The organism is Bacillus sp. PDNC022 (assembly GCF_016919285.1).
Taxonomy (GTDB): Bacteria; Bacillota; Bacilli; order Bacillales; family Bacillaceae; genus Bacillus; species Bacillus safensis.
This window is the reverse complement of the sequence record NZ_CP070345.1, coordinates 1,784,863-1,841,281: the sequence shown is the minus strand read 5'-3', so window position 1 is coordinate 1,841,281 and position 56,419 is coordinate 1,784,863. Positions and strand designations below refer to the sequence as shown.

61 protein-coding genes and 1 pseudogene (2 of these 62 running past the window's edge) are annotated in these 56,419 nt (G+C 41.2%); 36 read left to right on the top strand and 26 right to left on the bottom strand.

The window, feature by feature from the left end; translation table 11 throughout:
• Positions 1 to 122 carry the 3' end of a coproporphyrinogen III oxidase gene (locus JVX94_RS09610; RefSeq protein ID WP_203129957.1) on the top strand. Its footprint begins 1,378 nt before the window's first position, so 122 of the gene's 1,500 nt are visible here — the last part of the coding sequence; its start codon lies off the left edge, out of view; its stop codon occupies positions 120 to 122.
• 75 nt (positions 123 to 197) lie between these two features.
• Positions 198 to 1,472, top strand: coding sequence for a lysine N(6)-hydroxylase/L-ornithine N(5)-oxygenase family protein (locus JVX94_RS09605; protein ID WP_205185424.1), 1,275 nt, complete (start codon positions 198 to 200; stop codon positions 1,470 to 1,472).
• A 36-nt stretch (positions 1,473 to 1,508) separates the two neighbouring features.
• Here the strand turns inward: JVX94_RS09605 and JVX94_RS09600 are convergent, their stop codons facing one another.
• The 3 genes from JVX94_RS09600 to JVX94_RS09590 form a co-directional block, all read right to left on the bottom strand.
• Positions 1,509 to 2,732: a cation:proton antiporter gene (locus JVX94_RS09600; protein WP_144470055.1), complete on the bottom strand. Its 1,224-nt coding sequence runs from the start codon at positions 2,730 to 2,732 to the stop codon at positions 1,509 to 1,511.
• 3 nt (positions 2,733 to 2,735) lie between these two features.
• On the bottom strand, positions 2,736 to 3,233 hold the full coding sequence (locus JVX94_RS09595) for a cation:proton antiporter regulatory subunit (RefSeq protein WP_024425442.1): 498 nt from the start codon (positions 3,231 to 3,233) through the stop codon (positions 2,736 to 2,738).
• Positions 3,234 to 3,296: 63 nt separating this feature from the next.
• Complete coding sequence (locus JVX94_RS09590) at positions 3,297 to 3,623, bottom strand: potassium:proton antiporter (protein ID WP_238409470.1); 327 nt, start codon at positions 3,621 to 3,623, stop codon at positions 3,297 to 3,299.
• A 180-nt stretch (positions 3,624 to 3,803) separates the two neighbouring features.
• On the opposite strand from JVX94_RS09590, the gene JVX94_RS09585 reads away from it, so the two are divergent.
• A complete protein-coding gene (locus JVX94_RS09585) occupies positions 3,804 to 4,577 on the top strand; it encodes an enoyl-CoA hydratase (RefSeq protein WP_111290231.1) in 774 nt (257 codons plus the stop codon).
• 31 nt (positions 4,578 to 4,608) lie between these two features.
• On the opposite strand, the gene JVX94_RS09580 is transcribed toward JVX94_RS09585, so the two are convergent.
• The gene (locus JVX94_RS09580) at positions 4,609 to 4,797 is read right to left on the bottom strand and encodes a YhzD family protein (RefSeq protein ID WP_041117003.1); all 189 of its coding nucleotides are present in this window, start codon (positions 4,795 to 4,797) and stop codon (positions 4,609 to 4,611) included.
• 172 nt (positions 4,798 to 4,969) lie between these two features.
• Here JVX94_RS09580 and JVX94_RS09575 point away from each other — a divergent pair, with 172 nt between their 5' ends.
• The 4 genes from JVX94_RS09575 to JVX94_RS09560 all read left to right on the top strand — a co-directional run bounded on the left by JVX94_RS09575 (position 4,970) and on the right by JVX94_RS09560 (position 10,345).
• Entirely contained in the window at positions 4,970 to 6,184 is a 1,215-nt protein-coding gene (locus tag JVX94_RS09575; RefSeq protein ID WP_205185422.1) for a metallophosphoesterase family protein, read from the top strand.
• Between the two features lie 16 nt (positions 6,185 to 6,200).
• Positions 6,201 to 8,987: an ATP-binding protein gene (locus JVX94_RS09570; RefSeq protein WP_205185419.1), complete on the top strand. Its 2,787-nt coding sequence runs from the start codon at positions 6,201 to 6,203 to the stop codon at positions 8,985 to 8,987.
• 62 nt (positions 8,988 to 9,049) lie between these two features.
• Positions 9,050 to 9,997, top strand: a complete 948-nt coding sequence (gene yhaM, locus JVX94_RS09565) for a 3'-5' exoribonuclease YhaM (protein WP_024425447.1) — start codon at positions 9,050 to 9,052, stop codon at positions 9,995 to 9,997.
• Between the two features lie 117 nt (positions 9,998 to 10,114).
• Positions 10,115 to 10,345: a sporulation YhaL family protein gene (locus tag JVX94_RS09560; RefSeq protein ID WP_205185541.1), complete on the top strand. Its 231-nt coding sequence runs from the start codon at positions 10,115 to 10,117 to the stop codon at positions 10,343 to 10,345.
• A gap of 53 nt (positions 10,346 to 10,398) precedes the next feature.
• Here JVX94_RS09560 and JVX94_RS09555 read toward each other — a convergent pair whose 3' ends face one another.
• Positions 10,399 to 11,283 carry a peptidylprolyl isomerase gene (locus JVX94_RS09555; RefSeq protein ID WP_095408115.1) on the bottom strand — a complete coding sequence of 295 codons (885 nt, stop codon included), beginning with the start codon at positions 11,281 to 11,283 and terminating at the stop codon, positions 10,399 to 10,401.
• Between the two features lie 161 nt (positions 11,284 to 11,444).
• Here JVX94_RS09555 and JVX94_RS09550 point away from each other — a divergent pair, with 161 nt between their 5' ends.
• Entirely contained in the window at positions 11,445 to 11,531 is an 87-nt protein-coding gene (locus tag JVX94_RS09550; RefSeq protein ID WP_008361129.1) for a YjcZ family sporulation protein, read from the top strand.
• Between the two features lie 145 nt (positions 11,532 to 11,676).
• Positions 11,677 to 11,766 (top strand): YjcZ family sporulation protein, encoded by a 90-nt coding sequence (locus tag JVX94_RS09545; protein WP_017360317.1) that lies wholly within the window; start codon positions 11,677 to 11,679, stop codon positions 11,764 to 11,766.
• 51 nt (positions 11,767 to 11,817) lie between these two features.
• On the opposite strand, the gene JVX94_RS19575 is transcribed toward JVX94_RS09545, so the two are convergent.
• Both JVX94_RS19575 and JVX94_RS09540 read right to left on the bottom strand, forming a co-directional pair.
• Positions 11,818 to 12,003: a hypothetical protein gene (locus tag JVX94_RS19575; protein WP_072368131.1), complete on the bottom strand. Its 186-nt coding sequence runs from the start codon at positions 12,001 to 12,003 to the stop codon at positions 11,818 to 11,820.
• Positions 12,004 to 12,084: 81 nt separating this feature from the next.
• Complete coding sequence (locus JVX94_RS09540) at positions 12,085 to 12,606, bottom strand: DUF3267 domain-containing protein (protein WP_039177576.1); 522 nt, start codon at positions 12,604 to 12,606, stop codon at positions 12,085 to 12,087.
• Positions 12,607 to 12,838: 232 nt separating this feature from the next.
• Here JVX94_RS09540 and JVX94_RS09535 point away from each other — a divergent pair, with 232 nt between their 5' ends.
• Positions 12,839 to 13,183 (top strand): YhaI family protein, encoded by a 345-nt coding sequence (locus JVX94_RS09535; RefSeq protein ID WP_095408116.1) that lies wholly within the window; start codon positions 12,839 to 12,841, stop codon positions 13,181 to 13,183.
• On the opposite strand, the gene JVX94_RS09530 is transcribed toward JVX94_RS09535, so the two are convergent.
• Positions 13,161 to 13,781, bottom strand: coding sequence for an HTH-type transcriptional regulator Hpr (locus JVX94_RS09530; RefSeq protein WP_095408117.1), 621 nt, complete (start codon positions 13,779 to 13,781; stop codon positions 13,161 to 13,163). The genes JVX94_RS09535 and JVX94_RS09530 overlap by 23 nt on opposite strands.
• Before the next feature lie 187 nt (positions 13,782 to 13,968).
• A complete protein-coding gene (locus tag JVX94_RS09525; RefSeq protein WP_048238393.1) occupies positions 13,969 to 14,325 on the bottom strand; it encodes a YtxH domain-containing protein in 357 nt (118 codons plus the stop codon).
• Positions 14,326 to 14,453: 128 nt separating this feature from the next.
• Between JVX94_RS09525 and yhzF the strand changes: the two genes are divergently transcribed.
• Positions 14,454 to 14,645 (top strand): membrane protein YhzF, encoded by a 192-nt coding sequence (yhzF, locus tag JVX94_RS09520; protein ID WP_041117013.1) that lies wholly within the window; start codon positions 14,454 to 14,456, stop codon positions 14,643 to 14,645.
• A 49-nt stretch (positions 14,646 to 14,694) separates the two neighbouring features.
• Here the strand turns inward: yhzF and JVX94_RS09515 are convergent, their stop codons facing one another.
• The 3 genes from JVX94_RS09515 to JVX94_RS09505 all read right to left on the bottom strand — a co-directional run bounded on the left by JVX94_RS09515 (position 14,695) and on the right by JVX94_RS09505 (position 17,208).
• The gene (locus JVX94_RS09515) at positions 14,695 to 15,213 is read right to left on the bottom strand and encodes a tryptophan transporter (protein ID WP_095408118.1); all 519 of its coding nucleotides are present in this window, start codon (positions 15,211 to 15,213) and stop codon (positions 14,695 to 14,697) included.
• Positions 15,214 to 15,340: 127 nt separating this feature from the next.
• On the bottom strand, positions 15,341 to 16,420 hold the full coding sequence (gene serC / locus JVX94_RS09510; RefSeq protein ID WP_095408119.1) for a 3-phosphoserine/phosphohydroxythreonine transaminase: 1,080 nt from the start codon (positions 16,418 to 16,420) through the stop codon (positions 15,341 to 15,343).
• A gap of 359 nt (positions 16,421 to 16,779) precedes the next feature.
• The gene (locus JVX94_RS09505) at positions 16,780 to 17,208 is read right to left on the bottom strand and encodes an HIT family protein (protein WP_205185416.1); all 429 of its coding nucleotides are present in this window, start codon (positions 17,206 to 17,208) and stop codon (positions 16,780 to 16,782) included.
• 486 nt (positions 17,209 to 17,694) lie between these two features.
• On the opposite strand from JVX94_RS09505, the gene JVX94_RS09500 reads away from it, so the two are divergent.
• Genes JVX94_RS09500 through JVX94_RS09490 form a run of 3 tightly spaced genes read left to right on the top strand, consistent with a single transcriptional unit; the run spans position 17,695 to position 20,409 of the window.
• Positions 17,695 to 18,435: an ABC transporter ATP-binding protein gene (locus JVX94_RS09500; protein ID WP_205185413.1), complete on the top strand. Its 741-nt coding sequence runs from the start codon at positions 17,695 to 17,697 to the stop codon at positions 18,433 to 18,435.
• Positions 18,428 to 19,648: an ABC transporter permease gene (locus JVX94_RS09495; protein WP_205185410.1), complete on the top strand. Its 1,221-nt coding sequence runs from the start codon at positions 18,428 to 18,430 to the stop codon at positions 19,646 to 19,648. The genes JVX94_RS09500 and JVX94_RS09495 overlap by 8 nt, the downstream gene beginning before the upstream one ends.
• A gap of 53 nt (positions 19,649 to 19,701) precedes the next feature.
• A complete protein-coding gene (locus JVX94_RS09490) occupies positions 19,702 to 20,409 on the top strand; it encodes an EcsC family protein (RefSeq protein WP_205185407.1) in 708 nt (235 codons plus the stop codon).
• A gap of 229 nt (positions 20,410 to 20,638) precedes the next feature.
• Here JVX94_RS09490 and JVX94_RS09485 read toward each other — a convergent pair whose 3' ends face one another.
• On the bottom strand, positions 20,639 to 21,826 hold the full coding sequence (locus JVX94_RS09485) for a M20 family metallopeptidase (RefSeq protein ID WP_205185404.1): 1,188 nt from the start codon (positions 21,824 to 21,826) through the stop codon (positions 20,639 to 20,641).
• A 283-nt stretch (positions 21,827 to 22,109) separates the two neighbouring features.
• Between JVX94_RS09485 and JVX94_RS19570 the strand changes: the two genes are divergently transcribed.
• On the top strand, positions 22,110 to 22,262 hold the full coding sequence (locus JVX94_RS19570; RefSeq protein ID WP_223250951.1) for a hypothetical protein: 153 nt from the start codon (positions 22,110 to 22,112) through the stop codon (positions 22,260 to 22,262).
• Between the two features lie 64 nt (positions 22,263 to 22,326).
• On the opposite strand, the gene JVX94_RS09475 is transcribed toward JVX94_RS19570, so the two are convergent.
• The gene (locus tag JVX94_RS09475; RefSeq protein ID WP_144470071.1) at positions 22,327 to 22,812 is read right to left on the bottom strand and encodes an antibiotic biosynthesis monooxygenase family protein; all 486 of its coding nucleotides are present in this window, start codon (positions 22,810 to 22,812) and stop codon (positions 22,327 to 22,329) included.
• Between the two features lie 117 nt (positions 22,813 to 22,929).
• On the opposite strand from JVX94_RS09475, the gene JVX94_RS09470 reads away from it, so the two are divergent.
• The 7 genes from JVX94_RS09470 to JVX94_RS09440 all read left to right on the top strand — a co-directional run bounded on the left by JVX94_RS09470 (position 22,930) and on the right by JVX94_RS09440 (position 32,981).
• Positions 22,930 to 25,074, top strand: a complete 2,145-nt coding sequence (locus tag JVX94_RS09470) for a transglycosylase domain-containing protein (RefSeq protein ID WP_238409474.1) — start codon at positions 22,930 to 22,932, stop codon at positions 25,072 to 25,074.
• A 124-nt stretch (positions 25,075 to 25,198) separates the two neighbouring features.
• Positions 25,199 to 26,257 carry a uroporphyrinogen decarboxylase gene (gene hemE / locus JVX94_RS09465; RefSeq protein ID WP_111290207.1) on the top strand — a complete coding sequence of 353 codons (1,059 nt, stop codon included), beginning with the start codon at positions 25,199 to 25,201 and terminating at the stop codon, positions 26,255 to 26,257.
• 32 nt (positions 26,258 to 26,289) lie between these two features.
• A complete protein-coding gene (hemH, locus tag JVX94_RS09460) occupies positions 26,290 to 27,228 on the top strand; it encodes a ferrochelatase (RefSeq protein WP_048238403.1) in 939 nt (312 codons plus the stop codon).
• A gap of 22 nt (positions 27,229 to 27,250) precedes the next feature.
• Positions 27,251 to 28,663, top strand: coding sequence for a protoporphyrinogen oxidase (hemY, locus tag JVX94_RS09455; protein WP_111290205.1), 1,413 nt, complete (start codon positions 27,251 to 27,253; stop codon positions 28,661 to 28,663).
• 173 nt (positions 28,664 to 28,836) lie between these two features.
• Positions 28,837 to 29,415: a TetR/AcrR family transcriptional regulator gene (locus JVX94_RS09450; RefSeq protein ID WP_186318625.1), complete on the top strand. Its 579-nt coding sequence runs from the start codon at positions 28,837 to 28,839 to the stop codon at positions 29,413 to 29,415.
• Between the two features lie 64 nt (positions 29,416 to 29,479).
• Positions 29,480 to 31,789 carry a YhgE/Pip domain-containing protein gene (locus tag JVX94_RS09445; protein ID WP_144470075.1) on the top strand — a complete coding sequence of 770 codons (2,310 nt, stop codon included), beginning with the start codon at positions 29,480 to 29,482 and terminating at the stop codon, positions 31,787 to 31,789.
• A gap of 142 nt (positions 31,790 to 31,931) precedes the next feature.
• Positions 31,932 to 32,981 carry a M42 family metallopeptidase gene (locus tag JVX94_RS09440; RefSeq protein ID WP_095408130.1) on the top strand — a complete coding sequence of 350 codons (1,050 nt, stop codon included), beginning with the start codon at positions 31,932 to 31,934 and terminating at the stop codon, positions 32,979 to 32,981.
• 33 nt (positions 32,982 to 33,014) lie between these two features.
• Here the strand turns inward: JVX94_RS09440 and JVX94_RS09435 are convergent, their stop codons facing one another.
• Positions 33,015 to 34,304, bottom strand: a complete 1,290-nt coding sequence (locus tag JVX94_RS09435) for a glutamate/proton symporter GltT (RefSeq protein ID WP_095408131.1) — start codon at positions 34,302 to 34,304, stop codon at positions 33,015 to 33,017.
• Between the two features lie 339 nt (positions 34,305 to 34,643).
• Positions 34,644 to 34,781, bottom strand: a complete 138-nt coding sequence (yhfH, locus tag JVX94_RS09430) for a protein YhfH (RefSeq protein WP_008359029.1) — start codon at positions 34,779 to 34,781, stop codon at positions 34,644 to 34,646.
• 156 nt (positions 34,782 to 34,937) lie between these two features.
• On the opposite strand from yhfH, the gene JVX94_RS09425 reads away from it, so the two are divergent.
• From JVX94_RS09425 to JVX94_RS09415, 3 genes are all read left to right on the top strand, one after another.
• Entirely contained in the window at positions 34,938 to 35,681 is a 744-nt protein-coding gene (locus tag JVX94_RS09425) for an MBL fold metallo-hydrolase (RefSeq protein WP_205185538.1), read from the top strand.
• A gap of 2 nt (positions 35,682 to 35,683) precedes the next feature.
• Positions 35,684 to 36,673 (top strand): lipoate--protein ligase, encoded by a 990-nt coding sequence (gene lplA, locus JVX94_RS09420; protein WP_024425472.1) that lies wholly within the window; start codon positions 35,684 to 35,686, stop codon positions 36,671 to 36,673.
• A 172-nt stretch (positions 36,674 to 36,845) separates the two neighbouring features.
• Positions 36,846 to 38,399: a fatty acid--CoA ligase family protein gene (locus JVX94_RS09415; RefSeq protein WP_095408134.1), complete on the top strand. Its 1,554-nt coding sequence runs from the start codon at positions 36,846 to 36,848 to the stop codon at positions 38,397 to 38,399.
• Between the two features lie 103 nt (positions 38,400 to 38,502).
• On the opposite strand, the gene JVX94_RS09410 is transcribed toward JVX94_RS09415, so the two are convergent.
• Positions 38,503 to 38,910 carry a YhfM domain-containing protein gene (locus tag JVX94_RS09410; RefSeq protein ID WP_203129513.1) on the bottom strand — a complete coding sequence of 136 codons (408 nt, stop codon included), beginning with the start codon at positions 38,908 to 38,910 and terminating at the stop codon, positions 38,503 to 38,505.
• Positions 38,911 to 39,087: 177 nt separating this feature from the next.
• Between JVX94_RS09410 and JVX94_RS09405 the strand changes: the two genes are divergently transcribed.
• The gene (locus tag JVX94_RS09405) at positions 39,088 to 40,371 is read left to right on the top strand and encodes a M48 family metallopeptidase (protein WP_197198453.1); all 1,284 of its coding nucleotides are present in this window, start codon (positions 39,088 to 39,090) and stop codon (positions 40,369 to 40,371) included.
• 46 nt (positions 40,372 to 40,417) lie between these two features.
• On the opposite strand, the gene JVX94_RS09400 is transcribed toward JVX94_RS09405, so the two are convergent.
• The 5 genes and pseudogenes from JVX94_RS09400 to JVX94_RS09385 all read right to left on the bottom strand — a co-directional run bounded on the left by JVX94_RS09400 (position 40,418) and on the right by JVX94_RS09385 (position 45,518).
• Entirely contained in the window at positions 40,418 to 41,563 is a 1,146-nt protein-coding gene (locus JVX94_RS09400) for a serine alkaline protease SapB (protein WP_186318626.1), read from the bottom strand.
• Positions 41,564 to 41,952: 389 nt separating this feature from the next.
• The gene (locus JVX94_RS09395) at positions 41,953 to 42,537 is read right to left on the bottom strand and encodes a histidine phosphatase family protein (protein WP_111290193.1); all 585 of its coding nucleotides are present in this window, start codon (positions 42,535 to 42,537) and stop codon (positions 41,953 to 41,955) included.
• Positions 42,538 to 42,598: 61 nt separating this feature from the next.
• On the bottom strand, positions 42,599 to 43,114 hold the full coding sequence (locus JVX94_RS19780; protein ID WP_394336034.1) for a methyl-accepting chemotaxis protein: 516 nt from the start codon (positions 43,112 to 43,114) through the stop codon (positions 42,599 to 42,601).
• A gap of 240 nt (positions 43,115 to 43,354) precedes the next feature.
• Positions 43,355 to 43,894: pseudogene (locus JVX94_RS19775) on the bottom strand (protoglobin family protein); the annotation flags it as partial.
• A 91-nt stretch (positions 43,895 to 43,985) separates the two neighbouring features.
• Positions 43,986 to 45,518 carry an FAD-dependent oxidoreductase gene (locus tag JVX94_RS09385; RefSeq protein ID WP_205185401.1) on the bottom strand — a complete coding sequence of 511 codons (1,533 nt, stop codon included), beginning with the start codon at positions 45,516 to 45,518 and terminating at the stop codon, positions 43,986 to 43,988.
• A gap of 141 nt (positions 45,519 to 45,659) precedes the next feature.
• Between JVX94_RS09385 and JVX94_RS09380 the strand changes: the two genes are divergently transcribed.
• A complete protein-coding gene (locus JVX94_RS09380; protein WP_024425480.1) occupies positions 45,660 to 46,520 on the top strand; it encodes an SDR family oxidoreductase in 861 nt (286 codons plus the stop codon).
• 56 nt (positions 46,521 to 46,576) lie between these two features.
• Here the strand turns inward: JVX94_RS09380 and JVX94_RS09375 are convergent, their stop codons facing one another.
• The gene (locus JVX94_RS09375; RefSeq protein ID WP_095408140.1) at positions 46,577 to 46,813 is read right to left on the bottom strand and encodes an IDEAL domain-containing protein; all 237 of its coding nucleotides are present in this window, start codon (positions 46,811 to 46,813) and stop codon (positions 46,577 to 46,579) included.
• Positions 46,814 to 47,102: 289 nt separating this feature from the next.
• Here JVX94_RS09375 and JVX94_RS09370 point away from each other — a divergent pair, with 289 nt between their 5' ends.
• A complete protein-coding gene (locus JVX94_RS09370; RefSeq protein WP_024425481.1) occupies positions 47,103 to 47,681 on the top strand; it encodes a competence protein ComK in 579 nt (192 codons plus the stop codon).
• Positions 47,682 to 47,998: 317 nt separating this feature from the next.
• Positions 47,999 to 48,481: a hypothetical protein gene (locus JVX94_RS09365; RefSeq protein ID WP_111290187.1), complete on the top strand. Its 483-nt coding sequence runs from the start codon at positions 47,999 to 48,001 to the stop codon at positions 48,479 to 48,481.
• 31 nt (positions 48,482 to 48,512) lie between these two features.
• On the opposite strand, the gene pdxR is transcribed toward JVX94_RS09365, so the two are convergent.
• Entirely contained in the window at positions 48,513 to 49,952 is a 1,440-nt protein-coding gene (gene pdxR / locus JVX94_RS09360) for a MocR-like pyridoxine biosynthesis transcription factor PdxR (protein WP_205185398.1), read from the bottom strand.
• A gap of 145 nt (positions 49,953 to 50,097) precedes the next feature.
• Here pdxR and JVX94_RS09355 point away from each other — a divergent pair, with 145 nt between their 5' ends.
• The 3 genes from JVX94_RS09355 (at position 50,098) to JVX94_RS09345 (ending at position 52,765) form a co-directional block, all read left to right on the top strand.
• Complete coding sequence (locus tag JVX94_RS09355; RefSeq protein WP_205185395.1) at positions 50,098 to 51,267, top strand: MFS transporter; 1,170 nt, start codon at positions 50,098 to 50,100, stop codon at positions 51,265 to 51,267.
• Between the two features lie 65 nt (positions 51,268 to 51,332).
• On the top strand, positions 51,333 to 51,611 hold the full coding sequence (locus JVX94_RS09350) for a barstar family protein (RefSeq protein ID WP_111290257.1): 279 nt from the start codon (positions 51,333 to 51,335) through the stop codon (positions 51,609 to 51,611).
• 200 nt (positions 51,612 to 51,811) lie between these two features.
• The gene (locus JVX94_RS09345; RefSeq protein WP_095408144.1) at positions 51,812 to 52,765 is read left to right on the top strand and encodes an LCP family protein; all 954 of its coding nucleotides are present in this window, start codon (positions 51,812 to 51,814) and stop codon (positions 52,763 to 52,765) included.
• Positions 52,766 to 52,837: 72 nt separating this feature from the next.
• Here JVX94_RS09345 and JVX94_RS09340 read toward each other — a convergent pair whose 3' ends face one another.
• Positions 52,838 to 53,200, bottom strand: a complete 363-nt coding sequence (locus JVX94_RS09340) for a YhjD family protein (RefSeq protein ID WP_205185392.1) — start codon at positions 53,198 to 53,200, stop codon at positions 52,838 to 52,840.
• A gap of 120 nt (positions 53,201 to 53,320) precedes the next feature.
• Between JVX94_RS09340 and JVX94_RS09335 the strand changes: the two genes are divergently transcribed.
• A complete protein-coding gene (locus tag JVX94_RS09335; RefSeq protein ID WP_481748189.1) occupies positions 53,321 to 53,974 on the top strand; it encodes a TVP38/TMEM64 family protein in 654 nt (217 codons plus the stop codon).
• Positions 53,974 to 54,486: a signal peptidase I gene (gene lepB, locus JVX94_RS09330; protein ID WP_047202354.1), complete on the top strand. Its 513-nt coding sequence runs from the start codon at positions 53,974 to 53,976 to the stop codon at positions 54,484 to 54,486. Before JVX94_RS09335 ends, lepB begins: the two co-directional genes overlap by 1 nt.
• A gap of 37 nt (positions 54,487 to 54,523) precedes the next feature.
• Here the strand turns inward: lepB and JVX94_RS09325 are convergent, their stop codons facing one another.
• Positions 54,524 to 55,669 carry an AbrB family transcriptional regulator gene (locus JVX94_RS09325; RefSeq protein WP_205185535.1) on the bottom strand — a complete coding sequence of 382 codons (1,146 nt, stop codon included), beginning with the start codon at positions 55,667 to 55,669 and terminating at the stop codon, positions 54,524 to 54,526.
• 266 nt (positions 55,670 to 55,935) lie between these two features.
• Between JVX94_RS09325 and JVX94_RS09320 the strand changes: the two genes are divergently transcribed.
• Positions 55,936 to 56,358, top strand: coding sequence for a BlaI/MecI/CopY family transcriptional regulator (locus JVX94_RS09320; RefSeq protein WP_024425495.1), 423 nt, complete (start codon positions 55,936 to 55,938; stop codon positions 56,356 to 56,358).
• On the top strand, positions 56,351 to 56,419 hold the beginning of the coding sequence (locus tag JVX94_RS09315; protein ID WP_205185387.1) for a M56 family metallopeptidase. Its footprint extends 771 nt past the window's final position; only the first 69 of its 840 coding nucleotides appear in the window; the start codon lies at positions 56,351 to 56,353; the stop codon falls past the right edge of the window. The genes JVX94_RS09320 and JVX94_RS09315 overlap by 8 nt, the downstream gene beginning before the upstream one ends.

Here is a 56,419-nt window from a genome sequence, read left to right as displayed (position 1 = left end):
GGTCAGGAAAAATTACGCAGTATGCCAATCCAAAAGATCCAAAATCGTATAATGACCGGTATGAACACTATACAGAAGAGAAAATTCAATTCCTTGAATCATTATTTGTTTCTCACGTTTAAACACTGCGATGACGCAGTGTTTTTTTCATTTGTAAAAGGGTATATAAGTGATAAAAAGTTAAAGCAGGTGTACATATGATAGATGTGATCGGAATTGGGATTGGGCCCGCCAATTTAGGGTTGGCCGCTTTGTTAGAGGAGTATGAGGATGTCTCATGCTGTTTTTTTGAACAAGAGTCTGAGTTTGCTTGGCATCCTGGTATGCTGATCAAAGGAACGGATTTGCAAGTTTCCTTTTTAGCAGACCTTGTCACAATGGCGAATCCAAGGAGCAGGTATACATTTTTAAATTATTTACATGAATCAAATAGACTTCACCGGTTCTATACATTTGAGCAGTTTGATATCCCGCGGAGAGAATTTAATGAGTATTTATCATGGGTGGCAGGAGAATTAGACAGCTGTCAGTTTGGGATGAAGGTAGAAGAAGTGACGGACTGCCAAGACGGCTACCTTGTGAAAGTCAGACGGCTGAACGATGGATCGCTTTCTGAGTATCGTGCAAAGCATGTCGTGTTAGGCACAGGAAGCAAACCAATGACTCCAGTCGATGTGCCTGAAGCAGCATACCCATATGTGACCCATAGCAGCCGTTATTTAGATCAGCAGAAAGCACTTCACGAAGCTGAGTCGGTGGCGGTAATCGGCTCAGGGCAGAGTGCAGCTGAAATTTTCTTAGATCTGCTTCAGCATCAAAAGAAAGGACAGCAGCTTTCATGGTTTACGCGTTCTAGTGAATTTAGAGAGCTGGAGACGGCAGAACTTGGCCAAGAACTTTTCACACCAAAGTATGTCGAGTATTTTCATTCGCTTCCTTATGAAGAACGTATGAACACATTGCCTAGGCTGACTGGATTAAGAAATGGCATTGATGCATCAACGCTTTCGCGCATTTATCAGGAGTTGTATCATCGCTCCGTTTCAGGTGAGGAGCCATCTGTGCTCATTCAGCCAATGACCGAGCTTGAAGCGATTCAAATAGGAGAGCATCAGCCTTTGGTGCTGCACCTCAGACAGTGGCAGCTGAAGAAAGAAAAAAGCATAACTGTAGATCATGCTGTATTAGCTACAGGGTACAGACCGAATATTCCTGAATGGTTTAGCGCATATGAATCTTTGATTGAATGGGAAAGTGATGAACATTTTAGAGTGACAGACGATTTCAGACTTGTGTTCAAAGACAAGCGCTCAAATCATTTCTTTACATTCACGAATCTTAATCATTCTCACGGAACAGCGGCGACCAATTTAAAACTATCGATTAACCGCAACCAGAAAGTGATTCAAACCATTCGCGGGGGCGAGGAAGCGCCAGTCAAACAAGAAACAGCATTTCAGCAATTTGAATAAGACATAAAAAGGGCCCAAGCATAGGGCCCTTTTTCATTAGATCGTCGTTTCTTTTTTTACTTTTGGTTTATCAGGTTTCCATTTGAAGATTTTGTTTAGGATTTGATAGATTTTCTTAGATTCTTTCGTTACGAGCGGTCCTAAGATCGCAAGGATTAAGACATACAATGCAGCAAAGGGCTTCAAAGTAGCGGCAAGCCCGCCCGCAATGCCAAGCTCGGCAACAATGATTGAAAACTCTCCTCTCGATACGATGGTTAATCCAATATTAGAAGAGGCTTTATGAGAAAATCCAGCTCTCCGTCCAGCAAACATTCCTGCAGTGAAGTTTCCAATTAAGGTAAGAATCACAGCGCCGATTGCAAGCCAGAAGGCATCACCTAATGTAAATGGATCGATACTGAGACCAAAGCTGAAAAAGAACATCGCTCCAAAGAAATCTCTAAACGGAACCACGAGATGCTCGATGCGGTCAGAGTGCTCTGTTTCTGAGAAAACAAGACCAAGTAAGAGAGCCCCAATAGCCTCTGCTACATGAATCGTTTCTGAGAAACCAGCGACAAAGAACAAAGCCGCAAAAATCACAATGATGAACACTTCGTTCGAACGGATATCAAACAACTTGTTTAATAGTTTTGGCAGCTTCCGCGCAATGATAAAGAAAAGCATCATATAACCAAAAGCGATTAAAATTGATAATAAGGCACCGCCAACAGTAGTAGCATCTCCAAGAACAAGACCTGATACGACGGATAAATAAACGGCAAGGAAAATATCCTCAAACATAATAATCCCTAGAATTAACTCTGTTTCAGGATTCGCCGTCCGTTTCAAATCGACAAGGACTTTGGCCACAATGGCGCTGGATGAAATGGTGATCACCCCTGCCATAATGAGAATCTCAAGGAATCCAAACCCTGTGATAAAACCGTAGAGCAATCCTAAGCTGAAGTTGATCAAAATATAAATAGATCCGCCGACTGCAATGGATTTACCCGATTTAATGAGCTTTCCGACAGAGAACTCAAGTCCAAGATAGAAAAGAAGGAACAGGACGCCCATTCTGCCAAAAAACGAAATAATCTCTGTGCTTTCGATAAATTTCAAATCAATGATCCCGATGGTTGGAGCATGCGGCCCAACAATCATTCCGAGGACAATGAGAAAAGGGATGATAGAAAATTTAATTTTATTGGCGATTAAGCTGGCGATGGCGATAAGAATAAGCGCCGTCCCAACTTCAAAGACTAAATGATCCATTCATCACTCTCCCCCTCTAGAAAGAAAATCACGTACCAATCGCTTCAAGTGTTTTCTTTCGCCTGAAATGACCATCGTATCATTTGCTTGAATAATCGAATCGGCACCAGGGTTGAGTAATTTTTCATTTGTATGCTTAATGATCGCAATCACGGTCACTTCATAATTTTGTCTCACATCTAAATCACCGAGTGTATGTCCAACCGCTTTTGCACCTTTTTCCACCTTAAACCATTCAATAATCAAGTCATTGAAGGCCATTTCAATGGTTTCTAATGCCTGAGGTTTATACACCATACCGCCGATAATAGCAGCGATTTGCCGGGATTCAGCATCATCGAGAGAAATGGTAGACAGCACTTCATCTGGATCATCATCGTCAAAACGATAAATTTCCCGTCTGCCATCATCATGAATCACAATCGTCATCTTTTCTCTATTTCTCGTTTCAATTTCAAATTTCTTTCCGATCCCAGGAAGATCATTCTCTTTAATGTTCATTTTATCCCTCCGAATTTGATAGGTTGTGTTTTTCATATAGTCATACGGATGAAATAAAATGAATCAGTAGAGGTAATTAGATTGATACATAACGGGGATTGCACACTTCATTTCCAAAAAACATAGATCAATGGATAATGCAGCTGATGGGGCAGGCTTTAACAGAAAAGCTTTAGAATCCGCCATTGATAATCTGTCCTTCAACAGAATGGATGAGGCATGTTTTTTTGAAAATGATGGTGTCTTCACAGCATTGATTTCTTCATCATAGATGGATGGAGAAATAAGACTAGGTGTGCTCGCTTCTGCCTGTGAAGCAAAAACGACATTTGAAAAAGGAGAAAACATGACGATGAAGCTAACCAATATCATGATGGAACATCTGATCAATCATCCTCCTCCTTTCAAATTTATTTTCTTTCTTTTTTTACTATATAAAAATATATTTCTTGTTTCAATCATTATGCTTATTTTAGTATCAATTGATCTTGAAATTTTTTATTTAGAGAAAAAGGTTTTACTTGATGGAAATGGAAGTAAGTTATGAGCTTTTAAAGAAAAGGGGGATGGATGATGACATATATCAATTGTCAGTTAGACGGGGATGTTTTTGAAATCGTTTTCAATAGGCCTGAAGCTTATAATTCGTTTCATGTGGACATGTTTACTGAATTCAAAGAAGCATGTGATGCAGCGGAGGAAAGCAGCGCAAAAGTCGTTGTCATCAAGGGAGCGGGAAAAGGATTTTCAGCAGGCGGAGATATTGGGATGATGCTCAAGCAGGAAAGTGAAGAAGATTTTCATCGTGTGATGGATTTGATCGAGGGAATTACACTTTCTCTAGCTGGTATGAAAAAAGTGACGATTGCGCTTGTCCACGGGTCAGCAGCAGGCCTCGCTTTTAGCTTTGCCCTAAGCTGTGACTACTTGTTTATGCATCAGGATGCAAAACTCGCCATGAATTTTAATGGAGTAGGATTAATACCAGATGGCGGGGGGCATTTTTTCCTCACAAAAAGAGTCAGTGAGCAAACCGCTAAACAATTGATTTGGAGCGGACAAAAGCTGCCAGCTGAAGAAGCGTTAAAGCTGCGCCTTGCAGACGGGGTGTTTCAGGATGAGGTCGATACGTACCAAAAAGTGTGTGTGAAGCCGTTTATGAACATGCCGCTTCAAGCCTTTATCGAAACAAAGATGATCTATTTCCAGCAGTCAGAATCAAAGCTCTTATCAGTTCTTCAAAAAGAGAGAGCAGCACAGGCAAGACTGAGAAAAAGTCATGATCACAAGGAAGGTATACAGGCCTTTTTAGAAAAAAGACGACCAGTCTTTCAAAAAGCATAAATGAACATGAGGCCGGCAAAAGCCGGCTTTTTTAACGTTCAAATAAAAGCAGCTTGCCTGCTTGATCAACGAGTCGATGAGAATGCTTTGTGTATTGCTGTTCCATTAAGCGATGACGTCCTAATTCCTTTGCTTTCTCGTCACTATCCGCTGTGATTTTTTCATTTAATAAAGTCTCACCCGACCGGTCAAATACGGTTAAAAAGTATGTCTTCTCCATGCCTCATCTTCCTTTCCTCTCTTTTTTAATGTAATTAAACATGGAATAAGTCAAAACCTCTTTTTTAGCCCTTAAAAATGTGTTTTTTAGAATGAGAGTGATAGAACGTGCATTCGTAAAAATGGCATGATAAAATATGGACAATGACAGTATCGGACAAGGAGATAGACGTTTGACTAAGCTCACCTTTATTCATGCCGCAGATTTACATTTAGACAGCCCATTTGCATTAATGTCGACTATACCTAGTTCCATATTTAAGCGGCTCAAAGAAAGTACATTTCAAAGTGCTGAGAACATCTTTGATCTCGCCGTTGCGCGGGCAGTAGACTTTGTGCTGCTGAGCGGAGATTTATTTGATGAATCCAATCGCAGCTTGAAAGCACAGCTGTTTTTAAGAAACCAGTTTGTAAGACTGCAAACACACGGGATTGAAGTCTTTATTATTTATGGGAATCATGATCATTTAGGCGGTGAATGGACACCGATTGAGTGGCCCGAGAATGTACATGTCTTTACGAGCAGTACACCAAGTGAGCTCTCCTATTATCGAGGGGATCAGCTTATCGCGAGTATTTATGGGTTTAGCTACAAAGAGCGGGCTGTCTATGAAAATATGACATCTCATTATGTCAAAATGACAGATGCTGCCTATCACATTGCGATGCTTCACGGCACATTAGCCGGACAAGAAGGACATGATGCATATGCCCCATTTCAGCTTCAGCAGCTTATAGCGCGGGATTTCGATTATTGGGCGCTCGGACATATACATAAAAGAGCCCTTCTGCATGAAGACCCATATATTATTTACCCTGGTAATGTCCAGGGCAGACATATAAAAGAAACGGGAGAAAAAGGCTGTTACTTGATTCAACTCTCCGAAGATTCACGGGCAGCGGATTTTATTAGCTGTGCAGATATCATCTTTGAGAAACTGGCAATAGACATCACAGAAACGGCTCATATGACGGACCTTGTCACACTTGTGGAAAGCAAAATCAATGAACTGAAAGAGGACGGCATTCCTCATTTTGTGAGAATTGAATTGACTGGTGATGCGCCTTCTTACCTTGAGCATACGCAGCTTGAGGCCCTCGAGGAGCTGATGACTGTTTTTCATGAGCAAGAGGAAGATGAAGATGTGTTTGTTTGGGTGATGTCAATTGACTGCCGAACAAACGAAGAAGTGATCTATCCAGAAGATTCCTTTTTGAAGGAACTAACGGCAGAAATTGCTCAGTTTGAGTCATATGAAGAGCTGCTTTCCCCGATCAAGCGTCACCCAACCTACAGGAAGTCAGGAAAAGCGCTCACACAAGAGGATGAATTGGATATAAAAGAAGAAGCACAAAGGCTGCTGACGGAACAGCTGAAACAATTATGAGAAAAGGAGAGGTATGATGAAAATACGTTCACTCCATATAGCGAATTTCGGGAAATTTTCAAATCGAACCTTTCACTTTTCTGATGACGGTTTTCAGCTTGTTTACGGCCTGAATGAATCGGGGAAAACGACATTGAAGGCGTTTATTGAGTCGATGTTATTTGGTTTTTCTAAAAACAAGATGTACAAGCCGAAACAAGGATCTTTCTATGGCGGGTCCCTCACTTGCTTAGATGAGGAGTTAGGTGTCATTCACATTGAGAGATCGTCTGATCGAGGCGGTCAAGCACAGGTGTTTTTACCGAATGGTGAAGTGAAAGACGAAGCATTTCTACGCACTCTTTTAAAGGGAACGGATCGCAGATTATTTCAATCAATCTATTCATTTGATGTGTTTGGACTGCAAAATGTCCAAGCCTTAAACGAAGATCAAATCGGTGAATTCCTCCTTTTCTCAAGTTTATTTGGCTCAGATGCGGCTTCCAAGATGGATAGCAGGCTGCTTAAGCAGCAGGAGCAGCTGTTTAAACCAAATGGACGTAAGCCGGAATTAAACCAGCAGCTTGATCGTTTAAAAGAGCTGACTGGCCAGCTGAAACAAGCTAGATTGGCAGAAGGCCGTTATACAGAAAAAAAACGGGAGCATTCTGAATTAATAGAGACTATCGCAGCGCTTCAAAAGGAAATGAAGCAGACAGAAGAACAGATTCAGCAGTTAACTGAACACATTCAACTTTATCCCATGATAGAGAAGAAGATGGAGTTAAAAAAAGAATTAGCCCGTTATCCAGAACGAGTCAAACGCTTTAAAGCAGAAACAGAGCATGAATTGGATAAATTAGAATCACACCTTCACCCGAAAAAGGCTCAAATGGCTGCACTAAAGCAAAAATTAGATCATATGCAAACCTCGCTGGCCCAAATTCAACCGCTTCATGACAAGGATACGTTACTGGAGATGAAGCGTGTCGTTGATGAATCATCTCATGCTGAACTTGTCAAAAATCGCTTAGCAGAATGTAAAGCAGAACGTGATTCATTGAAACAAAAAATGGACGAAGCCGCAGCGAAGCTGAAGTGGCAGCGTTCAATCAAGCTCGATGAGATCGACGACTCCCTTGAATTTGAGTGGGAATTAAAGGAGGCTGTCAGCCAATACGTTCGTTTAATGGACAGAAAGGCACAGCTGGATGACCGGTTTGATCATGCAAGACATGAGCTGGAAGAAGCGGAAACCGCTTTAAAAGGGTTAAAAGAACAGCAGGCCAAACCACATAGTACAGTGGAAACTTGGGGGACAAGAGCAAAAGAGAAACAGGCTCATTCCCGGGCGTGGTTATTTCCTGTGATGGTGATGTTCGATGCTGCATTTCTGCTTGTCCTCTTCTTTTTAACAGAGTGGTGGGTTACTTTCTTATTTGCGGGATTTTCTGTTTTTGTCTTCTTTGCTATTTACCCATTTTTGAAATCGACACAGGTGAAACAGGGAAGCGGCGGGGGAACATTCGATTCCTTCCAAGTACAGGAAGCTTCAGCTGAAACGCTTGTGAGGCAGAAGGAGCTTTTGTACGAAAGGATCATCCGGCAATATGAAGACTGGGAGAAGGAGCTGGAACCTGTCCAGCACCAAGTAGAGGAAAAGAAAAGACAGCTGGGCTTGTCCTCAGAGCTTTCTTTCCTTGTAGAAGCCTTCCTTATTCTGAAGCAATTAAAAACGGATACAGCGGGATATGAGGAGCTTAGCCGGGAAATAGACGAGCTTGCCGGCCAGCAATCCAACTATGAGCACAGAGTGGAAGCGTTAAGCAGTCTTCTTCAACGAAAGGAAGGCACCATTCAAGAGCATATCTCGGCCTTTCAAGAGATATTGAAAGATGAGGCGAAAAGAGAAAAAGAACGTCAGACATTGGATGTATCGATTCAACATGTGAAGCAGCAGCTCACGACGCTAGAAGGGGAAATTGACTATTACGAAAAACAAATGGACGCGCTTTTTTGTCAAGTAGAGGCAGAGTCCAAAAAAGATTACCAAATTCTTTCTCATCTATCGAAAGAATATCGGGAACGGCTTTCCCATTTGCAGCAGCTGAATCAAGAGCTTCATAGAAGCGGCTGTTTTAATGAGGAAGAATCGATTGTTCGCAAAGGATTGCGTTTTCTTGAAGAGGAGTGTGCGGAAGCGAAGCAGCACTTGAATAACTTACAATTGAATGCGGCGAATATGGAAAAACGCCTGGCAGAACGAGCAGTGGAAATCCGGCAAATAGAAGCTTCGGGTACGGTGTCTGATTTGACTCATCAGCTTGCAGCTGAGCAGGAGCAGGCAAAGCACCTTGCGAAAAAATGGGCGGCAATTCAGCTTGTTCGCTCCGTCATTCGAGAAAAATTGAATGAACATAAAGAAAAAAGGCTGCCAGCTCTGCTGCAAACAGCCTCCCGCTTTATTCAGCCGTTAACGAATGATCGATATGAAGCCATTTTATTTTCACCCGAGGATGACCGGCTGATCTTGAAAAGGATGGATGGACGAATATTCCGCCCAGAGGAGCTCTCACAGGCAACATGTGAACAAGTCTATCTGGCCATTCGTTTTGCACTCGCCTTGTCTCATCAGCAGGAATGTCAGCTTCCGTTTATGATGGATGACAGCTTCGTTCATTTTGATCATGTTCGTCTAGGAAGAGTGCTGGAGCTGATGAATGAACTCACGCGTTTTGAAACACAGCTGTTTTATTTCACCTGTCATCAGCATATGGCGCAGGCAGCAGAACATGGACAGATTACGAGTTTAGCAGTTGAATGATTGACAAATAATGACTTATGTTATACTTATATGAGCAGAAACATGGAAGGAGCTTTTATTGAATGGCTAAAGGGATCATGACCTATGATGTCGGCGAACAAGTTGACCTGCATTTATTAATTAAATCATCTACTAAAGGGATTGCAAGTAATGGCAAACCATTTTTAACGCTCATTCTTCAAGATCAAAGTGGAGATATTGAGGCGAAACTATGGGATGCAAAGCAGAATGATGAAATCACCTATGGCCCGCAAACCATCGTGAAGGTAGTAGGCGACATTCATCATTATCGCGGGAGGAATCAGCTGAAGCTTAGGAATATACGCCCTGTTGCTGAAAACGAGCAAATTCGAATTGATGACTTTCTCGAAACAGCTCCTATTCCAAAACACGATATGATGGATACGATTATGCAATATATCTTTGATATGAAAAACCCTAATATTCAGCGCGTTACAAGGCATTTGCTGAAGAAATACGGACAGGAATTTGCTGATTATCCAGCAGCGACAAAAAATCATCACGAATTTGTCTCTGGACTCGCCTATCACGTCGTGTCCATGCTGCATTTAGCTAAATCCATTGTTGACCTATATCCATCACTAGATCGAGACCTTTTATATTCAGGCATCATTCTTCATGATTTAGGGAAAGTCAAAGAGCTTTCGGGTCCAGTCTCCACCACATATACAGTGGAAGGCAATTTAATTGGCCACATTTCCATTATGGTGACAGAAATTGCGAAAGCTGCGGAAGAGCTTAGCATTGATTCAGAAGAAATTCTCATTTTACAGCACTTAGTCTTGAGTCATCACGGAAAAGGAGAATGGGGCAGCCCGAAACCACCAATGGTGAAAGAAGCTGAAATTCTCCACTATATTGATAATTTAGATGCGAAAATGAACATGATGGATCGTGCGCTTGAGCATGTGAAACCAGGAGAATATACAGAACGTATTTTTGCACTTGAGAATCGTTCGTTTTATAAACCAACCTTCCATCACGAATAATCATGTCAAAACGTCCGTTTATGCGGGCGTTTTTTTTCATAACTTGTCTTCTTTTCGCATAAGCATGTAACACAAAGGAAGAGAGGAATGTCCTTAAGAAAAGGAGGCGATGAAAAAATGTTGTTTTTTCCGTGGTGGGTGTATGCATGTATTATCGGCATTATTTTCTGTGCGTATAAATTAATGACAACAGCCAAAGAGGAGCAAGAAATTGATCAATCCTTTATTGAAAAGGAAGGAGAAATATTTATCGAGCGAATGGAACAGGAAAGAGAGCGCAGACGTCAGGATCAGCAGGTGAAAAGAGCACAGGATACTGCGGCACATGAAGATCATTCGATTGCTTAATCTCGTCATACAAAAACCCCTCTGCACGATTACGGCAGAGGGGTTTTTTGTGATTACTGGTTTTGTTGTGTCTGCTGATTTTGTGCAGGCTGTTCAGATTTTTCTTTGAACGTTTTTTGAAGCTCTTTATCTTTTACTTTCACATCAGCATCTTTTACCAATTTGTTTAAGATGTTTTGGATTTCATTTGTGTCTGCTTGTTTTTGGTCAAGCAGTTCTTTTTTCAAGTCTGCTTTCATGTCATCGTATTTACCGCGTTCTTCGGTCTTTTTAATGATATGGTAGCCGAATTGGGATTTCACTGGCTTGCTGATTTCATTTACTTTTAGTTTGAAAGCAGCTTTGCTGAAGTTCTCGTCCATTTGACCTTCTTTTGCGAACCAGCCTACATCGCCGCCTTGTGCTGCTGAAGCGGTATCAGTTGAATATTCAGAGACAAGGGCATCCCATTTTTCACCTTTATCTAATTTCTTTTCCACTTCGTCAGCTGTTTTCTTATCAGCTACTAAAATGTGGCTTGCGCGGATTTTTCCTTTAAGGTCATCATAATATGCTTTTACTTCTTTATCAGTGATTTTGATGTTAGCTTTGGCAGCCTTTTGAGTCAGCAGCTCATATTTCACTTGATCTTTGATGTAATCTTTACCGAATTCATCTTGAAGCTGTTTTAAACGATCTTCACCAAGTGTCTTTTTATATTCTTCCAATTTCTTATCGATTTCTTTATCGGATACTTTGTATTTGTCAGCAAGAACCTTTTGTTGAACAAGTAGATTTAGCGCATCTCCACCTGCTTGTTTCTTAAGAGTTGTATAAAGTTCTCCTTTTGTGACATCTCCTGATTTTGTTGTTGCGATCACATCTTTATCACCGCTACTGCATGCGCCAAGAGTTAAAACACTTACTGCTGTTACAGCTGCTAAAGCCATTTTTTTCATTCAAAAAACACTCCTAATCTTTCCAATTTATTTATCATTGCTTGTATCATAACATATTGTGACATGCTGTAAAAAGAAATGCAAATGGAAGGGCATTCGTCTAGTCAAAAAATTGCGCGCGACATACACATATATTGATCACAAAAAGGAGGCTGAATTATATGGGAGCAGGATATTCTAATGGGTTTGCTTTATTGGTCGTGCTATTCATTTTGCTGATCATCGTTGGTGCAGCATATCTTTACTAATTAAATCGCTGTGACAGAAGGGAGCCGTCCTGCCGTGCGTAAGGGCGGTTCTTTTTTCAAACGATGACAGGTGCCTAAACGTTTTTAATTTTTCTGCATACACTGAGCTTAGAACAGAGGAAGAACTGGCAGGAGGTGTTTTCACATGGGAGGAGAAGTCTTTGCAGGCGGTTTTGCACTAGTCGTCGTATTATTCATCTTATTAATCATCATCGGTGCATCTTGGATTTGCTAATTAACATATACACAAAAAGCTGCCCTCAAACTGGCAGCTTTTGCTTTGATCTTAAATAGAAATGGTAATTTCAACAAATGATGAGATAAGTAAGATCAGTATCGATACATTGATAAAGCGAAACACCTTATCTTGCCGTTCTTCAGGAATCTCTCTGACAAGGCATAATGTATTAGTAAGCCTGTTTATTGAATACACAATAAACGCGGCAAAGACGATGAAGTAAAATAAAACTATCGGAGATCCCCCCTCTCTATGCTATTCCCATACTACATTACCAAATTTTTTATGAAAAAGATAGAAGTTGGCTTAAAAACCTCATGATGAGGAAGTTTGGTCAACTAAAATATCAAACTCGTCTTGAGCTTGATCGATGATGCAGGATTTAGGTGCTTTGAGCAGCTTCCATGCAAATAAAAAGTCAGGCAAACAATAGCCTGCATGTATACTTGCGATGATGATAAAATAGTGTGCGTACATGGGAAACGCCACGCCTAACACAAAGTAAACCGGTGAGATGACACAAAACGGGCTGAGAAGTGAAAAGAGCATCACTTTCTTAGGCACGCGCTGCCAGCAATTTCGTTTCATAAATAGCGTCATTTTTTTCTTGTTTTTCATCACTGGGATCAGGTGAACCACACGGTGGACAAGCAATGTCACAAGTAAGAGCACGGCAAATAGCGGTGCGTTATGGCTGCTTAGCCTCGTTTCAGGATGAGTCAGTTGAAAACATAAAAATGCCATAATGAAAAAAAGGATAGCAAGACTTATGGCTGAAATCATCATTCTCGTATAACCATAATCCTTTTCAAGATTAATGGTCTTCCAACAATTCATTTTTCATCCTTCCAATCTAAAAATCGAATTGAATATCTCAAGATAATTTACTCTTCCTGAGGATAAAAATCAATGGTTTTGATGAAAAAAAATAAAATGCTGCCTTCAAATGGAATAAAGAGAGGAAACTTTGGGTTTTTCAAGAAAAAAGAACAGAAGGGGGAGGTTCGTCTCTTTCGTCAATGAGTAATTTCGGCTAAAATAGAAGGACTAAGAGAAAGAGGGAACGTACATGAGTATTGAGGAACGAATGAGCCAGCTTGAATATTATATGGAACTTTTATTGACGACAGCCGATATGAGCCGTTATCCATATTATGCGTTATTGATCAGGCAGCGTGTATCGAAAGAAGAGGCAGAGGAAATTGAGCGTATTTGTGCTGAGCTTTCAGAGGAAATGGATAAGCAAAAAGCACAAGGCTACGTCATGTTTGACGATCTCCTTGCGCTCTTTGCGGGACAGTTAATTGAAAAGCTGGATGTTCATGAGACGATATTTGCTTTGCATGATCAAGGGCTGTTTCAGCCGCTAATGAATGAATTTATAAAGATCATTAAACAATTTGATTTGTTTTAGCCGCTTTTTCTGCTGCGTCTGCTGAGTCTTCAAGTTCTTCAGTCTTTTTCGTGACTTTTCCTCGCTCATTCAAAAAGTCCTTCTCAATGTTTGAAAACGATTTCTCAAAAATCTCCATGAAATCCTCGCCATAAATGTTTCGGATGATACACATCATTTCTAAAATCTCAGGGAACTTTCCGTAAATGTCATGAAGCGGCTGTGCGCCTTTGACAATACCAGTTCGGGCCGGGTCATAATCTTCGAGTAGTTTATGGAATGTCTCTTCGCCTTTTGGCGTTAGCTCAATATACGTATTGCGTTTATCGTTTAACTTTTTAGAAAATTTTAAAAATCCTCGTTCCTCCAGTTTCTTGGAGAAGTTAAACGCCGTTGATACATGCATGACGCCAAACTTTGCAATTTCTGATATTGAAGCTCCTTTTAATTGATACGCAATCCACAAAATATGATGTTCATTGATATTTAGGTTATACGGTTTGATCCACTGCTGCCAGTCCTTTTCAATGGATTTCCAAAGAGCTTTGCTCAATTGGGCCATTCTTTGACTGAATAAAAGTGCTTCTTTTACATCGAAAGGCTGTTCCGAATGATTCATCCATTTCACCTACTTCTCTTTTTCTTGTAATTCTATTATGCCAATAAAATAAAGATTAATAAAGCTGAAAATTCAAGAATTTTTAAAAGTCATGAAAAACATTGACAAAATAACCTTTTTTCAACAAAAAAAGTGCGGGATACGCACCCCGCACACTTTTGTAAACGAATATTTTTTTGTGAGTATATTAGTTTTGTAAGGTTTTCTCCAGTTGTTTGAGCTTTTCCTCAATTTCCTGAATTTCCTTTTGTAAGTCCTGTTGATGAGGTTTGATTTCTTCGCGCCATTGCTGAATCGATGTTTGCAATTCAGACCCGACTTCTTTAATCACCTCTGCGCTTTCTTTTGCTGTTTCCACAATTTGCTCTTTTAAAGCTTGTCCATCTCTTTTTAATTTTGTCAGCGTATCTTCGAATTTGTCATAGCCATCTTTCATCTTTCCACGCACATCTCTGCCAGAAGAGGGAGTCGTCAGGAGCACTGCCGCACCTCCGAGGAGACCGCCTACAAATAATCCTGTTAATAAAGAACGTCCACTAGCCATTCAAATCACCTCTAGTCAAATTTTACACATTCGCATGTTCTCTCTGAGCTGACGATCAGCTTCATTGAACTTCCATACATAGCTTGCTTTATTTTAGCATACTTTTGAAGAAAAGGGAGGGGAGAAGGTTGTCTGTCTTTCTGTTCGTTTTTATGTGTATCGGCATCGTTTTTACAGTTGGTTCAATTCATTATGCAAGACAGCTTGGGTATGCAGGGTCTTATCCGCCAAAACATGTCTTAAAGCAAAAAGCACTTGTGTGTGCGGCAGGTGCAGGGATTTCGCTCCTCATTTTGCTGCTGACCCTTTTTCTTTTATAAAAGCATGAAAAAAACCTCTTCATCTATCATGAAGAGGTTCGGTTATTCGTTAAGCAACTTCTATCATTCTTGCACGTCTCAAAATGGACTGGGCAATTGGGAAGACAAATACCATAGCAATGGTATTAATCACGGCTGCTGGCAGGACCACGCCCACAAGAAGTGCCGGTAATGCAGCTGGCAGTCCAGTGATCAGTAAAGCGGCAGATAGGAAAATCACACCGGATACGATCGTTCCAATCGCAGTTAACGCAGCGGTCAGCACCACTTTGTTCTTTATCTTCAAGCAAGATAGGAAAAGGGCTAGGAAGATAAAGGCTGTTACTGGCTTATCAATCATATTCGGAATTTGTCCGCCTGGAAATCCCGTTGTTAATGCAGAAATGACGCCAGTCACTAGCGCAATCACGACGACATGCTGTACCTTTGGAAAAAGGATGATGCTTAAAAACATCATGACCAGCATCATATCAGGTTTCATTCCGAAAAAGATGGGCGGGAAAATCGTATGCAAAACAGCTCCCATTGCTGCAAGCAATGACATAATCACTAATTCTTTTGTTTTCATTTCTATGCTCTCCTCTGCTAAGCTCTTATAGGACTCTCCAATAATATGGCTCATCATTTATTGCAAGAGTCATGACTTTATATTTCTCGTTATTATAACAAATTTATTTCCCTATAGAAAAGCCTTTTTACTCATTTTCTTGCTGGAACTTTTTCATAAAGTCCGCAAGCTTTTGGCAGTCTTCAATTGAGACCGCATTGTAAATAGATGCTCTGCATCCGCCAACAGAACGGTGGCCGGCAAGTCCAACCATTTGCTCTTGCTTTGCTTTTTCCACAAAGGATGACGTAAGTGCATCATCGCGAAGAGTAAAGGTGACATTCATATGCGAACGGCTGTCAGGACGCGCATGTCCTTGATAAAAACCGCCGCTTTGATCAATTGTATCATAGAGAATGCCTGCTTTTTGTTCATTGCGTTTTTCCGCTGCTTCTACACCGCCAGCATGTTTGACATGCTCAAGGACAAGTGACAGCATATAAATCGCAAAAGTCGGTGGTGTATGGTAAAGAGAATTGGCTTTTGCGTGTGTTGAATATTTTAATATTTTTGGCGTGCTGCTTTTCTCTTTCTCTAATAAACGTTTGCGCGCAATCACAATCGTGATACCTGAAGGTCCTAGGTTTTTTTGTGCCCCGGCATAGATGAAATCAAATGAAGAAACGTCTATTTTCTTGCTGAGAATGTCACTGGACATATCCGCAATGAGCGGGAGTGACGTGTTCGGGAATGTTTTCCACTGAGTGCCGAAGATCGTATTGTTCGATGTGATGTGTAAGTAAGCACCATCTGTTAAATCGGAAGCATCTACTTCTGGAATATACGAGTAGTTGTCGTCTTCACTTGAAGCAAGCACAGATGTCTGACCAAACCCTTTTGCTTCTGACAATGCTTTTTCAGACCAAGCGCCTGTTTGAATGAAATGAGCTGTTTCGCCTTCATGTAAAAAGTTCATAGGAATCATCGCAAATTGAAGACTAGCCCCGCCTTGTAAAAAGAGGACTTCATAATCTTCTGGAATGTCCATCAGCTCCACCAAAAGCGCTTTTGCTTTATTGTGTACTTCTTCATATTCACCGCTGCGATGAGAAAGCTCCATCACAGACATCCCAGTTTGTTTAAAATCAACAAGTTCTTCCTGTGCTTTTTGAAGCACTTCTAGCGGCAGTGCCGCCGGACCAGCATTAAAATTCGTCGTTCGCTTCATCACAATCTCTCCCTATTTCTCGCGTTAATGGATCAAAAGATAAAACCATCCTATCACAAATTTGAAGCATTTGGACAAAAAATTTGAATCGTTCAAAATATCTTACTATTAGGAGATGGAAGCAATGAAAAGGGGCAAAAATAAGAAATACCTCATCTGTTAAGATGAGGTGCATATTGTTGACAAAGGGCTAAAATGATCTTTATTTTAGCCCTTTGTCTTCTTTTCAGCGTGAAAGAAAACCTTTGAAGTCTAGGAAGCTCGAGCACTGGAGCGGAGCGAATTTGACATTCGTGAGCACCAGCGCGAAAGAGCTGACAACGAATGCGAGGGTTTGTCTACACGCTGAACCTCATCTGTTAAGATGAGGTAAGCCGTGTGTGAATAGCAGAAGAAATGTCTTTTAAATCCTCTGACGTGTATTGATCTTGATGTGATTTCCATACGGCACCAAAGCCATCGCCTTTTCCGTAGCGCGGAATGATATGCATATGGTAATGGAACACGGATTGTCCGGCTTTTTCACCGTTGTTGTTCAGGAGGTTTAACCCAATTGGTTCAAACTCCTGTTTGATTGCCCTTGCAATTTTCGGAATCGCTTGGAAGTAGTGATTAGATACTTCTGGTGTCATCTCGTAGATGTTTTCTTTATGTATTTTCGGGATTACAAGGGTATGTCCTTTTGTTACTTGGCTGATATCAAGAAAAGCCAATACATGCTCGTCTTCATATAATTTTGCACATGGAATGTCTCCATCAATGATCTTGCAAAAAATGCAGTCGCTCACGCCATGTCACTCCTCATTATTTTTCCTTTATCGTATCACAAAAAGAAGCAAAAAAGAAAACAGGACAAGCGAACTCCTTTGGTCGCTCATCCTGCTCCTGCAGAAGAAATGCTGATGCTTTCATTCGAATGCCTTTTGAATTCTCTATTTACTGAAATAAAGAATTCATATGCCTGCTATTTCTGCCGTAAACACCTCATTTGACGTTTTGGTTTGTCGTATACATATTGTATAGGACACAAAAATCAAGAATCAGTGAAGCAAAACAGAAGCTAAGGTTTTTAGATGAAAAACCAACTTGTCATGCGGTTCTTTGCCTTTAACAAACACCTCATTTACTTATTGGTCATCAAGTTCATTTCTTCTACATACATTATGATGACCAAAGCGTGTATTTTTTATTCATGACTCGTCTATAGGTAAACATTTCAAATTATCATTCGTTTTTGTTACTATAAAGGAAAAAAGAAAGAAAGGAACGAATTCATGTCCCTTCTCACTGTAAAAGATGTAACGGGTGGATATACGAAGAATCCCGTTCTAAAAAATATTTCATTTGAATTAGAAAGAAATCAAATCGTCGGTCTCATTGGCTTAAACGGGGCGGGGAAAAGTACAACCATCCGCCATATTATCGGGCTCATGAAACCGCATAAAGGTGTCATTGAATTGAATGGACGAACCCTTCAAGACGACCAAGAGGCGTATCGTTCACAATTTACGTTTATTCCTGAAACACCTGTTTTATATGAAGAATTAACGTTAAAAGAGCATTTAGAGCTGACCGCGATGGCTTACGGTCTATCAAAGGAACAATTAGACAAACGTCTGCCATCATTGCTGAAAGAATTTCGAATGGAGAAACGGCTGAAATGGTTCCCTGCTCATTTTTCAAAAGGAATGAAGCAGAAGGTCATGATTATGTGTGCATTCCTTGTTGAACCAGAGCTGTATATCATCGATGAACCGTTTTTAGGGCTTGATCCTCTTGCGATCAATGCACTGCTTGAACGGATGAACGCTGCGAAGAAAAGCGGCGCTAGTGTCCTGATGTCAACGCATATTTTGGCGACAGCTGAGCGCTATTGTGATTCCTTCATTATTTTGCACGAAGGGGAAATCAGAGCGAAAGGAACACTGACAGAGCTGAGAGAACAGTTCAATATGAAAGATGCGACACTCGATGATCTTTATTTGGAATTAACAAAGGAAGAAAGCTATGAGTAAAACAACACAAACCATTTGGAAATCAAGATTAGAGGAACACGTACAAGAAACAAGAAAATACTTAAAATACATGTTCAACGATCATCTTGTCATTGTGCTCATTTTTTTCCTTGCAGGCGGAGCAAGCTGGTACAGCAGCTGGCTTAAACATATTCCGGCTCACTTCCCATCTTACTGGGTGATGGCAGTTGTTTTCTCATTGGTACTCACAAGCTCATACGTACGTACGTTGATTAAAGAAGCAGATCTCGTGTTTTTGCTTCCTTTGGAAGGGAAGATGGAGCCTTACTTAAAACAAGCTTTTAACTTCAGCTTCATTTCTCAGCTGTTTCCTCTCATTGCTGTATCTATTGTCGCACTTCCGCTTTATTCGGCGGTGTCTTCAGGAGGCATCACGGGGTATGTGCTGATACTGGCGCAAATGATCTTAATAAAGGGACTTAATACAGCCATTCAATGGAGAATCACTTATTTTCAAGGAAAACACGTAAGATGGCTCGATGCAGCCCTTCGTTTTCTATTAAATGTGATGTTGATCTACACCGTTTTACAGGCAGCCTATGCGATTGCAATCGTTTTTTATCTTATCTATGGTGTCTATCTCGTCTACTTAACAAATGCAGTGAAAAAACAGCCCTTTCAATGGGAAATGCATATTTCTGATGAATTAAAACGGAAGCAGCGCTTTTATCGTTTGGCAAACTTATTTACAGATGTGCCTCACTTAAAGAAACAGGTGAAAAGAAGAGCATATATGGACTGGCTTATGAAGTTTGTTCCTTATGATCAGCGTAAAACTTTTTCTTATATGTATGTGAGGGCGTTTGTCCGCTCAAATGACTATTTTGGTCTCGTGTTTAGATTAACGGCCGTGTTTGTCCTGATTATTTTGTATACAGGTGCAGCAGGCTGGGTGGGTGCGTTACTTGTCTTGTTCACAGTATTTATCACAGGTGTACAGCTTGTGCCGTTAACGAAGCACTTTGCTCATCTTTCATTACAGGCACTTTATCCTGTTTCTCAAAAAGAAAAACATCGAAGCTTTTTTGTTCTCGTCCGTAATGTGCTGATCATTCAATCAATCTTGCTGAGCTGTGCGGTACTTCCAGCAGGAGGCTGGCAGGGAAGCGGACTGGCCCTTCTCATTTCTTTAGTGTTTGTGCTTGTCCTCTTTAAGCCTTACGTACAAAGCAGGTTAAAAAAGATGAGATAAGTGGAGATATGTTTTTTACAGCGAGCGTATGATGACATCAAGGAGGGGACCGGATGAATGCAGCTGAACGGAAGTTGTATGAAGAAGCCATTCTTTTTCAAACACGTTTTTTAAGAAAACCATCAAAGATCGAACGGTTTTCAAAAGGAGTTCAGCAGCAGGTGAACCGCCGAATTCCTGCCAGATTTCATCAAGTCATCACAAGTGCGATCAAAACAATGGTTGAATCCACCGTATCAGGATCACACTTCACTTCATTTTCAGTGATTGATGAACAATTATCGATTGTAGAACGAAATGAACTGGCAAAAGATAAAGTGAAGTATTACCAAAAGGCGGCTGCCATCGAAGGGATTGGAACAGGTGCAGGCGGTTTATTTCTCGGAATGGCAGACTTTCCGCTGCTGCTGAGTATAAAGATGAAATGTCTTTATGAGCTGGCAAGTATATATGGCTTTGATTTATCTCAAAAGGAGGAAAGACTCTTTTTGCTCTGTATATTTCAACTTGCCTTTTCCAGCAGTGCACATCGTCAAAAAATGATGAAGATCATAGATGATTGGGAAACGAGCCGCGAGGAAATGGATTGGTACAGCTTTCAGCAGGAGTATCGAGATTACATTGATCTTGTGAAGCTGTTTCAATTAATGCCGGTCGTCGGAGCCGCTGTTGGCGGGGTGGCGAATCATCAGCTGACAGGACAGCTCGGAGATGTCGCACGCCATGTGTTTCACTTGCGAATATTGAAAGAAATGAAATAGAAAAGCCGCTGAGGACAGCGGCTTCAGATTGTTGACAAAGGGCTAAAATAATCTTTATTTTAGCCCTTTGTCTTCTTTTCAGCACAGCGTGATAGAGAACCTTTGCAGTCTAGGAAGGACGAGCAGCGGAGCGGAGCGAATTTGACATTCGTGAGCACCGGAGCGCAGACCTGACACCGAATGCGAGGGTTTGTCTACACGCTGAAACCGCTGAGGACAGCGGCTTTTTTTATTCATTGTAGGAAAGAACGGCGTTCGCGAGTACCTTTGCTGCGACAGGCATTGCTTTTTCGTTGATATCAAATTTTGGATGATGATGTGGATACACGTCCTGGCTGTTTTCCGGCATGGCGCCTGTGTAGAAGAAGGTACCAGGGACATGCTGAAGGTAATAAGCAAAGTCTTCTCCGCCCATTTGGGTTTCCGCTTCTTTTACTTCTGTGACACCTTCTGTCTGGTTTGCGATGCCAGCAATATATTCAGTCGGCTTTGGATGGTTTTTGACAGCAGGGTATCCTCTGACGTACTCATATGTGTAGGCAGCATCATGCATCTGGCATACCCCTTTTACCACCTGTTCAATTTCTCGTTCAATCATTTGACGTGCACTTTCTTCAAAGGATCGTGCAGTACCAGTTAAAACAGCTGAATCTGCAATGACGTTAAAGGCATTCTCTGCTACAAAACCTCCAACAGAGACCACAGCAGAATCAATCGGATTGATTTTACGGGCAACGACTTGCTGCAGGTTTGCGACGATTTGTGAACCGATGAGTACGGCATCTTTTGTTAAATGAGGCTGGGCGCCATGTCCGCCTTTCCCTTGAACTTGAATAGAGAAGCGATCAGCGGCTGCCATAAAGTTCCCGCTTTTATAAAGAATCGTGCCACAAGGCTCTGAAGACCAAAGGTGTGTACCAAATATCACATCGACACCGTCTAAACAGCCGTCTTCAATCATCGGTTTTGCACCGCCTGGAGCATATTCTTCCGCATGCTGATGAATGAGGACGATCTTCCCTTTTAATTGATCACGATGCGTATGCAAGATTTTTGCTAATACAAGAAGTGTCGCAGTATGCCCATCGTGACCGCACGCATGCATCACACCAGGCTTTGTTGATTTGTAAGGCACATCCTTTTCATCGTGGATGGGAAGTGCATCAAAATCAGCTCTGAGGGCAATGGTTGGCCCCGGAGAAGCTCCTTCAATAAATGCGAGTACACCATGGCCGCCCACCTGAGTACGCGTAGGTATTTGTAATGTATCATAGTAGTTGGCGATGAAAGCGGCTGTTTCTTCTTCCTGAAAAGAAAGTTCAGGATTCATATGGAGATGGCGTCTAATTTCAACCATTTCCTCATAATGTTCATCAAGACGTTCATTGATGCTTTTTTGTAAAGTGGATATTGTCATTGAATCGAAAACCTCCTTCATGCTCTTTTACTGATTGTATGGTAATTGTTAGAATCTTTCAACAGAAGAGGATTCGTGGTCAGTATCAAAAGGTCATTTTACATAAAAGTCGAAGTTGAATATGAAGCAGGGAAAGGGAGGAGTAGCGTTGGGAAGCTGTCCAAATTGTTCAAAAACATTTTCTTTCGTCGAAAAGTTTCATTTATCACATACGAAAATGATGATGTGTCCAAGCTGCCGTCATCAAATTAGAGAAACGTTTGTCTCAAAAATGAGTTTTTTTATGATCTGCTTGATTCCGCTATTGGTGCTGCTGATTCAATTGAAAGGTGCTTCACCTATGTTGAAGTGGCCGATCCTATTAGGTTGGATATTGCTGAATTTCTATGTGCTTCAGCCGATCATTCATCGGTATGAGCTGAAATCAAGCGGATAAAATGAAGAGCCCAGCGACTGGGCTTTTTTTGATGAAAAAAAGAAGTGCTGAGAGCAGCACTTCCTTAATTGTCTGTGACGGCATGGTAGGATGTGAGGTAAGCTGGACGAGAAAAAATGGAACCTGTATCCTCGTGTGGCTGAAAGAATGCTTCTGATTCTTGAAAGTCTTGAAATAAGTCCTCTGATTCCCAAAGTGTCAAAATCAAATAAACTTCTTCATCTTTTTGAGGTCTTAAAACGCGAAGAGCCTGGAAGCCGCGCTGATGTTCTGAGATGTTCGTCTTTTTCTGAAAGGTGGATTCAAACAGTGCTCTGCTTTCAAGCTTAACAGGGATATGATTCAAGGTGACGAAACCAGATTGGACAAGCTCGCCTTTCGCATAAATCACATCATAGGCATGAGGGGCTTTAAATACAGTCTCACCCTCCGTTTCATGAAAAAGAGCTGCTTGTTCTTTTCCGACCATATAAAGCAGATTTTCCAGATGGTGTTTCTTTGCGATTTTATGCAAAAAATCTGCTGTTCCATATGTAATATAGAAATTCATCTAAACCGCCTCCTGCTTGATAGTATAACAAAAGAATGATATATAATTCTTTGGTAGTCAATCCATAAAACATATTATGAAGCAATACATCCCATACTATCCGTATAAAGGAATGAGGTGACCAATTTGAAGAAAAAGAAGATAATCATTCCATTAGTCATTGCAGGAAGTACAATCGTACTCTCATTTATTGGCTATCTGACGATTTTATTTTTAGGACATTATGTCATAGATGAAAAGAAGCTTGTATTTCACGCTTCCTCCAAAATCATTGATCAGAATGGAAAAGAACTCACAAGCATGTATTCAGAAAATCGGGACCCTGTGTCCTTAAAAGAGGTGCCTGATAAAGTAGCGAAAGCTTTTGTAGCTGTCGAGGACAAGCGTTTTTATGAGCATCACGGAATTGATGCACAGTCTATTTCAAGGGCAATTTATCGAGATATATTAGCAGGAGGCAAGGTAGAGGGCGGCAGTACAATTACTCAGCAGCTCGCAAAAAATATTTTTCTCACAAATGACAAAACCTTTCTTCGAAAAACAAAAGAAGTCATTATTGCTATTAACTTAGAAAGAGATTATTCAAAGGATAAGCTGCTTGAGATGTATTTGAATCAGCTATACTTCGGCCATGGTGTTTATGGTATTCAGGCAGCAGCCAATTATTACTTTAGTAAGGATGTCAAAGATTTAACGGTCAGCGAAGGTGCCACGCTCGCTGCAATGCCAAAGGCACCATCTTCTTACTCGCCTGTTTTACACCCTGATAAAAATAAACAAAGGCGGGACACCATCCTGAATTTAATGAACGAACAAGGATATTTGTCTTCCACAGAAACAGTAGAAGCAAAAGGGAGAACACTAGGTATTCATTTGAAAAAGAAATCAGAAACGCCTTGGGTGGACAGCTATGTTGATCTCATCATTAAAGAAGCAGAGTCAGAGTATGCCATTTCACATGAACAATTGCTTCAAGGCGGCTATACCATTACAGTTCCGATTGATATGAATCTGCAAAAAACCGCATATGATGCGATGAAAAACAACCGTTATTTCCCGGGAAAAAGCGGTTCTCCGGAAGGCAGCGCCGTATTTATTGATAACGAGTCTGGTGGAGTGAAAGCAGCCATCGGAGGACGAGAATATCAGGCTAGAGGCTATAACAGGGTGACGGCTGTTAGGCAGCCGGGATCTGTTTTTAAGCCAATCGCGGTTTACGGTCCGGCAATGCAGGAGAAAAAATTCAGACCTTATTCATTGCTTGAAGACAAAGAAAAAAGCTATGACGGCTATTCACCTAAGAATTACGATGGGCAGTATGAGGGAAGTGTCACAATGGTAGATGCCCTTATGAAAAGTAAAAATACTGCTGCGGTGTGGACGTTAAGCAAGCTGGGCATTGATACGTCGAAATCATATCTTGAGAAAATGGGGATAGATATCTCGGATAAAGGACTAGCCATGGCGCTTGGCGGTTTAGAAAAAGGAGTTTCTCCATTACAGATCGCTGGAGCCTTCCATACATTTGCAAATGAAGGCGTATATAAAAAGCCTTTCTTTATTCAGAAAATCACCAATGATGAAGGAGAAACGGTAGAAAAGAATCGTGGTAAGCAAGAACGAGTGTTTAGCGTGCAGAATGCTTGGAATATGACAAGAATGCTTCAGCAAGTCGTCAAAGGCGGGACGGCCCAGAGCGGTTCATACGCTGGAGATTTAGCAGGTAAAACAGGTACCACCACATATTCGGGTGTGAAAGGTGCAACAAAGGATGCTTGGTTTGCCGGCTATACGCCTAGTACAACGGGTGCGATTTGGATGGGGTATGACAAAACCGATAACAGCCACTATTTAACTGGGGGCAGTCAATACCCAGTGCAGCTGTTTAAAGATATTTTAACAACAGCTCAAATCACTAATGAAACGTTTGAAAAACCAGAGGGAATAAAAGAGCTCGAGTCGCCTATCCATTTAGAGGGACTATCAGGATTTGAAGCCCGCTATGCGTTTAAAATCAAAGGGTTGTTTACATTAGAGCTGTCTTGGGACAATCAGGAGGATAAACGCATTGAATACCGTATCTATGAAAAGAGAAATGGTAGTGAGACGCTGATCGACACAGTGACAGGCGTGGGCAGCTATACAATGCCGTATGCCAATGTGTTTTCAAATGCAGAGTATAAGGTTGTTCCATATAATACCCAAACGCAGGAAGAAGGCGAAGGCAGTGCGTATATCAAGCCAGAGGCTTTTGGACGTTAATATTCGGCGATTTTTTGAACATTGAGCCGCTTTAGTATACCGTTCCTTGAAAACGCGGTATAGTAAAAGCAGTGTTTGAGCCTTATACAAAGAGAGTGTAAGGCGAAAGGTGGAATGAAAGGTAATGGGAAAAACGAAGGTTTTTAATGACACGTTCTTAAAGGCGTGTAAAGGGGAAAAAACAGACCATGTACCAGTTTGGTATATGAGACAGGCAGGACGCTCACAGCCTGAATATCGTGCCCTGAAAGAAAAATACGGGCTATTTGAAATTACGCATCAGCCAGAGTTATGTGCTTATGTAACAAGACTTCCTGTAGAACAATATGGTGTAGATGCCGCTATTTTATATAAAGATATTATGACCCCGCTTCCGGCTATTGGAGTGGACGTTGAAATTAAAAATGGAATTGGACCTGTGATTGATGCACCAATTCGATCAAAAGCAGATATCGAACGTCTTGGGGAACTTCATCCTGAAGAAGACCTGCCATATGTGCTTGATACTATTCAGCTTTTAACGAAGGAACAGCTGAATGTTCCACTCATCGGTTTTGCTGGCGCACCATTTACGATGGCAAGCTATATGATTGAAGGCGGCCCATCTAAAAATTATCATAAAACAAAGGCGCTGATGTACAGTGATCCTGAGGCTTGGATGCTGCTCATGAACAAATTAGCTGATATGACGATCACGTACATACGCGCGCAGGTAAAAGCAGGGATCAGTGCATTTCAAATCTTCGACTCATGGGTTGGCGCTCTAAATGCAGCAGATTACCGGACATTCATTAAGCCTGTCATGCAGCGAATTTTCACAGAGCTGAAGTCTGAAAACGTACCAATGATTATGTATGGAGTGGGTGCAAGCCATCTAGCGAAAGACTGGCATGATCTGCCGCTTGATGTGGTTGGACTGGATTGGCGTATGAGTGTAGACGAAGCGAGAAAAGAAGGGCTCACAAAAACGTTACAGGGGAACCTTGATCCAACCATCTTACTTGCTCCTTGGGAAGTCATTGAAGAAAGAGCAAAAGATATTTTAGATCAAGGAATGAAATCAGATCACTTTATCTTTAACTTAGGTCATGGGGTATTTCCTGATGTTTCACCAGATACGTTAAAGAAGCTGACAGATTTTATTCACGATTATTCAGCGAAACATAAAAAATCATCCATCTAAACTATTTCTACTGATCTGAAGGAGTGTTGGTTGTGGAGAAAAAGAAAATGGGACTTCTTGTCATGGCATATGGCACCCCATATAAAGAAGAAGATATTGAGCGTTATTATACACATATCCGTAGAGGCAGAAAGCCGGAGCCAGAGATGCTGCAAGATTTGAAGGATCGCTACAAGGCAATTGGCGGTATTTCTCCTTTATCAAAAATTACCGAACAGCAGGCAAATGGTTTGTGTGATCATTTGAACGACATCCAAGACGACATTGAATTTCATGTCTACATTGGTTTAAAACATATTGAGCCATTCATTGAGGATGCAGTTGCAGAGATGCACCGGGACGGTATCACAGAAGCAGTGAGTATTGTTCTTGCACCGCATTTTTCAACCTTTAGCGTGAAATCGTATAACAAGCGTGCACAAGATGAGGCAGACAAGCTTGGCAATCTGAAGATTACGTCTGTTGAAAGCTGGTACGATGAGCCAAAGTTTGTGGACTATTGGGTGAAACAAGTGAAGGATACGTATGCATCAATGAGTGAAGAGGAAAGAGAATCGGCAGTGCTCATTGTGTCTGCACACAGCCTTCCTGAAAAAATTATCGCAGCAGGAGATCCATATCCTGATCAGCTTGCACAATCTGCCAAAATGATTGCAGAAGGTGCAGGAATTGAACATTATGAAATTGGCTGGCAAAGTGAAGGCAACACGCCTGATCCATGGCTTGGACCAGATGTTCAAGACTTAACACGGGATCTATTCGAACAAAAAGGCTATAAAACGTTCGTATATGTGCCTGTTGGGTTTGTCGCTGACCACCTTGAAGTGTTATACGACAACGATTATGAATGTAAAGTCGTAACAGATGAAATCGGTGCAGCCTACTATCGTCCAGAAATGCCAAATGCGAAACCAGCATTTATTGATGCTCTGGCAACTGTCGTATTAAAGAAGCTTGACGAAAGCAAGTAATTATATAAAAGAAGGCGATCCTATGCATGACAATCAAAAACACCTTGTCATCATTGGCGGTGGCATCACTGGTTTAGCCGCCGCCTTCTATTTGGAAAAGGAAGTCGAAGAAAAAGGTCTTCCCATTCAAATATCTCTTATTGAAGCGAGCCCTAGGCTAGGTGGAAAAATACAAACATTATATAAAGACGGCTACATCATTGAACGCGGACCTGATTCATTTTTAGAAAGAAAGGTTAGTGGACCGCAGCTGGCGAAAGATGTAGGTCTCGCGGATCAGCTCGTCAATAATGAAACAGGGCAAGCGTATGTACTAGTCAATGAAACCCTTCACCCGATGCCAAAAGGCGCTGTCATGGGTATTCCAACTCAAATCAGCCCATTCATCACAACCGGTCTTTTTTCAGTTGCAGGAAAAGCGAGAGCCGCAATGGATTTCGTACTGCCAAAAAGCAAACAGACAGAAGATCAGTCGCTCGGTGAATTTTTTAGAAGACGTGTCGGTGATGAAGTAGTTGAGAATTTAATCGAACCTCTTCTATCAGGCATTTATGCAGGTGACATTGACCGTCTCAGCTTAATGTCCACCTTCCCGCAGTTTTATCAAACAGAACAGAAGCATCGCAGTTTGATTCTTGGGATGAAAAAATCACAACAGCATGCGAAAGCGCAGCAAGTGACAGCGAAAAAACAAGGGCAGTTCCAAACGATCAATCAAGGACTTCAAGCGCTTGTTGAAGCAGTAGAAAGCAAGCTCAAGCTGACAACGGTTTATAAAGGGACAAAAGTGAAGAAGATTGAAAAAACAGATGGAGGCTACGGCGTGCATTTAGACAGCGGTCAAACGCTTTTTGCCGATTCAGCCATTGTGACAACTCCGCATCAATCGATCTATTCCATGTTTCCAAAAGAAGCGGGGCTTGAGTACTTGCATGATATGACATCTACTTCTGTTGCAACGGTTGCACTCGGTTTTAAAGAAGAGGATGTTCATAATGAATACGACGGCACTGGTTTTGTCATCTCAAGAAACAGTGATTTCTCTATCACAGCCTGTACATGGACGAACAAAAAATGGCCGCATACAGCACCTAAAGGAAAAACGCTATTGCGTGCATATGTAGGGAAGGCTGGCGACGAATCAATTGTCGAGCAGTCAGACCATCAAATCGTCAGCATCGTGCTGGAGGATTTGAAAAAAATCATGGATATTAAAGCAGATCCAGAACTGACGACAGTGACTCGCTGGAAGACGAGCATGCCGCAATATCACGTCGGTCATCAAAAAGCCATTTCGAACATGCGAGAAACGTTTAAGCAATCATACCCTGGTGTTTATATTACAGGTGCTGCTTTTGAAGGTGTCGGAATTCCTGATTGTATTGATCAAGGAAAAGCCGCTATTTCAGAAGCTGTATCTTATCTATTTTCATAAAACAAGCTCCCTTTTCTATCAAGGAAAGGGAGTTTTTCATGTTCGAATAATTCAAAAAGAGTTGTGAATCATAAAAGTGAACAAAGTTGTTGCATCCGGTGAAAAGGATGTGGTATATTACTTTCTGTACTTAATGACCAAAACGTTCAAATAGTCATTTTGGGAGTGAGATCATGAGTGTTGATAGGAGACAAATGATTTTAGATGGGGCCACGAAGGCATTTACTCAATTCGGGTATAAAGCAACCACAATGGACCTTGTGGCGAAGCTTGCCAACGTCGGAAAAGGAACCATTTATACCTTTTTCAAAAACAAAGAAGAGCTGTTTGATGAAATTTTCACATCCCTTTTAATGGAGATGAGAAAAATTGCGGATGAAGCAATAGATGAGGAGAATAGTTTCTCTGAAAACCTTCACTTAGCACTCTTTGCAATATTGGAATTTCGAAAAAACCACCAGCTCACAATCAAAATCTTTCAGGAAAATGCGGAGCTTGGCACGTCAGCGGTCAAGGAAATGATTGAGAAGATGGAGCAAATGATCATTCGCTATATCAAAACGAAAGTAAAAGAAGCGATTGATAAAGGCGATATTAAGCCATGTGATCCTGAATTGACTGCATTTGTGATGGTGAAACTATATATTGCACTTATTTTTGATTGGGAAAAGCGATACGAGCCTTTAACAAAAGAAGAGGTGGCCGAGTCGCTGGAGCTTTATGTACTCAAAGGACTTTCAGCAGCAACATAATTTTTTTTAAGTTCAAATGACCAAATTCTAAATTTAGTCATTCATCTATGGGAGGAAAACAGCAATGAATTTAATTCGGAATCAATGGAAAGACATTGTGACGAGCAAAAAACTACTGATCCCGATTTTAGCTGTCTTATTTATTCCGCTGATTTACAGTGGCGTATTTTTAAAAGCGTACTGGGATCCATATGGTACAGTTGATCAATTGCCTGTAGCGGTTGTCAACTTGGATGAAGGCAGTCATTATGACGGGAAAACACTGCATGTCGGCGATGATTTAGTGAAGGAATTAAAGAAAAACGATAATTTCAAATGGAACTTTGTCGATAGTCAAGAAAAGGCAGTGAAGGGATTAAATAATGAGGATTATTATCTCGTCGTGGAAATACCAAAGGATTTCTCGAAAAATGCAAGTACAGTCCTTGATAAACATCCAAAAAAATCGAATCTGAAATATTATACGAATCCAGGCGCCAACTATGCGGCGTCACAAATTGCGAATAATGCCATTATCAAATTAAAAGATTCGGTTTCAAAGGAAGTCACAAAAAATTATGCTGAGGTCATTTTTGATAACTTCAAAACGATTGCAAAAGGCTTAGATCAAGCAAGCGATGGTGCGAAGAAAATTGATGACGGAACAAAAAATGCAAAAGATGGCAGTAACAAATTAAAAGACAATCTAGCAAAATTGGCTGAAGGAACGTTAACCTATAGCGAAGGTGTTCATCAGTTTGCTGGTAAAATGGGTGAACTGAACACAGGAATACAATCTCTTGACAGCGGTCTTGGCCAGCTCTTAACAGGCTATCAAACCATCGATCAGAAATTTGGAGAGCTTGGTACAGGGATTGATACATTGACTGAAGGGTTAAACACAAGCCGCGAAGGCCATCAGCAGCTCGCTTCTAAAATGCCGCAATTTACAGCGGGCATTGAGCAGCTAAACAACAAAGCACAATCTTTTTCAGAAAAAATCGAAGCAGTAGAAAAAGTCTTGTCGTCACCAGAATTAGCGAATCTTGAAAAGATGGCGCCTAAACTCGATCAGGTGAAAAAAGATGCAAAAACGTTTAGTACAAAACTGGCTTCATTAAAAGAAGCGTTATCGAATCGAGATGCTAAAGTAAAAAGCATCATCCAAAACAGCTCAATGACGGATGAAGAGAAAAAGGCGGCAATGGATCAGCTTGATAGTCTGCCTAAAATCGAATTGCCTGATCTGTCTGGACTTGAACAAAGCTTAGCGGCCTTGCAGGAACTGCCTGATGCAAGTGAGGTTCAATCTGCGGTTGCTTCTGCAAAAGCTCAGCTGCAGCAAGTGAAACAGCTGCCAAAGAAAACGGAACAGCTGTACACGTCTACAGTCGCGATACAAAATGCGATTGATCAAATGACTTCTGGTACAAATAAATTGTATCAAGGTGCACTGAAGCTTCAAACAGGTCAAGGCCAATTACAAGATGGTCTGCAGACAGCAAATGGAAAGCTTGATACAGCGAAAAGCGGTGCAGATAAGCTTGCCAATGGTTCAAGCCAGCTAAGCGCAGCGTTAAATAAGCTGGAAAGTGGTTCAACGAATATTCAAAGCAACACATCTAAGCTTGCTGAAGGTTCAAAATCACTCGATAAAGGATTGGGAGATTTAAAGAGCGGTACAGGCAAGCTGTCCGATAAATTAAAAAGCGCCGCTGATGAAACAGGAGAAATTGATGCGGGTCAAGACAACTACAATATGATTGCGAGTCCCGTGAAAACAGAAAATGATACAGCGAAAAAGATCGATAATTATGGTACAGGGCTCACACCTTATATTTTATCGATGGGACTCTTTGTAGGGGCTCTCATGCTCACTGTTGTATTCCCAATGAAAGACCCTGCTGGACGCCCTAGAAATGCATTTGAATGGTTTGTCAGCAAATATAGCGTGCTCCTATTTGTCGGTATTCTTCAAGCAGTCATTGCAAGCTCCATGCTCATCTTTGGGCTTGGCCTTGAAGTGGAAAGCCTCTGGCGCTTCTATCTCTTTGCGATCATCGTCAGTCTGACATTCTTAGCGATTATTCAGCTGCTGGCGACAACTATGGGGAACCCAGGACGCTTCATTGCTGTTATTATCTTGGTTCTTCAGCTCGCAGCAAGTGCTGGTACATTCCCGCTTGAGCTTGTGCCGAAATTCTTCCAAGTCATTCATAGTCTGCTTCCAATGACGTATACAATCAATGGATTTAGAACGATCATTGCAAGCGGTGATAACAGCTATTTATGGCACCAGGCAGCGATCCTTGGAACAGTTGCGATCATCATGATGGCGGCAACAACAGCATACTTTGCTTGGAACGTTAGAAAAATGAAACAGGACGAAGCTTAATCTATGAATCCTTTCTCTTTTTAGAGGAAGGATTTTTATTTGAAATTAGACATCTCGAACCTGAAGCGATATATTTTAAGAAGAGATGCTGAAAAAGGCATACATGGAAGGAATTGCTTTTAGACAAAGGAGGAAATGCCGAATGACAACTGAAGTAAATGAAACCGTTCAGCTGATTCAAAAGCTCGTATCGATCCCAAGTCCATCAGGAAATACAGAAAAAGTGATCGGCTTTGTTGAACGCTTTTTACAAGATTTGAATATTGAGACAAAACGAAATCGAAAAGGTGGATTAATTGCCACCATCAAAGGAACAGATGACAAGGAACACCGCATGCTGACAGCGCATGTCGATACGCTCGGTGCGATGGTTAAGGAAATTAAATCAAATGGACGGCTTCGTCTTGCACTCATTGGAGGCTTTCAATATAACTCAATTGAAGGCGAATATTGTGAAATTGAAACAGCATCAGGCCATACATACACAGGAACCATTCTTATGCATCAAACATCCGTTCACGTCTATGCGGATGCTGGAAAAGCGAAACGAAACCAAGAAAATATGGAGATTCGTCTTGATGAAAAGGTGAAAAATGCAGACGATGTCAAAGCACTTGGCATTCAAGTAGGGGACTTTATCTCATTTGATCCGAGAGTGGAAGTGACGTCTTCAGGTTTTATTAAATCAAGACATCTTGATGACAAGGCAAGTGTGGCGCTGCTTTTGCGGCTCATCCACCGGATTCAAAAGGAAAACATCACATTGCCGCATACGACGCATTTCTTAATTTCCAATAATGAAGAGATTGGCTACGGCGGAAACTCGAATATTCCTGAAGAAACGGTGGAATATCTCGCTGTAGATATGGGCGCGATCGGTGACGGTCAATCAACAGATGAATACAGTGTATCGATTTGTGTAAAAGATTCGAGCGGCCCTTATCACTATGGACTACGCAAACATTTAGCCGCATTAGCAGAAGAGAACAACATTGATTACCGCCTTGATATTTACCCTTATTATGGCTCTGATGCATCAGCAGCTATTAGAGCAGGGCATGATATCATTCATGGACTGATTGGTCCTGGTATAGATTCCTCTCATGCTTTTGAAAGAACACATGAAGATTCACTTGTCCATACAGCGGATCTCCTTTACCACTATGTCCAATCAACATTAATCACAGCATAAAAAAAGAACCCCGATAGAAGGGGTTCTTTTTGATTAGCTTGACAGCTGTGTTGGTTCAGGTACATCTTGTCCAGTCATCACACGATGTCCTTTTTCAGGGTCATACTGCCCTTCCCATTTAGACATGACAACAGCTGCAAGTGCATTACCTGTTAAGTTCACAACAGTCCGCGCCATATCCATGATACGGTCCACACCTGCAATAAATGCAAGACCTTCAGCAGGTACACCGATTGTTCCTAATGTTGCGAGTAATACAACAAATGAAGTACCAGGAACGGCAGCCATTCCTTTAGAAGTTACCATCAGCACAAGAACAAGTGTAAGCTGCTGGACGATCGTGAGGTCAATGCCATATACCTGTGCAAGGAAAAGCGCTGCAATGGCTTGATACAAGACGGAGCCGTCCAAGTTAAACGTATAACCGATTGGGATAACAAACGAAACAATCCCTTTTGGACATCCGATGCGCTCCATTTTATCCATGACTCTTGGTAAAACTGTTTCAGAGCTGGATGTACTAAAGGCAAGAAGCATCTCGTCTTTCATGTAAGCAAGAAATCTGAAAATATTGACGCCAATCATCTTTCCGATAATTCCGAATACAACGATAAGGAAGAGAGCGAGCGCAAAATAAACAAGACCTACAAGCTTACCTAATGAAATAAGAGATTCAAGACCAAATTTTGATACCGTCACACCAATGAGTGCGAATACACCAAATGGCGCAGCTTTCATCACAATATTGACGACATGGAACATGGCATGTGATACACCTTCGAAGAAGGCGAGCACTGGTTTGCCGCGTTCACCAATGGCTGAAACACCAAGTGCAAATAGCACAGTGAAGAAAATAATTGCAAGCAAATCACCTTCCGCCAACGATTGGAAGAAGTTCGTTGGAACGATATGAAGGAACGTATCAGCAACTGATTTGCTGCTTTGCTCTTTTTCCGTTTCAACATACTGGCTAATATCTTGTTTTTCCGTATTTCCAAAGTCAACGCCTGCACCAGGTTGTACAAAGTTTGCAAGTACAAGACCAAGGATAATCGCAAATGTTGTGATAATTTCAAAATAAAGAATGGTTCTAAAACCAAGTTTCCCTACTTTTTTACCATCACCCGCACCTGCAACACCTAAAATTAAGCTGGATACGACAATTGGTATGACAATCATCTTGATGAGTCTTAAGAAGAAGTCTCCAATTGGTTTTAAGTATGTCTCGACACCTGGGTTACCGAAAAAGATCGCCCCAACAACGACACCGAGAATAAGACCGATTAGGATTTGAGTAGCCAATCCAAATTTTAATTTTTTCATAGATTTCCTCCCTAACATATTCATTAAAGGAATATTCCCATCATATTAAGTTTTAATATATAAATTAAAGTATAACTAAAATTAAAGAGGTTCGTCCACGATAAAATTATATTAAGAAAATACAAAATTATTAGAAAAAATAGACATTTAGAACCTCCTTCATTGTTTTGAGTCAATAAAAAGTGTCTTCAGAACTAAAACTCATCATATGAAAATACTAAAAAACCCTTTTGTGACAGGGGTTTTACCTTTTTACCTATTTTTCAGAAAAAATAAAAAGCACTTTTGACTCCAACTGACGGCGGAGGAAAAAAGTGCTTTTTTATTCAATTTATTTCCTTATTTAAGATAACTTACTTGTGAGCATTCCTCACATTCATTACCGTAACACTCGTGCTGTTCCATTAAATCATTTCCACATTTTGTGCATTTCTTTGAGGGCAAATTTCTAAAAAACTCTGTGATTTTTCCTAGCATTTGTCATCCTCCAATACGTTTTGTTGCTATCATTGTATTATAACAGATTGATGATTGTCAAACTGTTTTGCAACAATAGGCAGGAAGAATGCTTTTTCCATGAAAAATGGGTATATTGTAAGGAGGGGAATTTTAGAAAAGGAGGGAAAAATGAAGATGAAATTAACCGTGATTGGATGCTATGGAGGGTTTCCGGCAGCTGGTGAAGCGACATCAGGCTACCTTTTTGAATCAGATGGATTTCGTCTTCTTGTAGACTGCGGAAGCGGTGTTCTTTCAAAGCTTCAGCAATACATTGATATAGAAGAACTAGATGCTGTTCTCCTTTCTCATTATCACCACGATCATATTGCAGATATCGGACCACTCCAATATGCGAAGCTAGTGGGATATCATTTAGGAAAAAGCAGCGGTCCGCTTCCGATCTATGGACATACTGGTGATCAAGAAGCATTTGGACGGCTTTCTGATGATGTACATACAAAGGCAAAGCCCTATCAGCCGGAAGAAGGAATTCAACTCGGACCATTTCAAATTGATTTTTTGAAAACGGTTCATCCGGCAGAATGCTATGCGATGAGAATTCAGGCAGAGGATGCTGTGGTCGTGTATACAGCAGACTCAAGCTATCAGGACGCATTTATTCCATTTAGCAAGGGGGCAGATCTGCTCATTGCCGAAAGCAATTTTTACGCTGGACAAGATGGATCAGGTGCAGGACATATGAACAGTACGGAAGTAGGGAAGATTGCAAAGGAAGCAAATGTTGGGGAACTCATCATCACCCATCTGCCCCATTTTGGCCGTCATAAAGACCTAGTCAATGAAGCACAGGCGTTATATACTGGCAGTATACAGCTTGCCCATTCAGGGCTTAGATGGAACAAGGAAGGAAGATAGAGATGCTGTTTATCGATAACGAACAACATTATGATCCAATGATTAATTTGGCAATTGAAGAATATTGCTTAAAATATTTAGATCCAGAAGAAACATATTTACTGTTTTACATCAATCAGCCGTCAATTATTATTGGAAAGAACCAAAATACAATAGAAGAAATCAACACGAAGTATGTGGAAGACAACGGAATTAAAGTCGTGCGCCGCTTATCCGGCGGTGGTGCAGTTTACCATGACAAAGGAAACTTAAACTTCAGCTTTATTACAAAAGATGATGGAGACAGTTTCCATAACTTTAAAAAGTTCACGGAGCCAGTCATCAAAGCGCTTGAAAAGCTAGGCGTTAAAGCTGAATTGAGCGGCAGAAATGACATCATGGCAGATGGACGTAAAATTTCTGGAAATGCCCAGTTCGCAACAAGAGGACGTATTTTCAGTCATGGCACACTGCTATTTGATTCAGAAATTGAACATGTCGTTTCGGCTTTGAATGTGAAAAAAGAAAAGATCGAATCAAAAGGCATCAAATCGATTAGAAGCAGGGTCGCCAATATTAGTGAACTGATGGATCAAAAAATGACAACAGAAGAATTTAGAAAAATTCTTTTAAGCTACATTTTTGATACAAATGGGGACGTGCCTCAATATCGCCTGACTGAAAAGGATTGGGAAAAGATTCACGAAATTTCCCGAGATCGCTATCAAAAATGGGAATGGAACTACGGACGTTCACCGAAATTTAATTTGCAGCATTCTAAGAGATTCCCTGCAGGCTCCATTGATTTGCGGTTAGAAGTGAAAAAAGGGATGATTCAGGATTGCAAAATCTTTGGTGATTTCTTTGGCGTAGGGGATATTGCCGATATTGAAAAGAGACTCATTGGCCAGCAATATGATCGTAAAACAATTAGCGACGTATTAGAAGATATGGATATGCGCCATTATTTCGGTAACGTATCAAAAGAGGATTTTCTTGATTTGATTTATTAATTGCGGGAAGGCACGGCTAGAGATAGCGGTGCTTTTTTGATTGAGGGAAATGAAAGCGATTTACATTTGATCTTGTGGATTTTTTCGATTGTCTATTATAATAGAAAGGAGGAATGTTTGGCCATAAAATGAATGGTCATTCATTCATTGATGACACGTAAGGGGTGGGAGAATGGATTTGATCAAAAATCTTCAGCAGACGGCGATGACGAAGGGAGAAAATATCGCACTGATCTTTGAAGGAAAGAAGTGGACCTATCGAGAGCTGATGACAAGTATCGAGCGTTTTGCAGATGGATTAGTCAACGAAGGGTTTCAAGCTGGGGATCATATTGCGCTTATTTTAGGGAATTCACCGCATTTTGTCATTTCTTTTTTTGGCGCATTAAAGGCAGGGGTAGTCGTTGTACCTATTAATCCAACATACACACCTAGTGAAATTGGATATATGCTCGTCACAGGCGATGTAAAAGGCATTGTGGCACCTGAACAGCTTCTGCCAGTGTACGAGCAGGTGTATGAACAGCTTCCGTCCATTGAAAAAGTCATTATTTGTGCAGAAAATGAATCGGCGTGCAGATCAAGCTTCAAGGAAGTATCTGATCGGCTTGTTTTCTTTGGAAAACTTGTGTCAGGTGCTGCGAATGAACACGTACATCCTTCCATTCATCCAGATGATACCGCAGTTATTTTATTTACATCTGGCACGACAGGAAAACCAAAAGGTGCCATGCTCACTCATCTCAACCTTTATTCAAATGCCAGAGATACCGCTGAGTATTTATCGATTGACGAAAAGGACAAGGTCATTGCCGCTTTGCCAATGTTCCATGTTTTTTGTTTAACAGTCTGTATGAATGCACCGTTGATGCATGGCGCGACGATTTATGTTTTGCCGCATTTCAGCCCATCAGAGCTTTTGCGCATGATGGAAAAAGAGAAGCCAACGCTATTTGTTGGTGTTCCTACCATGTATAACTATTTGTACCGCCAGGAGGGGCATAATGAAGCGATGTCTTCCGTAAGGATCTGTATATCAGGCGGTGCCTCAATGCCTGTTGCCTTACTCCATGGATTTGAGGAAAAGTTCGGAGTGACGGTCCTTGAGGGCTATGGGTTATCAGAGGCATCTCCAGTGACTGCATTCAATCCTCTTGATGGAAAAAGAAAGCCGGGTTCTGTCGGGACTGACATTATGAATGTGAAGAATAAAATTGTGAATGAACTTGGAGAAGAAGTTGGTCCTAATGAAGTCGGAGAGCTCATAGCAAAAGGGCCAAACATCATGAAAGGCTATTATCAAATGCCAGAAGATACCGAAGCTGCACTAAGAGACGGCTGGCTGTATACTGGTGATTTGGCGAGAAGAGACGAAGAAGGATATATTTATATTGTCGATCGGAAAAAGGATATGATTCTTGTTGGCGGTTATAATGTTTATCCAAGAGAAATAGAAGAAGTACTTTATCAACATGAAGCTGTAGCAGAAGCCGTCGTTATCGGTGTGCCAGACCCAAACACAGGAGAGGCAGTCGTCTGTTACATTTCCCCTAAGAAACATGCTCACATTAATCAAGAAGACATCATCACACATTGTTCACGCTATTTAGCGAAATATAAGCAGCCCCAAACGATCCATTTCATAGATGATATTCCAAAAAACACAACAGGTAAAATTTTAAGAAGAGCGCTAAAGGAAAAGTATCAAGCAGAAGAAAGTAAATAAAAAAGGGAGTCTCTGATGAGGAGGCTCCCTTAGCATGTAGACAAATCCTCGCATTCAAGGCGTTCTATTACGCTGAAAGAAGACAAAGGGCTAAAAAGATATTTTAGCTCTTTTGAATGGCTTCTTTTAACTGTCTCTGAAAAGATTTCGATTGTTTTTCATTCAGTTCATAAAACGTCCCATCGACTAAAAAAACGACCTGTGATCGGTTGGTCCAAAGCTGAAAGGAGGTGCCATTTGTTCGTCCGAACATCACCTTGGCGATATAATCGGGTTTTTTTAAATTTTTCTTGAGATGATTGCTTGTTTGTTTGCCTTTATTTAATTCTTCAATTAAATCTTCTGCTGTGTCCTTATCATCTATTTCATAAGAGATGGATTCATTCGCTGGCGAGAGCAGCAATTTTTCTGTTCGATTCTCATCAAAGATTTCGCTCGTCCGGCTGAACACATAAAAGAAGGTGATTAATATAAGTCCAAAAATCACAACTCCTGCAAGGATTTTCTTCATTTTGATCCTCCAACTCACTGTTTTACATGTAGCTTCTCCGATTTTTGAGTCGCATAATCATTTTTTTCGCGAAAGCTTTTTCAGATGGGGCATGCTATGATGGAGCCACATGAGACGGGTTCTAAACGAAAAAATGCGTGATTAGAATAGAGAGAGGAATGGAAAGGAGGCTGACCTGTGCGAGTACGTAAATGGGTAGCTCTTGCAACGGTAGCATACATATTGTACGGTCTTTTTATTTATTCGTATCTGTTTCTAATGGGGGATTCATCAGTACCCGAAAGTGTAAAAGGGACAAGTGCAGATCCGCATACTTTTATGACAAGTCATGAGCTTTTGATCAGCGAGAGTTTCTCGAATATACGAAACCTGCTGTATTTCATAACCATCCCATTAGATTGGTATGTCTTTTTCCTTTTGCTCATTTCAGGGTTTTCACGGAAAATAGCAGACTGGAGCCTGGCAGCAGCTCGTTTCACGTTTTTAAGCAAACTTGTGTATGTGTTTGTGCTGTCGCTTTTAACAATGCTCATTTCATTGCCAATTAAATGGATTGGCTATCAGCTGTCTTTGCACTACGGAGTATCTGCACAAAGTACAGCAAGCTGGTTGAAAGATCAAACGCTGGATTTTTGGATTCAATATCCGCTCCTTGCTCTTTGTACCATTGTGTTCTTTTGGCTGATTCAAAAAAGAAGAAAGCGCTGGTGGCTGTATGCGTGGTGTTTGACAGTTCCGGTCACGCTGTTTCTCTTCTTTATACAGCCAGTCGTCATTGATCCGTTATATAACAATTTTTATCCACTAAAGGATCAAGCTCTTGAGAAGAAGATATTAACGCTGGCAGACAAAGCGCATATTCCGGCAGATCATGTATATGAGGTCAATATGTCTGAGAAAACGAACACGATGAACGCTTATGTCACAGGAATTGGTGAAAATAAGCGCATTGTCTTATGGGACACAACACTGCAAAAGCTGAAAGACCGCGAAATTTTATTTATCATGGCACATGAAATGGGACATTACGTCATGAAACATGTCTATATTGGATTAGCAGGATATTTAGTGTTGTCACTGGCCGGATTTTTTGCCATCGACCGTCTTTATTTTTATCTTTATCAAAAAGGAGCAGCCTCATTTCGACTTAAGGTGTCACACGACATCGCTGCTCTTCCGCTTCTTTTCATCATCGTATCGATGCTGTCATTTGCAGCTTCACCTTTTACAAATGCAGTGTCAAGGCATCAAGAACGGGCAGCCGACGAATATGCGGTGAACATGACAAAAGACGGGGAGGCAGGCGTAACGTCTTTTCAAAAGCTTGCAAAATCAGGGCTGTCTCAGGTAAATCCACCGTTTTTAGTGAAGATATTCCGCTATGGACACCCGACCATGATGGAGAGAATCATGGATATGGAAAAAGCGGCGGAAAAAGAGAAAACGCCGAAAAAGCAGTAATAAATAAAATCCGGCTGGATCAGCCGGATTTTTTTATCACACTTGGTTAGTTAGAAGCCGCTTGAACGTTGATTAACCCTTTTCCATAATAGAATGAGTCACCAAGCGGTGTCGCTGTATTTTCTAAGCGCTGGCGAACCTGTGAATTTGTTAGGTTCGGGTTTTTAGAAAGAATAAGCGCTGCTGCTCCTGCTACATGAGGAGACGCCATAGATGTTCCAGTATAAGAAGTGTATCCACTGCTTGGCACTGTACTTAAAATAGAAGTACCAGGTGCAGAAACATCTAATTCAGGACCTGCGCTAGAAGATGAGTTTCTGACATTGTTACTGTTTACATTGGCAACAGCAATTGTAGACTCGTATTTTGCTGGATAGCCAACTGTACTTCTAGAGCCACTAGAACCTGAATTACCTGCGGCGGCAACAACAACGACTCCACGGTTATTCGCTGTATCAACAGCATTTTTAAGCGCTGTTGAACCGCTTGCTCCGCCTAAGCTCATGTTGATGACATCCATGTTATTGGCTACAGCCCACTCAATACCGCTAATGATCCAGCTGTATTGTCCGTCACCATAACGGTCTAATACTTTCACAGCATATAGGGAAGCGCTTGGAGCGACCCCAAGAACACCAATTGTGTTATCAAGGGCAGCGATGGTTCCAGCTACGTGAGTTCCGTGTGATTGAAAGTCTTGGGTGGCATTTGGCTCTGAAGGGACAAAGCTCGCACCGCCTGCAACATTTAAGTCAGGGTGTGCAGCGTGGATTCCAGTATCAAGGACAGCTACTTTGACATTAGCACCTTTATAACCTTGAGCGTGTACAGCTGGAGCTTTGATTTGAGGGATTCCATAAGGGACGGTTTGTGCATATGCTTCTGCTTTATGGTCTTCTTCTACGTAAGCAATGCTAGGGTCATGTTCAAGTTTTTTGGCGGCTTGTTCGGACATTTTCACTTGTGCAGCATTAATGAGGCGGTATTGTTTTTCTAGTTTTCCACCATTTTGAATGACAGCTTGTTTCTTAGAGCTGTTTGTGGTGGCAGAGGCTTTAAAACCAACAATATAGCTTTTTTCACTATCTGTTTTGGAGACCGTCTCGGCATTTGCCATGGATCCTCCAAACCCTGCTGAAAACAGAAGAGGGACAGCCAATAAAACACTTGTCATCACATTTTTCTTTTTCACGCACATTCCACATCCCTTTTTTCTTATTTCAGAATAATCATCCGTAGTCTAATAGAATGATCCGTTTGATTATTCTGTATATTCAGTTTAAGGGAAGTAGGCAAATAAGAGTAGACCCGAATTTTTGTGAAAGTCCTAGCGAAAATTGGGGAATTAAGTCACTTGGAACTGGTGGTAAAATATGTTTATTCTATCATTTCAGCGATGAACTATTAAAAAGGGAGTGTGCTTTTTTTCTCATGATCCATTTTCGGTTAAATATTCGATACCCGAAATGCCATAAAATAGGTAGAATCGTCTAGCATCTATTTCGAATTTCGATATAAAAAAATATTATTTTATCATTGTTTTTGTCATGAAAAAAAGAACCTGCTAAGATAACAGGCTCTTTAAGAAGGGGCGGATTGAGTTAAATGGCTGACCACGTTGTAATCACGGACCTTCCATTTACCATCTGTCCATTCCACATAATTTAAGCAAGCATTGACAAGTCTCGTGTTCTGTAGACCCATATGTTCATCAGCCAAAGTAGTGAGTAAAGCATGGATAGCAGCACCGTGAGCCACGATCAGGACATGCTGATCTGGATAGGCTGCTCTGACTTTCTCAATTCCTTCTAACATTCGGTTTTGAATCGTCTCTAGTGGTTCCATATTTGGATACCGTTTATCTGGAAACAGCTTTTGCCGCTCCTCAAACGACATGCCTTCAGCGTCACCGTAATCTCGTTCAATGAAATCATCCATGATGACAAGTGGGGCATGGACATGATTTAAAATCAAGTGTGCCGTTTCTTTTGCCCTTATGAGTGGACTGGAAATGACAACATCCCAATGGACATCCTTTAAGTAAAGTCCAGTTTGTTCAGCCTGCCATTTACCTGTGTCGTTTAAAGGGATGTCTGTTCGTCCTTGAATTCGTTTCGCTGCATTCCAATCTGTTTCCCCGTGTCTGACTAGGCAAATTGTTGTCAATCAAATCCCGCCTTTTCTACCTTTTCTTCTATTATACTAAAGCAGAAGAAAAAAGACTGTATTAGCGATTTGTCAGGCTTGTTAAGGATTCGACGGAGCTTGCGACTTGAGACACCGTTTGTTTGACTTCTTTCAATTCGTTCAGGAAGGTCTGAAGGTCAATTTCAATTTTTCCGTTTTGGTTTTTGCTTAAGTTCATGCTGCTGACGATATCATCAAAGAGTGAATTGATTTGTGTCATTTTTTCTTTACTGTCTGTCACAAGTAAATTCACGTCTGCAATGTGCTGAGACACGATGGCGATTTGTGAATTGGTATTGTTGACGAGTTCAGATACAGTTGAAACCGTTTTCTTCGTGTCCTCTGATAATTTGCGCACCTCGTTTGCAACGACAGCAAAGCCTTTTCCATGTTCACCTGCTCGTGCAGATTCGATTGAGGCATTTAAAGATAACAAGTTCGTCTGCTCTGCAATGCCTGTGACAATCCCAAAGATTTGTTCAATTTGTTTGGCGATTTCTTCAAGGCGCTTAATTTCTGTTTCAATTTTCGTCATGCTGCCATCAATTTGATTCATTTGTGTTTGCTGAATTTCTAATTCTTTTTTACCGCCGATTGATTTTTCTTCGACCTGTGCTGAAATTTGTGTTCCAGCTTGTGACATGTCCGCCATCTCATCCGATTTTGAGACAAGCTTGTCGACTGCATTTGTTGTGTTTGAGAAGAGCGAAGCAAGCGAATTTGAAGTCTCCGTGATTTTTGTATGAAGCTCCTGCTGCTGCTCTTCTGCTTCATCACGAATTTTAGAATATTCATTTTGGAATGTATCTAGGACAAGCTGCTGCTCTAAATTTAAAATTTTCGTTGTCGCTTTGACTGCTGTCTGATATTCTTTGAAATCTTGGATATGATGAGCGAATAAATCCATAATTGATAGCAGAAGGTCTTGGAATGCTGCCATGTACCATTTAGGCTGGAGTCCAATTCGTAAATGAACTTGCGCAATTTTAATGCGTTTTGCCACATAGGTCTCGTCAATCACACCTGCAAACATTTCGCTAATATGAATGCGGAGTGTTTTTTTCAAACGATCGACAGAACTATTGTCTTGAATGATATGCATCAAGGAAGACTCGACTTCTAAATTTTTATAAAACTTATCAACAATATGTGCAATATCATCCTGAACAATTGGATTGAGCTGCTTTAATATAAATAGGTCATGCTGCGTCAGGTCGATCATTTTGATTTGTTTGGCGATGTCCGTATTGTTCGAGAAGTTGATTCGTTTTATCTCATCATCCTGCTGTGTGAAAAAAGCAGTGTTTTTTCTTTTCGGTTCTTTTTTAAATAACAATGTGTTTGTCCCCCCATAATCATCAAAAATATCAGACTTTATGTTTTTTATCGGATAATATTGGATTTTTTAAAGGGAAACGAGTGAAATTTTACTGTTCTATATATGACCTTTTTAGTGGTTTCTTAGCAGGGCCTTCTACTACTTCTCCAGTAATGGAAAAACGTGAACCGTGACACGGGCAATCCCAAGTGCGGTCACTATTATTCCAAGCCACTTCACAACCTAGGTGACTACACGTTGTATCGACAAGAAAGACATTCCCATCCTCTGATTTAAAGGCGCCGCACTTTTTATGCTCATACGAGATAATGCCGCCCTCGCCTGGTTTTAAATCATCGATCGTTTGGTCAGTTTGTTTGAATTTACCACTGATCAGCTTGGCGGCGACATTGGCATTTTCTTTAACGAAATCTTTGACGAAAGAGTCAGTAACAGGTCTTGATGGTGTAAAGATTGATTCGTATGGATTCGATTTTCCTTCAATTAAATCACCGATAAGAGTGGCTGCGACATGGCTTGTGGTCATGCCCCATTTTCTAAAGCCGGTAGCTACAAAGATATTTTGGTGGTGTTTGGTCAGGCGGCCAATGTAAGGGATTTGATCCATTGTAACCATATCGTGAGTCGACCAGCGATACAGCACTTCTTCTATTCCAAGAGTGGCGTCTCCAAACGTTTCTAGTCCTTTATAGTGAGCGGATTCATCTCCGCCTTGTCCGGTTTTATGGCCTTCTCCTCCGATGAGGACTACTTCTTCACCGTGCCATTCTGCCGTTCTTAAAGAGTGAGCAGGCTGGTCAATTCCTAAGTACATTCCGTCTGGGAGTGATTTGGTTGTTCTAGCTGCTACGACATAAGACTGCTCTGGATGAATTCGGGTGAAATAAAGTCCTTTCCCATCATAAAAAGGAAAATGTGAGCATGAAATGACATAGCGCCCTGTCAGATGATGTCCGCTTTTTGTGACGACAGCAGGCCGGTTCCCCTCTTTTACATCAACAGCGGTTGTTTGTTCAAAGATACGTACACCTCGCTCTAGGAGCTTGCTGATTAGTGCATTGAGATAATGAAGGGGATGAAACTGTGCCTGCTTGGTCATCGCAAGAGCTGCTTTGATGTCAGCATCAAAAGGAAGCTTTGTTTTCCATTCACGGTCAATACCAAGCTGTTTGTAGGCATCTAATTCCTTCTTTAATTTTTTTACACCGCTTTCTTCCTTTGTATAAAGGTAAGCATCTTTTATCTCTAGCTGACAATCGATGTCGTGCTCTTTGACACGAGCTTGAATGAGGTCTTTTGCTTTCTCATTTGCTTCTACATACAAACGTGCTTTTGGCATCCCAATCTGTTGAATCAGTTCATGGTAGTATACATCATGCTGTGAGGTGATTTTAGCTGTTGTGTGTCCGGTCGTGCCTTGCAGCAATTGATCGGCATCAATGATGATCACATCTAGTCCTCGCTCTGTCATTTCAAACGCCGCTGCGATACCGGTAATACCGCCGCCGACAATGATCACATCTGCTGTGAGATCCTCACTGACAGCAGGAAAAGAATGTTTCTGACTGTCCGCCAGCCATAACGATTTTGCCTGTTCCATTCCTTTATGTTCTTGTTCCATGTTGTCGCCTCCACTTGACTTGTTGTGTATAATTTTTCCACAATGCTGAAAATCATACATCTAAAAGGAAACAGGGGTGTCATACATAAAAAAGCAGCCAGGACATAAAAATAAACAAGATAAAAGGAAGGAGTGACTAACGTGTCTACAAAGCAGCCGAAGAAAACATTGCCGCCTCAGCACCAAAATGAACGTCCGGGTCTTGAATATAAAATGAACCCTAGACCTGTCTTTGATCGTGAGGTGCAGGACAAAAAGTTAGCAGGAAAAACAGCCATTGTGACCGGAGGAGACAGCGGGATCGGAAGAGCAGTCTCTGTCTTATTTGCGAAGGAAGGTGCCAATGTCGCCATTGTTTACTTAAGTGAACATCGCGACGCCGAGGAGACGAAGGACTATATTGAGAAAGCGGGAGGCCGTGTCATCTTAATTGCAGGTGATTTAGGGGATGAGGCTTTTTCAAATGAGGTCGTCAAAAAAACAAAAGATGCTTTCGGGTCCATTGATATTTTGGTGAATAACGCCGGGGAACAGCATCCACAAAAAAGCATTGAGCAAATTACCTCGCATCAGCTTCTTCGGACGTTTCAAACGAATATTTTTGCCATGTTTTATTTAACAAAAGCTGTTCTTCCTCATTTAAAAAAAGGAAGCAGTATCATTAATACAGCATCTGTCACCGCCTATAAAGGGCATGAAACATTGATCGATTATTCATCCACAAAAGGGGCGGTCGTAACCTTTACGAGATCATTATCCTTATCGCTCATTAAACAAGGGATTAGAGTGAATGGGGTAGCTCCCGGCCCTATTTGGACACCGCTGATTCCATCAACCTTTACGGAAAAAGAAGTCTCTGAATTTGGCGGAGATGTCCCAATGGAACGTCCTGGTGAGCCAGTAGAGCTAGCGCCAAGTTATTTATTTTTAGCGAGCGAAGACTCATCTTATATGAATGGACAAATGCTGCATGTGAATGGCGGGACCATTTTAAATGGATAAACAAAAAACTTGCGGTAAAGAGACGAGTTGCTGTCTCTCTGCCGCAAGTAAAATCATCATGATTGATGTAAGCAGTGTTCTGCATATTGAACTGACAGGTCATTGAATCGCTTTTCATCACGCTGATCCAGTGCCTTATCAATCTCTTCTCTTAGGAAGGTTAAGCGCTGTTTATAAAGCGCTTCATCTAAAACCATTTGAATATAGATGTCTAAAATGGTGACGCCGTTTTCTTCGGTTTTTTGGGTGTTGCGGGACTTCATGAGCTCAGCATACGTTTTTTTCTCTTTCATAAAGAATCCCCCCGATGCCTTTTTTATAGTATATGGATTGGCGGAGAAAAAATCAACAAGAATTTATAATTTTTAGACAATTTATTTTTGAGCAGAATCGACACCTCTTGTCCAATCGACAGGATGTGATATATCTTTAAAAATGGCTTTTCGATAGATCGAATGGACTAAAAAATATGATAAAAAGATGATTTTTAATAAATTTTGAAAAAATCCTGTCGTTTCTTATATGTTGGTGATAGATTAATAGTATCTTAAATAACCAAATATTAACACAGGAGGAAATGAAGTGTCAGGAATTAGTGAAACACCTTTAGATTCATACGTCATTAATCAAACAACAATGGCGGTCCTTCCAGTTGAAGAAGGAAAAAGAGTATATTCAAAAGTCATAGAAAGAGAGACAAGCTTTTACGTTGAATTAAAACCCCTGCAAATTATTGAACGCAGCTGCAGATTCTTCGGCTCAAGCTATGCAGGCAGAAAGGCGGGAACATATGAAGTAACAGGAATTTCTCACAAACCTCCAATTGTGATTGACTCATCCAATCATCTGTATTTCTTCCCAACTTATTCATCCAACCGTCCTCAGTGCGGCTGGATCTCCCACAAATACATTCATACCTTCCAAGAATCATCCCTCGGAGACACGGTGGTTACCTTTACAAATGAGCAAACCGTCAAACTTGATGTCTCATATAAATCATTTGAGAGTCAGGTGCACCGAACAGCATATCTCCGAACGAAATTTCAAGATCGTCTGGATGGAGGTCTTCCTAAGAAACAAGAATTTATGCTGTATCCAAAGGAACAGCAGCTCAATCTCGTATACGATTTTATATTAAGAGAGCTTCGCAATAGATATTAGTCAAAAGCCAGCGGCAGAGCAGCCGCTGGACCTCTTATCAAGCATGGATGCAATGCAAAAAGGCGCCAATACATCATAAAGATGAATTCATTGAAACCAAATACGTATGTCTCGTCGTCTATTGGTCGTATTGGGAAATGACAGGGAAATGTGAATCCTTAGACGTGTTTTCATCCATTTACTCATAAATCACAGAAGTGACACGAGCTTGTCTGTTACAATAAAAGAAATTATTTCTTGCAAAGAATTCTTATGTGGTAAAGGATGCTCATATTTGACCGATATGAACGAATGGGATAAAGAAATGGAGGCTCTGTATGAAAAAACAATCACATTTGGTGCTGCTATTTATCCTAACAGTGACATTACTAGCAGCCTGTCAGCAAGCAGGTCAATCGCCTTCAAACCAAGACACGAAAGAAGCTGCTTATGAACAATGGGTTCAGTCTTATATGGATGAGTTAAATGAAGCATATGATAAGATGACCGATCAGTTTATCTCAGATGGACATGGAAAGATCCAAACAAATAAAAAATTGACAGAAGCGACGAAAGCATTTGATCGTGTGATTCAAAAAGGGCTTGATCATCAAGAAGTTCCAGCCGCTTATCAAAAGGCCGATCAACAATTAAAGACAGGTCTTACTTCCTTTGAAAAAGGGATCAGTAAGGTGGAAAAGCTCTTGAAGCATCCCGATCAAGAGAAGCTGTTTATTTCCGCCACCCATCATTTTCAGGATGGCTTGCAGCAGACAGCTGCATTTATTGAAGAAGTAGGTCAGATTCAGCAATCATCCTAAAAAAGCCCGGAAGGTTTACTTCCAGGCTTTTTTAGATGTGAAGTATTTTCTTTAAACGGTGAACGCCCTCTTGAATCATGCTTTCGTCGGTACAGGCGAATCCTAGCAGTAATCCCTTTCGGTTGCTTTCAAAACAATAAGGACTTAATGGATAAATGCCAACGCCAGCTGCTTTTGCTGCCTCAATGTTCCCTTTTTCATCAAAGACTTGCGCTCCTTCTAAAAAGACATGAAGACCCGTATCGGTTCCATAGATACGGAAGTGTTTGTCAAAGTGATGTGACAAAAGGGCTTCCATCATGGCTGCCTGTCTTTTTTTATATAGCTGTCTCATTCGCCTGACATACCGCGTGAATTCTCCTTCTTTGAAAAAAGAAGCGAGTGTGATTTGTTCCATAATGGGCAGCTGTCTTTGAATGAGTGATTGCAGTGCGGCAATTTCTTTCATGACGGCTTTGGAGCCGATAATGGCAGCTAGGCGGATGCCAGGTGCCAGCACTTTTGAGAAGCTTAAGATGTAAATCACATGGTCGGGTGCTTCTGAAAATAGGGTAGGGAGCGGCCCGCCATGGTAACGATAATCTCCATCAAAATCGTCCTCTAATATATAAGACTGATGGCTGACAGCAAACTTCAGCAGCTGCTGCCTTCTGTTTACACTCATACATACACCAGTTGGACGCTGATGGGAGGGCGTCACAGCAATCAGTTTTGTTCGCCGAGGCAATGTATTCACCACCATTCCTTCTTCATCAACTGGTGCGGGGTGAATGTTCATTTCGCGATGCATAAACGACAGCCTTGCCCCAGGGAAACCTGGATCTTCAACAGCCACCGTATCACCTTTTTTAAGCAATACCTGTGAAATTAAATCAATGGCTTGCTGCGTGCCACCCGTTAACACCATTTGATCTTCTTCTACATCGATCCCGCGTTCAACAGATAAGTATTGGCGTATTTCTGAACGCACTTCCCATAATCCATGCGGAGAGGAATAGCCCCAATCCTTCATATCTAATCGCTGTAATGCTTTCATGAGCGAGCGTTTCCATATGTTTTGAAAGTGGTCGTCGATGGCTGGCTCTTGATGTCGAAAATCAATATCAAGCTTCTCATGAAATTGATTGGCTGACAGCCAATGATCCATTTGTTTTTCGGCCTCTTCAAAGTGAGGTCTGATCGGAGGTAAGAAAGGCGGTTCACTTTGATGGGGAGGAGAAGCTGTATATTGATCACTTGAAATGATCTTTGTACCACCTCTTCTAGATGTGCTGACGTAGCCTCTTGCCAGCAGCTCATCGTAGGCAAGCTGTACGGTGGATCTTGATACATTAAGCTCCTGAGCCAACACTCTGGTCGGTGTTAACTGATCGTCGGGATGCAGTTTTTTTGAATGAATTTTTTGAATGATCTCAGTTACGATTTGCTGCCAGAGCGGGGTAGCGCTTGAATGGTCTAAATGAATATACATCGTGCACCTTCTCTCGTTTTCACATCATAAGTTGATGATGACACGGAATTATGGACTGGTCAATAGTGTCATTTTTGGATGTAGAAAGTAAGCCAAATGGTGTGTACACTGTTCTCATATGCAATGACATAGAGGAGAGAGTCAAATGATCCCAGCATCCAAAGAAGAAACGGCACACCTATCCATCATCCCGTTTATTTTCGTTTTACTTGGTCTTTTTATGATTACGATTGCTGTGAATCTGCAAGTGCCCCTTTATACGGCGTATGCAGAACAAGCAGGGTACGGAAAGGCAGCAACAGCACTTGTATTTGCCGCGTATGTCTTCGGACTCATTCCAGTTTTGCTTTTTCTTGGCGGCATTTCAGACCGGTCTGGTCGCAAACCGATTTTATTGGTCGCCCTTAGTTTTTCGTTATGTGCCACCTTGTTGATGATTGTGCACCCTTCCATACAGATGCTCTTTGCTGCCAGGCTGCTGCAAGGAGTCGGACTTGGTCTTAGTGTTGGAACATGCACCGCATATTTAATTGCTTTATATCCAGAGAAGTCAGGCTGGATTCCAACTTTTATTGCATTATGCAGTTCGGTTGGATTTGGGGGCGGTGCTCTTTTTACGGCACTTCTATCTTTTCAGCGTGTGTCGTTCACGCCGCTTAGCTATTGGATTGTGCTGGCCTTTTTGATTTTAACCATTGTGGGTGTCTTCTTTTTCGTGCCGCCTGTTCAAGGAGATTCAGGTAAACCGATAATGAATATGCCAAGATTTCCAAAAGGAACAATGCCGGCGAATGCAGCCATTGCTATCGCATGGTCGGTGTGCGGCCTGGTCATTTCGATTTTGCCAGCACAGCTTAAATTAAATGGTTATGAATTGTGGGTAGGGCCGGCGCTCTTTTTAATTAATATGGCAGGTGTCCTGATGCAGCCCTTTGTGCGCAAGATGAATAGCAGTACAGCGCTCCTTGCGGGGTTTATCTGTCTTCCATGCGGATATGGCCTCTTGCTATACGGTGCAAGCAGCGGGTCTATCTTCCTTGTGCTTGCCGGAACGATGCTGGCGGGTACTGCCTGCTATGGATTTACTTATTTAGGTGGACTTCAGCTCATTGTTGAGCGAGGGAAAAAGGAGGCGGCTAGAGCCGTTGCAGGGTATTACTTGTTTGCTTATTTAGGACTTGGTATTCCGAGTGTTTTTGTTGGACTCTTTGCTGATGTATACGGTACTCAGCTCGTATTAACCCTCTTTTTCTTGCTCGTTTTGGCTGCCTGCCTCATTCTATTGATCTCAGGTGTCAGACAGAAACAAAAGTAAGATGTCCATCTTTCTCTTTCTCCTCCAATTCGTTTAAACTATAGAGAGGAGAGGGGAAGATGAACATGAAAAAAGTGCAGCTTGATGGCGCAGCGTGCAGGTCGCAAGAAGAGCTTCATGACCAGCTAAAAACAGTTTTACACCTTCCTGACTATTACGGAAAAAATCTTGATGCCCTTTGGGACTGTTTGACAGGAGAGGTGACTCTTCCAGTAGAACTGACATGGGTGAATTTTCAAACGAGCAAAGACGCTCTTGGTGATTATGCTGAGAACTTGCGTCAGTTATTTCAAGAAGCAGAAGAAGAACTGAATGGACAATTTCAATTGACTATTCAATCATGATGAAAAAAACAGCCGCTGCCGCAGGCTGTTTTTTGAGTTTTCGGTTCTTGAATGTTTCAATAGATTGTCAATAGGTGAGCCCTCTGCTGATTTTTTATTGTGGATTCATAAAAATATGTTGCATGCAGGAAACTTTCATCAAAATATGTTATAGTGGAACCTACATTGATAGACTAAGATAGAGTGAGGGTTCGGAAAGGATGAAGGAAAAAAGATCAAAAAGAAGACTAAGGCCTTGGGTAAAAGCCGTGCTGTTTATTATGGCATTTGTCATGGTGATGGCAGTGTCCGTGACTGGATACGCATACTATAAAATTTCAAAAGCGTCGAATAAGGCGCAAGTATCATTAGAAAGAGGAGACACCTCGCAAAAGCGTGTGAAAGCTTTTGATCCAGGAAAGGACAGCTTTTCGGTGCTGCTGCTTGGAATTGACAGCCGTCCAGGTGAAACGGTAGACGAAGCAAGAAGTGATGCGGTCTTACTGGCGGCGGTAAATCGAACAGACAAAACCATTAAGCTTCTCAGTATTCCTCGTGATGCTTATGTGGATATACCGGGGAGAGGATATGATAAAATTGCTCACGCCCATGCGTTTGGGAGTGCAGATTTGTCAGTCAAAACGGTCGAAAACTTGTTGAACATTCCTGTAGACTATGTGATTTCAGGGAACTTTAAGGCGTTTCAAGACATTGTGGATGAGCTAAATGGAATTGACGTAACGATTAAAGATGAAGGTATCGCAAAACAAATGGAAAAGGATTCAAAAGGGAAAGTTCATGTGCAAACAGGAACACATACGTTAAATGGTGAAGAAGCTTTAGCCTTTGTGAGAACGAGAAAAGCAGACAGTGACCTCATGCGCGGAAAGCGCCAAATGGAAGCACTTCAAGCCATCTTTGAAAAATCTAAATCGATTTCTTCGATCCCGTCATACGACAACATCATTGATACGCTTGGTGATAATGTCTCAACCAATCTTTCCATGAAACAGTTCATCGGTCTTTTTCCATTACTGAGCTCATTGAAATCAGTGGATACTATTCAGCTAAAGGGCCATGATTATCAGCCTGGGAATGTGTATTACTTTGAGTTAGATGGACCAGGATTAGAAGAAGTCAGAACAGATCTGAGAAAACAGCTTGAATTATCATAAAGTAAGAAGGAGCCTGCCGCCGCGGCAGGCTTTTTTCTTTGAATGGGTACCACGCCGCATTTCAGCAAGAAATTAATTTGCTTGATGCAGAAAATAACCAGTCAGCAGTTCCTCTACTCGATGACGTATACGCGGATTAAAGTATTTATGCTTTTCTTCATAGCCATTTATGATAAATAGATACGTTGTGAATCCTTCATCGTGTTCAATTTGCTGTACCTTCATGTTTTCTTTACGTAAATGCTGCTTCAGTTCGTAAAGTGCTTTCTGTGCTTCCTTTAACACGGAGGTCAAAAGCTGAATGTATGGTTCATTTAATTTAAATGTTTGATGTTGTTTTAAGTGTGTCAGATCACGATTGAGGATGGAGATGACCATTGGGAGAAAGATGGCCTGTTCCATCATCTGAAGCTGTATTCTTGATAGTCTCGTCATGTCCAAGCCTGCTTTCTTTAAAAATAGAACAAGTGTTCCTATTTATTATATCGAATGAGTCAAACAATCTCAAGGGGGCGAGAGGGATTTATTTGTATATTTTTATGTTTTCCATGTAAAATGAAATGTAGACAAACATTGAAGGAGTCAAACAAGTTGACATCATATCTTTCTCTATTTACTCATGAAAATATCACATCATTTTTTGAAAGCTACAAGGCCTTTGGACCAATTGTTGCTATATTGCTTCCTCTGATTGAAGCATTTCTTCCGTTTTTACCACTCGTGGCGTTTGCGGTGGCAAATGCAAATGCATTCGGCCTTTGGGAAGGCTTTTTATTAACCTGGATCGGTGCAAGTGCAGGGTCTATTCTTGTCTTTTTACTGATCAGAAAATTTGGACAGATGAGAATGCTGAACTTTATTAGCAGACACCCTTCTATTAAGAAATTGATGCTTTGGGTGGAGAAGCGGGGATTCGGTCCGTTATTTATTTTACTCTGCTTTCCTTTTACACCTTCTGCTGCCGTCAATGTAGTAGCAGGCTTATCAAGAATTAGCATGTGGCAATTTGCACTAGCTGCTTTAGCTGGTAAGTGTGTCATGCTCTTTATCATTAGTTTTATCGGTTATGATCTTTCTGCTTTAGTAAAGAATCCGTTAAGAAGTGTTTTTGCGGTTCTAGTTATCGTTTTATTATGGTATGTTGGAAAGAGAGTAGAAAATAGGTTGAACATTCGAATGAGCAAGCGTGAGGACAAAGGAGGCTCTTAATGAAAAAGAAGCCATTGCTATGGTTGATGATTATTACATGCATCGTCTTATTGTTCCAGGTAAAGAATTTCATGTTTGTGAAGTATAAAGTAGAAGGGGTTAGTATGGACCCCACATTTACAGATGGAACAGAATTATTAATCAACAAGTTCTCGCCAAAACTCACGAAAATTAGCCGGTTTGATTATGTGTTATTTCACGGACCCAAAAATCAAATTTTGATCAAACGGGTCATTGGACTTCCAGGAGAATCAATCAAGTATGTAGATGATCAGTTATTTGTCGATGGGGCAAAATGGAAAGAACCGTATTTAAAAGAGCAGAAAAAACATAAAATGGGGAATGTCCTGACAGGAGATTTTCAGCTGAAAGCCATCACAGGACAAGATAAAATCAAAAAAAATCATTATTTCGTAATCGGAGATAACCGAATACATAGCTTCGACAGCCGGCATTTTGGAACGATTTCAAAGGATCAAGTAGTTGGTGTCAAAAGAAATCAGGATGAATAAAAAAAGAGGCGCTCTGCACATGCAAAGCGTCTCTTTTTTATTTTGCGGCTTTATATTCAGGATGTCTTTTCGCCCAGACATGATGTAAGAAACGAAAAAACGGTGGCAGCATCGCAATGACAAGAATGATTCTAACAACTTGTACAGCTACTACAAAGGTTGAGTCCTCATGGAGTGTGACTGCTGTTGTTGCCATTTCTGCAATACCGCCAGGCGAAAAGGCAAGAATGGCTGTAATGACAGAAATGCCTGTGACCTCTGCAATGGCAATTGAACTGAGAACCGTTGCAGCAATCAGTCCAGCTGAGCTGACGACAGCTACAATTAACGTGTTTTTAAGCCCGACAAACATCTGTTTATTCATTTTTGAACCGATGGTTGCACCTAGAAATACCTGTGATGCGATATTCGCTTGTGCTGGCCAATAAGGAATCAAATCGTGACCTATGAGCGCACCTGCACCTACTTGAAGAGCTGCAACTCCTAACATGCTCCCAATCAGCCAAGGGGCAGGGAAATGAAGCCGAACCGCGAGGCGTGACATAAGCCAGGCACCTAAAATAAGTGCAGCAGTCCACGAGATATTTGACAGGGTGAAAACGCCGGATGAAAAGGCGCTCCCTTGCACGGTTGCAGCTGCATCCGCTGGATTTTTTGTATTTAAATAGAACACCGTAAATGGGATGGTGAGTACCACCATTAATACACGTGTTGTTTGTACGAGACTGACAACGGCTGTATTTGCTCCAACCTCTTGGGCAATCCCTGGCATAGCAGATAAACCGCCTGGGGCTGTTCCGACAAAGCTGGTCAGCATATCTGTTTTACTCAGCTTCCATAAGGCAAAGCCAGAGAGCATCGCCAGTAGAATAGAAAAAACGAGCATGAAACTCACAGGGAGCCAATGTTCAGCGAAAATATGAAGAACTTTCATGTTCATTTTCTGTCCGAGTTCGATTCCGAGAATACATTGACCAAGGAGTAGCCATCTGCTGTGAATACGCAAGGTGTTGTTTTCTTTACGCTGAAACAGGGTGGGACGTCGCATGGCAATAAATGCAGCTGTGATTAATGTACCGACCATCCAGCCAATAGACATTCCTGTTAAAGACAAAAGAAATCCACCTAAACCGCTTATCGCGATCAAAATGAGATCGGTTCGAAGGCTGTTTCCTTGTTTCATCACATGTAAACCTTCTTCCTATAAATTTGTTCAGTAAGTGAAATGTTGTTATCTTTACTATAATACAAAAGTCTCTATAAATAAAATACGAATTTTTTTACCTTTTTCATAAGATTATCTTATCAAGAGCTTGACAGCATCTTGATAAAAGTGAAGATATAATTTTTACCAAAAACAAAAACAATATACAACGATTTTCCCCTATTTTAGTTATAAGTTGACTATCATTTTCAATTACACTACAATCCTTAGTGTGAGGTGATTACATGAAAATTCCTTCTTTTAAATATAATGAAAAGGGATTGAATCGTTTTTTTGGTCCTTTAGAGGGAAGAATTATGGAGATCCTTTATCAAGGTGAGGATATGCCGATTAAAGAAGTGCAGCAGAAGCTGTCAGATGAAAAGCCGATTAATTTCAACACGGTGATGACTGTGCTGAACCGCTTAACCGAAAAGGGAATTGTGGAGAAGAAAACAAAAGGGCGTTCATCTATTTATAATCCCATTTTAACAAAAGAAGAATTTCTAAATGAGCAGACAAAATGGATTACGCAAGGGCTGATGGACGATTTTGGTCCACTGGCAGTGAATCATATGGTGGATGCAATTGAAAGTGCTGACCCTGAATTACTCAAAGTGCTTGAAGCGAGGCTGGCATCCAAAAAAGAGGAGCAGCAAAATGAATAAAATGAAATCGAGTCTGCTATTTTTAGGCGGTATATTGATTGGTTTAACGATTTTTTATCAG

Excerpts from the sequence above, each read along its gene's own strand:
- JVX94_RS09580 (WP_041117003.1), bottom strand. The coding sequence starts at position 4,797 with ATGGAGAAGACATACTTTTTAACCGTATTTGACCGGTCGGGTGAGACT.
- JVX94_RS09345 (WP_095408144.1), top strand. The coding sequence starts at position 51,812 with ATGAAGGAAAAAAGATCAAAAAGAAGACTAAGGCCTTGGGTAAAAGCC.
- lepB (WP_047202354.1), top strand. The coding sequence starts at position 53,974 with ATGAAAAAGAAGCCATTGCTATGGTTGATGATTATTACATGCATCGTC.
- JVX94_RS09550 (WP_008361129.1), top strand. The coding sequence starts at position 11,445 with ATGGGAGCAGGATATTCTAATGGGTTTGCTTTATTGGTCGTGCTATTC.
- JVX94_RS09540 (WP_039177576.1), bottom strand. The coding sequence starts at position 12,606 with ATGAATTGTTGGAAGACCATTAATCTTGAAAAGGATTATGGTTATACG.
- JVX94_RS09445 (WP_144470075.1), top strand. The coding sequence starts at position 29,480 with ATGAATTTAATTCGGAATCAATGGAAAGACATTGTGACGAGCAAAAAA.
- JVX94_RS09500 (WP_205185413.1), top strand. The coding sequence starts at position 17,695 with ATGTCCCTTCTCACTGTAAAAGATGTAACGGGTGGATATACGAAGAAT.
- JVX94_RS09375 (WP_095408140.1), bottom strand. The coding sequence starts at position 46,813 with ATGAAAGAGAAAAAAACGTATGCTGAGCTCATGAAGTCCCGCAACACC.
- JVX94_RS09570 (WP_205185419.1), top strand. The coding sequence starts at position 6,201 with ATGAAAATACGTTCACTCCATATAGCGAATTTCGGGAAATTTTCAAAT.
- JVX94_RS09560 (WP_205185541.1), top strand. The coding sequence starts at position 10,115 with ATGTTGTTTTTTCCGTGGTGGGTGTATGCATGTATTATCGGCATTATT.
- JVX94_RS09320 (WP_024425495.1), top strand. The coding sequence starts at position 55,936 with ATGAAAATTCCTTCTTTTAAATATAATGAAAAGGGATTGAATCGTTTT.
- yhfH (WP_008359029.1), bottom strand. The coding sequence starts at position 34,781 with ATGCTAGGAAAAATCACAGAGTTTTTTAGAAATTTGCCCTCAAAGAAA.
- JVX94_RS09385 (WP_205185401.1), bottom strand. The coding sequence starts at position 45,518 with ATGGAACAAGAACATAAAGGAATGGAACAGGCAAAATCGTTATGGCTG.
- JVX94_RS09325 (WP_205185535.1), bottom strand. The coding sequence starts at position 55,669 with ATGAAACAAGGAAACAGCCTTCGAACCGATCTCATTTTGATCGCGATA.
- JVX94_RS09530 (WP_095408117.1), bottom strand. The coding sequence starts at position 13,781 with ATGAATCATTCGGAACAGCCTTTCGATGTAAAAGAAGCACTTTTATTC.
- JVX94_RS09490 (WP_205185407.1), top strand. The coding sequence starts at position 19,702 with ATGAATGCAGCTGAACGGAAGTTGTATGAAGAAGCCATTCTTTTTCAA.
- JVX94_RS09585 (WP_111290231.1), top strand. The coding sequence starts at position 3,804 with ATGATGACATATATCAATTGTCAGTTAGACGGGGATGTTTTTGAAATC.
- JVX94_RS19570 (WP_223250951.1), top strand. The coding sequence starts at position 22,110 with ATGATCTGCTTGATTCCGCTATTGGTGCTGCTGATTCAATTGAAAGGT.
- JVX94_RS09535 (WP_095408116.1), top strand. The coding sequence starts at position 12,839 with ATGAGTATTGAGGAACGAATGAGCCAGCTTGAATATTATATGGAACTT.
- hemE (WP_111290207.1), top strand. The coding sequence starts at position 25,199 with ATGGGAAAAACGAAGGTTTTTAATGACACGTTCTTAAAGGCGTGTAAA.
- JVX94_RS19780 (WP_394336034.1), bottom strand. The coding sequence starts at position 43,114 with ATGAATCAAATTGATGGCAGCATGACGAAAATTGAAACAGAAATTAAG.
- JVX94_RS09340 (WP_205185392.1), bottom strand. The coding sequence starts at position 53,200 with ATGACGAGACTATCAAGAATACAGCTTCAGATGATGGAACAGGCCATC.
- JVX94_RS09335 (WP_481748189.1), top strand. The coding sequence starts at position 53,321 with ATGAAATGTAGACAAACATTGAAGGAGTCAAACAAGTTGACATCATAT.
- JVX94_RS09495 (WP_205185410.1), top strand. The coding sequence starts at position 18,428 with ATGAGTAAAACAACACAAACCATTTGGAAATCAAGATTAGAGGAACAC.
- JVX94_RS09595 (WP_024425442.1), bottom strand. The coding sequence starts at position 3,233 with ATGAACATTAAAGAGAATGATCTTCCTGGGATCGGAAAGAAATTTGAA.
- JVX94_RS09605 (WP_205185424.1), top strand. The coding sequence starts at position 198 with ATGATAGATGTGATCGGAATTGGGATTGGGCCCGCCAATTTAGGGTTG.
- JVX94_RS09555 (WP_095408115.1), bottom strand. The coding sequence starts at position 11,283 with ATGAAAAAAATGGCTTTAGCAGCTGTAACAGCAGTAAGTGTTTTAACT.
- JVX94_RS09355 (WP_205185395.1), top strand. The coding sequence starts at position 50,098 with ATGATCCCAGCATCCAAAGAAGAAACGGCACACCTATCCATCATCCCG.
- JVX94_RS09410 (WP_203129513.1), bottom strand. The coding sequence starts at position 38,910 with ATGAAGAAAATCCTTGCAGGAGTTGTGATTTTTGGACTTATATTAATC.
- serC (WP_095408119.1), bottom strand. The coding sequence starts at position 16,420 with ATGAAGCGAACGACGAATTTTAATGCTGGTCCGGCGGCACTGCCGCTA.
- JVX94_RS09425 (WP_205185538.1), top strand. The coding sequence starts at position 34,938 with ATGAAATTAACCGTGATTGGATGCTATGGAGGGTTTCCGGCAGCTGGT.
- JVX94_RS09415 (WP_095408134.1), top strand. The coding sequence starts at position 36,846 with ATGGATTTGATCAAAAATCTTCAGCAGACGGCGATGACGAAGGGAGAA.
- JVX94_RS09435 (WP_095408131.1), bottom strand. The coding sequence starts at position 34,304 with ATGAAAAAATTAAAATTTGGATTGGCTACTCAAATCCTAATCGGTCTT.
- JVX94_RS09600 (WP_144470055.1), bottom strand. The coding sequence starts at position 2,732 with ATGGATCATTTAGTCTTTGAAGTTGGGACGGCGCTTATTCTTATCGCC.
- JVX94_RS09515 (WP_095408118.1), bottom strand. The coding sequence starts at position 15,213 with ATGAAAACAAAAGAATTAGTGATTATGTCATTGCTTGCAGCAATGGGA.
- JVX94_RS09365 (WP_111290187.1), top strand. The coding sequence starts at position 47,999 with ATGAAAAAACAATCACATTTGGTGCTGCTATTTATCCTAACAGTGACA.
- JVX94_RS09350 (WP_111290257.1), top strand. The coding sequence starts at position 51,333 with ATGAAAAAAGTGCAGCTTGATGGCGCAGCGTGCAGGTCGCAAGAAGAG.
- JVX94_RS09485 (WP_205185404.1), bottom strand. The coding sequence starts at position 21,826 with ATGACAATATCCACTTTACAAAAAAGCATCAATGAACGTCTTGATGAA.
- pdxR (WP_205185398.1), bottom strand. The coding sequence starts at position 49,952 with ATGTATATTCATTTAGACCATTCAAGCGCTACCCCGCTCTGGCAGCAA.
- JVX94_RS09545 (WP_017360317.1), top strand. The coding sequence starts at position 11,677 with ATGGGAGGAGAAGTCTTTGCAGGCGGTTTTGCACTAGTCGTCGTATTA.
- JVX94_RS09450 (WP_186318625.1), top strand. The coding sequence starts at position 28,837 with ATGAGTGTTGATAGGAGACAAATGATTTTAGATGGGGCCACGAAGGCA.
- JVX94_RS09440 (WP_095408130.1), top strand. The coding sequence starts at position 31,932 with ATGACAACTGAAGTAAATGAAACCGTTCAGCTGATTCAAAAGCTCGTA.
- hemY (WP_111290205.1), top strand. The coding sequence starts at position 27,251 with ATGCATGACAATCAAAAACACCTTGTCATCATTGGCGGTGGCATCACT.
- JVX94_RS09475 (WP_144470071.1), bottom strand. The coding sequence starts at position 22,812 with ATGAATTTCTATATTACATATGGAACAGCAGATTTTTTGCATAAAATC.
- lplA (WP_024425472.1), top strand. The coding sequence starts at position 35,684 with ATGCTGTTTATCGATAACGAACAACATTATGATCCAATGATTAATTTG.
- yhaM (WP_024425447.1), top strand. The coding sequence starts at position 9,050 with ATGGCTAAAGGGATCATGACCTATGATGTCGGCGAACAAGTTGACCTG.
- JVX94_RS09525 (WP_048238393.1), bottom strand. The coding sequence starts at position 14,325 with ATGGCTAGTGGACGTTCTTTATTAACAGGATTATTTGTAGGCGGTCTC.